The organism is Mesorhizobium sp. M0751 (genome assembly GCF_040320265.1).
In the GTDB taxonomy this organism is placed as follows: domain Bacteria; phylum Pseudomonadota; class Alphaproteobacteria; order Rhizobiales; family Rhizobiaceae; genus Mesorhizobium.
Genome location: NZ_JAMYPH010000018.1, coordinates 1 through 55,565 on the forward strand (window position 1 = coordinate 1; position 55,565 = coordinate 55,565).

The 55,565-nt window shown below is 62.0% G+C and carries 51 protein-coding genes, 1 tRNA gene and 4 pseudogenes (1 of these 56 running past the window's edge); 26 read left to right on the forward strand and 30 right to left on the reverse strand.

Translation table 11 applies throughout. The annotated features are described in order from the left end of the window. Positions 1-130: 130 nt before the first annotated feature. Complete coding sequence (locus tag NKI19_RS24125; protein ID WP_352491516.1) at positions 131-994, reverse strand: SH3 domain-containing protein; 864 nt, start codon at positions 992-994, stop codon at positions 131-133. A gap of 263 nt (positions 995-1,257) precedes the next feature. On the opposite strand from NKI19_RS24125, the gene NKI19_RS24130 reads away from it, so the two are divergent. Beyond that, positions 1,258-3,669: a DNA/RNA non-specific endonuclease gene (locus NKI19_RS24130; protein WP_352566072.1), complete on the forward strand. Its 2,412-nt coding sequence runs from the start codon at positions 1,258-1,260 to the stop codon at positions 3,667-3,669. A 61-nt stretch (positions 3,670-3,730) separates the two neighbouring features. On the opposite strand, the gene NKI19_RS24135 is transcribed toward NKI19_RS24130, so the two are convergent. Both NKI19_RS24135 and NKI19_RS24140 read right to left on the reverse strand, forming a co-directional pair. Continuing rightward, entirely contained in the window at positions 3,731-4,477 is a 747-nt protein-coding gene (locus NKI19_RS24135) for a metallophosphoesterase family protein (protein ID WP_352491514.1), read from the reverse strand. A gap of 95 nt (positions 4,478-4,572) precedes the next feature. After that, positions 4,573-4,929, reverse strand: a complete 357-nt coding sequence (locus tag NKI19_RS24140) for an ArsR/SmtB family transcription factor (RefSeq protein WP_023719360.1) — start codon at positions 4,927-4,929, stop codon at positions 4,573-4,575. A 193-nt stretch (positions 4,930-5,122) separates the two neighbouring features. Between NKI19_RS24140 and NKI19_RS24145 the strand changes: the two genes are divergently transcribed. Then, positions 5,123-6,301, forward strand: coding sequence for an MFS transporter (locus tag NKI19_RS24145; RefSeq protein ID WP_254820339.1), 1,179 nt, complete (start codon positions 5,123-5,125; stop codon positions 6,299-6,301). A 167-nt stretch (positions 6,302-6,468) separates the two neighbouring features. Here the strand turns inward: NKI19_RS24145 and NKI19_RS24155 are convergent, their stop codons facing one another. Further along, positions 6,469-7,068: a LysE family translocator gene (locus NKI19_RS24155; RefSeq protein ID WP_352491513.1), complete on the reverse strand. Its 600-nt coding sequence runs from the start codon at positions 7,066-7,068 to the stop codon at positions 6,469-6,471. Between the two features lie 92 nt (positions 7,069-7,160). On the opposite strand from NKI19_RS24155, the gene NKI19_RS24160 reads away from it, so the two are divergent. After that, positions 7,161-8,030, forward strand: a complete 870-nt coding sequence (locus NKI19_RS24160) for a LysR family transcriptional regulator (protein WP_352491512.1) — start codon at positions 7,161-7,163, stop codon at positions 8,028-8,030. Positions 8,031-8,084: 54 nt separating this feature from the next. Here the strand turns inward: NKI19_RS24160 and NKI19_RS24165 are convergent, their stop codons facing one another. Then, positions 8,085-8,738 carry a dihydrofolate reductase family protein gene (locus tag NKI19_RS24165; RefSeq protein WP_352491511.1) on the reverse strand — a complete coding sequence of 218 codons (654 nt, stop codon included), beginning with the start codon at positions 8,736-8,738 and terminating at the stop codon, positions 8,085-8,087. A gap of 154 nt (positions 8,739-8,892) precedes the next feature. Then, positions 8,893-10,260 carry an Nramp family divalent metal transporter gene (locus NKI19_RS24170; RefSeq protein WP_352491510.1) on the reverse strand — a complete coding sequence of 456 codons (1,368 nt, stop codon included), beginning with the start codon at positions 10,258-10,260 and terminating at the stop codon, positions 8,893-8,895. On the opposite strand from NKI19_RS24170, the gene NKI19_RS24175 reads away from it, so the two are divergent. The 4 genes from NKI19_RS24175 to NKI19_RS24190 all read left to right on the forward strand — a co-directional run bounded on the left by NKI19_RS24175 (position 10,259) and on the right by NKI19_RS24190 (position 13,514). Next, on the forward strand, positions 10,259-10,444 hold the full coding sequence (locus NKI19_RS24175; protein ID WP_352491509.1) for a hypothetical protein: 186 nt from the start codon (positions 10,259-10,261) through the stop codon (positions 10,442-10,444). The genes NKI19_RS24170 and NKI19_RS24175 overlap by 2 nt on opposite strands. A gap of 52 nt (positions 10,445-10,496) precedes the next feature. Next, the gene (gene mntR, locus NKI19_RS24180) at positions 10,497-10,952 is read left to right on the forward strand and encodes a manganese-binding transcriptional regulator MntR (RefSeq protein ID WP_023678308.1); all 456 of its coding nucleotides are present in this window, start codon (positions 10,497-10,499) and stop codon (positions 10,950-10,952) included. 224 nt (positions 10,953-11,176) lie between these two features. Then, complete coding sequence (gene ypfJ / locus NKI19_RS24185; RefSeq protein ID WP_352566070.1) at positions 11,177-12,094, forward strand: KPN_02809 family neutral zinc metallopeptidase; 918 nt, start codon at positions 11,177-11,179, stop codon at positions 12,092-12,094. A 151-nt stretch (positions 12,095-12,245) separates the two neighbouring features. Beyond that, positions 12,246-13,514, forward strand: coding sequence for a TCR/Tet family MFS transporter (locus NKI19_RS24190; RefSeq protein ID WP_352491507.1), 1,269 nt, complete (start codon positions 12,246-12,248; stop codon positions 13,512-13,514). Between the two features lie 55 nt (positions 13,515-13,569). Here NKI19_RS24190 and carA read toward each other — a convergent pair whose 3' ends face one another. After that, the gene (gene carA, locus NKI19_RS24195) at positions 13,570-14,787 is read right to left on the reverse strand and encodes a glutamine-hydrolyzing carbamoyl-phosphate synthase small subunit (protein WP_352491506.1); all 1,218 of its coding nucleotides are present in this window, start codon (positions 14,785-14,787) and stop codon (positions 13,570-13,572) included. Between the two features lie 319 nt (positions 14,788-15,106). Between carA and NKI19_RS24200 the strand changes: the two genes are divergently transcribed. Both NKI19_RS24200 and NKI19_RS24205 read left to right on the forward strand, forming a co-directional pair. Further along, positions 15,107-15,556 (forward strand): GatB/YqeY domain-containing protein, encoded by a 450-nt coding sequence (locus NKI19_RS24200; RefSeq protein ID WP_352491505.1) that lies wholly within the window; start codon positions 15,107-15,109, stop codon positions 15,554-15,556. Between the two features lie 52 nt (positions 15,557-15,608). Next, the gene (locus tag NKI19_RS24205; RefSeq protein ID WP_352491504.1) at positions 15,609-16,166 is read left to right on the forward strand and encodes a GNAT family N-acetyltransferase; all 558 of its coding nucleotides are present in this window, start codon (positions 15,609-15,611) and stop codon (positions 16,164-16,166) included. Between the two features lie 2 nt (positions 16,167-16,168). Here the strand turns inward: NKI19_RS24205 and NKI19_RS24210 are convergent, their stop codons facing one another. The 3 genes from NKI19_RS24210 to NKI19_RS24220 form a co-directional block, all read right to left on the reverse strand. After that, complete coding sequence (locus NKI19_RS24210) at positions 16,169-17,350, reverse strand: MFS transporter (RefSeq protein WP_352491503.1); 1,182 nt, start codon at positions 17,348-17,350, stop codon at positions 16,169-16,171. 128 nt (positions 17,351-17,478) lie between these two features. Beyond that, on the reverse strand, positions 17,479-17,688 hold the full coding sequence (locus tag NKI19_RS24215) for a DUF2061 domain-containing protein (protein WP_292658743.1): 210 nt from the start codon (positions 17,686-17,688) through the stop codon (positions 17,479-17,481). Positions 17,689-17,822: 134 nt separating this feature from the next. Next, entirely contained in the window at positions 17,823-19,487 is a 1,665-nt protein-coding gene (locus NKI19_RS24220) for a Na/Pi cotransporter family protein (RefSeq protein WP_352491502.1), read from the reverse strand. 378 nt (positions 19,488-19,865) lie between these two features. Between NKI19_RS24220 and NKI19_RS24225 the strand changes: the two genes are divergently transcribed. The 7 genes from NKI19_RS24225 (at position 19,866) to NKI19_RS24255 (ending at position 27,156) form a co-directional block, all read left to right on the forward strand. Next, complete coding sequence (locus NKI19_RS24225) at positions 19,866-20,255, forward strand: RcnB family protein (protein WP_352566068.1); 390 nt, start codon at positions 19,866-19,868, stop codon at positions 20,253-20,255. Positions 20,256-20,414: 159 nt separating this feature from the next. Further along, positions 20,415-22,391: a DNA primase gene (gene dnaG, locus NKI19_RS24230; protein ID WP_352566066.1), complete on the forward strand. Its 1,977-nt coding sequence runs from the start codon at positions 20,415-20,417 to the stop codon at positions 22,389-22,391. A 374-nt stretch (positions 22,392-22,765) separates the two neighbouring features. Further along, positions 22,766-24,787, forward strand: coding sequence for an RNA polymerase sigma factor RpoD (gene rpoD / locus NKI19_RS24235; RefSeq protein ID WP_352466688.1), 2,022 nt, complete (start codon positions 22,766-22,768; stop codon positions 24,785-24,787). Positions 24,788-24,994: 207 nt separating this feature from the next. Beyond that, positions 24,995-25,288, forward strand: coding sequence for a GYD domain-containing protein (locus NKI19_RS24240; RefSeq protein WP_352566065.1), 294 nt, complete (start codon positions 24,995-24,997; stop codon positions 25,286-25,288). A 107-nt stretch (positions 25,289-25,395) separates the two neighbouring features. Further along, positions 25,396-25,776 carry a thiol-disulfide oxidoreductase DCC family protein gene (locus tag NKI19_RS24245; RefSeq protein ID WP_352566063.1) on the forward strand — a complete coding sequence of 127 codons (381 nt, stop codon included), beginning with the start codon at positions 25,396-25,398 and terminating at the stop codon, positions 25,774-25,776. A 295-nt stretch (positions 25,777-26,071) separates the two neighbouring features. Next, the gene (locus NKI19_RS24250) at positions 26,072-26,752 is read left to right on the forward strand and encodes a PadR family transcriptional regulator (RefSeq protein ID WP_352566061.1); all 681 of its coding nucleotides are present in this window, start codon (positions 26,072-26,074) and stop codon (positions 26,750-26,752) included. A gap of 113 nt (positions 26,753-26,865) precedes the next feature. After that, complete coding sequence (locus NKI19_RS24255; RefSeq protein ID WP_023678291.1) at positions 26,866-27,156, forward strand: HlyU family transcriptional regulator; 291 nt, start codon at positions 26,866-26,868, stop codon at positions 27,154-27,156. Between the two features lie 8 nt (positions 27,157-27,164). Here the strand turns inward: NKI19_RS24255 and NKI19_RS24260 are convergent, their stop codons facing one another. The 3 genes and pseudogenes from NKI19_RS24260 to NKI19_RS24270 all read right to left on the reverse strand — a co-directional run bounded on the left by NKI19_RS24260 (position 27,165) and on the right by NKI19_RS24270 (position 31,828). Next, the gene (locus tag NKI19_RS24260; protein ID WP_352566060.1) at positions 27,165-29,741 is read right to left on the reverse strand and encodes a polynucleotide kinase-phosphatase; all 2,577 of its coding nucleotides are present in this window, start codon (positions 29,739-29,741) and stop codon (positions 27,165-27,167) included. Next, a pseudogene (locus NKI19_RS24265) lies at positions 29,738-31,053 on the reverse strand (3' terminal RNA ribose 2'-O-methyltransferase Hen1). Before NKI19_RS24265 ends, NKI19_RS24260 begins: the two are co-directional and overlap by 4 nt. A 130-nt stretch (positions 31,054-31,183) precedes the next feature. Continuing rightward, positions 31,184-31,828, reverse strand: a complete 645-nt coding sequence (locus NKI19_RS24270; RefSeq protein WP_352566058.1) for an FMN-dependent NADH-azoreductase — start codon at positions 31,826-31,828, stop codon at positions 31,184-31,186. A 109-nt stretch (positions 31,829-31,937) separates the two neighbouring features. Here NKI19_RS24270 and NKI19_RS24275 point away from each other — a divergent pair, with 109 nt between their 5' ends. Continuing rightward, entirely contained in the window at positions 31,938-32,894 is a 957-nt protein-coding gene (locus tag NKI19_RS24275) for a LysR family transcriptional regulator (RefSeq protein ID WP_352566056.1), read from the forward strand. On the opposite strand, the gene NKI19_RS24280 is transcribed toward NKI19_RS24275, so the two are convergent. Then, entirely contained in the window at positions 32,827-33,453 is a 627-nt protein-coding gene (locus NKI19_RS24280) for a TetR/AcrR family transcriptional regulator (RefSeq protein ID WP_352566054.1), read from the reverse strand. The two genes, NKI19_RS24275 and NKI19_RS24280, sit on opposite strands and share 68 nt — an antisense overlap. A gap of 66 nt (positions 33,454-33,519) precedes the next feature. Here NKI19_RS24280 and NKI19_RS24285 point away from each other — a divergent pair, with 66 nt between their 5' ends. Beyond that, on the forward strand, positions 33,520-33,945 hold the full coding sequence (locus NKI19_RS24285; RefSeq protein WP_352566053.1) for a VOC family protein: 426 nt from the start codon (positions 33,520-33,522) through the stop codon (positions 33,943-33,945). Here NKI19_RS24285 and NKI19_RS24290 read toward each other — a convergent pair. Next, positions 33,942-34,892 carry a S1C family serine protease gene (locus NKI19_RS24290; RefSeq protein ID WP_352566051.1) on the reverse strand — a complete coding sequence of 317 codons (951 nt, stop codon included), beginning with the start codon at positions 34,890-34,892 and terminating at the stop codon, positions 33,942-33,944. The two genes, NKI19_RS24285 and NKI19_RS24290, sit on opposite strands and share 4 nt — an antisense overlap. A 169-nt stretch (positions 34,893-35,061) precedes the next feature. On the opposite strand from NKI19_RS24290, the gene NKI19_RS24295 reads away from it, so the two are divergent. From NKI19_RS24295 to NKI19_RS24305, 3 genes are all read left to right on the forward strand, one after another. Further along, the gene (locus NKI19_RS24295) at positions 35,062-35,931 is read left to right on the forward strand and encodes a S1C family serine protease (protein ID WP_352566049.1); all 870 of its coding nucleotides are present in this window, start codon (positions 35,062-35,064) and stop codon (positions 35,929-35,931) included. A 7-nt stretch (positions 35,932-35,938) separates the two neighbouring features. Beyond that, positions 35,939-36,574 (forward strand): helix-turn-helix transcriptional regulator, encoded by a 636-nt coding sequence (locus tag NKI19_RS24300; RefSeq protein WP_352566048.1) that lies wholly within the window; start codon positions 35,939-35,941, stop codon positions 36,572-36,574. Between the two features lie 114 nt (positions 36,575-36,688). Then, positions 36,689-37,555 carry an SDR family oxidoreductase gene (locus NKI19_RS24305; protein ID WP_352566047.1) on the forward strand — a complete coding sequence of 289 codons (867 nt, stop codon included), beginning with the start codon at positions 36,689-36,691 and terminating at the stop codon, positions 37,553-37,555. A gap of 54 nt (positions 37,556-37,609) precedes the next feature. On the opposite strand, the gene NKI19_RS24310 is transcribed toward NKI19_RS24305, so the two are convergent. Both NKI19_RS24310 and NKI19_RS24315 read right to left on the reverse strand, forming a co-directional pair. Beyond that, positions 37,610-38,125 carry a TIGR00645 family protein gene (locus NKI19_RS24310; protein WP_352491488.1) on the reverse strand — a complete coding sequence of 172 codons (516 nt, stop codon included), beginning with the start codon at positions 38,123-38,125 and terminating at the stop codon, positions 37,610-37,612. Between the two features lie 239 nt (positions 38,126-38,364). Then, positions 38,365-39,624 (reverse strand): OmpA family protein, encoded by a 1,260-nt coding sequence (locus tag NKI19_RS24315; RefSeq protein WP_352875454.1) that lies wholly within the window; start codon positions 39,622-39,624, stop codon positions 38,365-38,367. On the opposite strand from NKI19_RS24315, the gene NKI19_RS24320 reads away from it, so the two are divergent. From NKI19_RS24320 to NKI19_RS24330, 3 genes are all read left to right on the forward strand, one after another. Further along, a complete protein-coding gene (locus NKI19_RS24320) occupies positions 39,610-40,545 on the forward strand; it encodes a hypothetical protein (protein WP_352951241.1) in 936 nt (311 codons plus the stop codon). The genes NKI19_RS24315 and NKI19_RS24320 overlap by 15 nt on opposite strands. A 298-nt stretch (positions 40,546-40,843) precedes the next feature. Further along, positions 40,844-41,290: a YcgN family cysteine cluster protein gene (locus tag NKI19_RS24325; protein ID WP_023678278.1), complete on the forward strand. Its 447-nt coding sequence runs from the start codon at positions 40,844-40,846 to the stop codon at positions 41,288-41,290. 223 nt (positions 41,291-41,513) lie between these two features. After that, positions 41,514-41,873 (forward strand): hypothetical protein, encoded by a 360-nt coding sequence (locus NKI19_RS24330; RefSeq protein ID WP_023678277.1) that lies wholly within the window; start codon positions 41,514-41,516, stop codon positions 41,871-41,873. Positions 41,874-42,004: 131 nt separating this feature from the next. On the opposite strand, the gene NKI19_RS24335 is transcribed toward NKI19_RS24330, so the two are convergent. Beyond that, positions 42,005-42,715: an SIMPL domain-containing protein gene (locus NKI19_RS24335; protein WP_352491486.1), complete on the reverse strand. Its 711-nt coding sequence runs from the start codon at positions 42,713-42,715 to the stop codon at positions 42,005-42,007. 184 nt (positions 42,716-42,899) lie between these two features. Between NKI19_RS24335 and NKI19_RS24340 the strand changes: the two genes are divergently transcribed. Continuing rightward, positions 42,900-42,975 (forward strand) — tRNA-Ile (locus NKI19_RS24340). A 21-nt stretch (positions 42,976-42,996) separates the two neighbouring features. Here the strand turns inward: NKI19_RS24340 and NKI19_RS24345 are convergent. The 4 genes from NKI19_RS24345 to NKI19_RS24360 form a co-directional block, all read right to left on the reverse strand. Continuing rightward, positions 42,997-44,214, reverse strand: coding sequence for a tyrosine-type recombinase/integrase (locus NKI19_RS24345; RefSeq protein WP_352566044.1), 1,218 nt, complete (start codon positions 44,212-44,214; stop codon positions 42,997-42,999). Positions 44,215-44,884: 670 nt separating this feature from the next. Continuing rightward, positions 44,885-46,198, reverse strand: a complete 1,314-nt coding sequence (locus NKI19_RS24350) for an HlyD family type I secretion periplasmic adaptor subunit (protein ID WP_352566043.1) — start codon at positions 46,196-46,198, stop codon at positions 44,885-44,887. Beyond that, positions 46,176-47,948, reverse strand: a complete 1,773-nt coding sequence (locus tag NKI19_RS24355; protein ID WP_352566087.1) for a type I secretion system permease/ATPase — start codon at positions 47,946-47,948, stop codon at positions 46,176-46,178. The genes NKI19_RS24350 and NKI19_RS24355 overlap by 23 nt, the downstream gene beginning before the upstream one ends. 386 nt (positions 47,949-48,334) lie before the next feature. Continuing rightward, positions 48,335-49,126, reverse strand: a complete 792-nt coding sequence (locus NKI19_RS24360; protein WP_352566041.1) for a calcium-binding protein — start codon at positions 49,124-49,126, stop codon at positions 48,335-48,337. Between the two features lie 504 nt (positions 49,127-49,630). Between NKI19_RS24360 and NKI19_RS24365 the strand changes: the two are divergent. Beyond that, positions 49,631-49,981, forward strand: a pseudogene (locus tag NKI19_RS24365) (transposase domain-containing protein); the annotation flags it as partial. A 29-nt stretch (positions 49,982-50,010) separates the two neighbouring features. Here NKI19_RS24365 and NKI19_RS24370 read toward each other — a convergent pair. From NKI19_RS24370 to nodB, 8 genes and pseudogenes are all read right to left on the reverse strand, one after another. After that, positions 50,011-50,273 (reverse strand): annotated as a pseudogene (locus NKI19_RS24370) (hypothetical protein); the annotation flags it as partial. Between the two features lie 8 nt (positions 50,274-50,281). Further along, positions 50,282-51,244, reverse strand: a complete 963-nt coding sequence (locus NKI19_RS24375) for a LysR family transcriptional regulator (RefSeq protein ID WP_023678269.1) — start codon at positions 51,242-51,244, stop codon at positions 50,282-50,284. 67 nt (positions 51,245-51,311) lie between these two features. Next, positions 51,312-52,100 (reverse strand): ABC transporter permease, encoded by a 789-nt coding sequence (locus NKI19_RS24380; RefSeq protein WP_352483783.1) that lies wholly within the window; start codon positions 52,098-52,100, stop codon positions 51,312-51,314. Between the two features lie 3 nt (positions 52,101-52,103). Next, positions 52,104-53,015 carry a nodulation factor ABC transporter ATP-binding protein NodI gene (nodI, locus tag NKI19_RS24385; protein WP_023719311.1) on the reverse strand — a complete coding sequence of 304 codons (912 nt, stop codon included), beginning with the start codon at positions 53,013-53,015 and terminating at the stop codon, positions 52,104-52,106. Positions 53,016-53,058: 43 nt separating this feature from the next. Beyond that, a pseudogene (locus tag NKI19_RS24390) lies at positions 53,059-53,304 on the reverse strand (carbamoyltransferase N-terminal domain-containing protein); the annotation flags it as partial. Between the two features lie 35 nt (positions 53,305-53,339). After that, the gene (nodS, locus tag NKI19_RS24395; protein WP_352466712.1) at positions 53,340-53,936 is read right to left on the reverse strand and encodes a nodulation methyltransferase NodS; all 597 of its coding nucleotides are present in this window, start codon (positions 53,934-53,936) and stop codon (positions 53,340-53,342) included. Positions 53,937-54,016: 80 nt separating this feature from the next. Beyond that, on the reverse strand, positions 54,017-55,342 hold the full coding sequence (nodC, locus tag NKI19_RS24400; RefSeq protein ID WP_352466667.1) for a chitooligosaccharide synthase NodC: 1,326 nt from the start codon (positions 55,340-55,342) through the stop codon (positions 54,017-54,019). Positions 55,343-55,356: 14 nt separating this feature from the next. Continuing rightward, a protein-coding gene (gene nodB, locus NKI19_RS24405; protein WP_352566039.1) for a chitooligosaccharide deacetylase NodB crosses the window boundary here: on the reverse strand, positions 55,357-55,565 show its 3' portion. The gene runs 451 nt beyond the window's last position; the window shows 209 of its 660 coding nt (coding positions 452-660); its start codon lies off the right edge, out of view; its stop codon occupies positions 55,357-55,359.

Below are 55,565 nucleotides of genomic sequence, written 5' to 3' on the forward strand. Positions count from 1 at the left end.
GGGCAGTAGGGCAGTAGGGCAGTAGGGCAGTAGGGCAGTAGGGCAGTAGGGCAGTAGGGCAGTAGGGCAGTAGGGCAGTAGGGCAGAGGTTCGAGCGCCTTTAAACATATTGCCCTACTGCCCTACTGCCCTATTCCCCTAACCCAGCCAACTGATCCGTAATCTCGAAACGCTCGGAAGCACCGATACGGATCATGTTCAGACTGCCCTCGCGGGTGAAGCGGAATTCGCCGGGTGCGTTCGAACCGGCCGGCTTGCCGGCCTTGAAGCTGATAATGCGCGTGCCGCCGTCGGGCCAGGTCACGGTCACGTCGATCTTGTCGCCGGTGCGCGCGACGCCTGCCTTACAGCTGGTCATCGGCTGGCCGAGATAGCGCGCGCAAGGAATGACGTTGCCGGCACCAGGGACCGGTGTCCCCGGCGGCTGCAGCCGTGCAACGGTCTGTGCGTCGGGCGGAGGCGCCGCGTTGGCCGCGCCGAAATTCTGGACGGGACCCACTGCTGCGGGCGGTGATCCATCAACCTGTCCAGTCGATGGGTTTCCACCGGCCAGCGCCAGGCGGTAAGCATCCTCGATCGCCACCCTGCCGATCGCGTCAGCGGAGTTCAGCGGCGTTTCGGGACCCGTTGCGCCCAGGCGCGTTGTCAGATCGGGCAGCGGTTGAGGCGCAGGGTTCTCCGCACTGGCCGCTGCCTGCGGTGTCACTTGCTGGGGATTGATCGGGTCGAGGTAACGCGCCGGAGCCCATCCACTCAGCTTGGGGTCGTCAATGTCTTGGACTTTGCACCACTTGTAGCCGCTGACGTCACCGCAGCCGAGATTTTTCACGCTCGAACCACTCGGCAGCCGTGCCTCGATCTTGCCCATGGCCGATGCCGTGGCGCGCACGTTCAGGAGGTCATCCGGAGCGAGACCCGTCACAATCGAGATGATGGGCTCCGGCTCCTGGCCGTTGGCCGGCAGCTCCGCCAGCATCAGCGGAGCGGCAACCATCGCAAGCAGCGTCGTCGGGAGTGTTACTGTGCGCCTAATCATCTGCCACGGGCGGTAGGTCCAATTGCCGAACGCGCGGCTAGGCACGAAAGCGCCATCGCACGCCAGCCGGTTTTTATAGGTGACGAGGCGGCGCTGCGTAAGCCCGAAAAGGTGCCGCGTGTTGAATCGCTACCAGGTCACTTCCGTGAACTAACAGCCGGCAAAATATTGCACATTTCATGTAAATATGCACTCTCTCAAGTAAGGTTGAGGAGGGCAATATGGTCGACCTTGAAATATTCGCGCAGGTGGAAAACATAGTTCGCCAGCGTATCAAGAAAACGCGTGCCGAGATTGAGGCTTCACTTGGTCACATCGCCAACGGCAATCCGCTGGCCGCCGAACAGACCCTCTCCAGGCGGCTCGACAGGCTGCAGGTAAAGGCGTCGCTCAGCCGCACCGAAGCAGAGATGATATCGGCAGCGATCGACATGAGGTCTGCCGGGGAAAGAAAGGCCGCCGCCAAACAGCCAGGGCCGGAGGCAATTCTCGGCCCAACGCTCGATTTCATCGGGGTCGCATTTCTGGAGCGTGGGCGCCGTGCGGCCGATGCGGTTGGCCGCGTTGCCTTTCTCAACGGCAATCCGCAAGGATCGGGTTTTCTGGTCGGGCCAAGGCTGTTCCTCACAAACAACCATGTGATTTCGTCGTCGGCGGATTCCCGGCGCTTCCAGGTCCAGTTCGACTATGAGCAGGACGGTGCGAATGCCGTGCGTACGCCGACGACGTTCCTGTTCGATCCTGAATCCTGTTTCGTGACCGATAGCATAGAAGGTCTGGACTATACGCTGATCGGGGTCGGCGAGCGGCGCTCCGGTCCAAAGGAACTGGGGGAGTTCGGTTTTATCTCGCTGTCGGACGCGCGCGACAAGCACATGCTCGGCGAAATCGCCAACATCGTTCAGCATCCCGATGGCCGCTTCAAGGAACTGGTGCTGCGTGAAAACCGGCTGGTGGCCCGCGACGAAACGGTTCAAGTGCTGCACTATGTCGCCGACACCGAACAGGGTTCGTCCGGTTCACCGGTCTTCAACAACGAATGGGAGCCTATTGCCCTGCATCATTGGGCCGGGCCGTTCCACGAGGTGACGGGCATAGGTGGCTATGCGCTTACTCGCGAGATCAACGAAGGCATACGAATCAGCGCCATCGTTGACGATCTCAGCACTAGAAAGACCAGGCTACCGGGCTCCTCGGCATCGGCGGTTTCGGAAGCTCTGGCGATTTGGGCCGGAACGCCGCGCATGATGGACGAGACAGTTCGGCTGAACGCCGACGCTCGCGAAGATGTACTGGACAAGCCGGTGCAGCGACCGGAACCCGATCGCAATCCGCCGGCGACGAGACACAACGCCGATGGCTCGGTCACCTGGACTTTTCCCGTCGAGATAAATGTCCGGGCGCCGCTGATCGACCGCGACGGAGGCGATGCAAGACGAAACGACGGCAAGAGCCCGGCAAGCGAACCCGCGAAGGTAGCCATCGCCGAGGCAGCGGGTTGGAAAACAGAGGACTTCGACGATCGTGGAGGGTATGAGCCCGGCTTCATACCGGGTTTTGTCCTGCCAATGCCGACGGTCGCCAATTCACCCTTCCGGTTGGCCAAAAACCTTCTTGCCAAACCGGGCGAGGACCCACACGAATTGCGCTATCATCATTTTTCGATCTTGATGAACGCCGATCGCAGGCTTGCCTTCGTCACCGCCTGCAATATCGATGGATCCCGCACCAAGGCCGTCAATCGTGAGGACAAGACGGTCATCGACAACCCGTCGCTTGCCGAATTGGGGGTGGAGTCGATTTCCGGTTCGGAAGCCAGCGATGCTTTCCGGCCCGATCGCCGCATCGACCTTGGCGAGCAGATGACCCAGGAATTCTATTCGAGCCAGAATGTGCCTGGATTTCCCGTCGCAAAATCCAAGGAACGAATCGCTCGAATGTTCCAGAAGGGCCATATTACGCTTCGCGGCGACCCTGCATGGGGCGTGGATCAGGAGGCGGTCGCGGCAGAACGCGACACGTTCTTTTATACCAATGCTGCGCCGCAAGTCGGCTTCTTCAATCAGGGAAGCTCGCTTAACCATCCCGGCTCCAAAGGGAAGTTGAGATGGCGCGCGGTAGAAACCTATGTGCTGCGCAACGCCTATACGACGCGAGGCCGTGTCACGGTGTTTGCCGGGCCAGTGTTCCGCGAGGACGATCCTCCCTACCGCTTCGACAGCCATGTTCCGCTGAAGTTCTGGAAGATCGCGCTGTGGTCCGATCAAGCTGGCCTGCGCGCCATCGCGCTGCTGGCGGACCAGAAGCCGGTTTTGGAAGTGATGCCCGAAGCGTTGGAAGAGCGTGCCGAGGCATTCGATGACCCGCTTGAAATTGCCAGGGTATCGGAATTCCTTTCGACGGTGGGCGAGATTGAAGAGCTGACCGGCCTGAACTTTGGCCAGCAGGTGCGCGACGCCGACATTCGGGCCGGTTCCGAATCGGTTCCGGCACAGACTTTCAACCCAACGCAACTGGCGCCGAAGACGTCACGGCCAAAGACTTCGGCGACGAAGACTTCGACATCCAAGACTTCGGAGGCCAGCACCCGACGTCCTGCCAAGCGATCGAAGCGATCGGCGTCGGACAACTGAAGATTGGACGGTCGCGGCCGCTTGGAGCGCGGTCATCCGTTCGGCCGGGTATAATCGCGGTTCAGCCCGGCATGAAGCCGGTGCGCAGCGCGTGAGCCCATTCGGGCCGTCCCGCCTGCTCGGCCTGACGCGCCGCCGCCTCGTGATCATAATCAACGGCGATGGCTTCGAAACGATCGGGGTGCAAGTCGACGAGGCCGTAACGGGCGTGCGGCGAACCCTGTTCGGAGACATGCGCCGGCGGGGTCGAATCGTCATAGGCCGGGCAGCCGATGCTGCCCGGGTTGAAGATGACCGGACCGCCGGGAATGCGGACCAGCTCGCTGCGATGGCTGTGGCCGCAAAGCATGATGCGGCAGGCGGGATCGATCGCGCCGAGGCGCCGTTCGATGGCGGCCAGCGGCGCGCGCATCAGTCGGCCGTCGACAATCGCGTCAGTCAGGTATTTTTCGTCGTGGTCGGGCCGGGCGTGGAAGGCGATCACGCCGGGCGCCACATCGAGCGTGAGGGGCAGCGCGAACAGCGCCTCGCGTTGGCTTGCCGTCAGCCGTTCCTGCGCGTAGCGGTCGGACGGCCACATGGTCTCGTCGGCGGTGTCGCGGGCAACGCGGCGGTCGTGATTGCCGCGCACCGTCGGCAGCTCGAGCGCCTCGAGCCGCTCCATGGTCTCGCGCGGCCAGAGCGGGCCGGAAACGCAATCGCCGAGATTGATGATGAGGTCGGCGCCGCCGCGCTGCCGCAGATCGTCGAGCACGGCGTCGAGCGCCAGGACATTGCCGTGGATGTCGGCGAGGACGGCAATGCGCATGGCAGGCTCCGTTAATTGGAATGGCTGGAGGGCGGGTGAAGCTACTTTTGCTCGTCTCGCGAAGCCGGCGAGAGCGGAATCCAGCTTCGCGTCGTTCAGGCGCGGACTTCGATCTCGTGGCCGCCGACCGCCGGCAGCGATGCGTCGTCGCCGGCCGCGGCAATCACGCTGTCGAGCAGGCCCGGGAAGCGGCGGTCGAGATCGTCACGGCGCAGCGTGATCAGCCGGCTGGTGCCAACTGCTTCGGTCCGGGTGACGCCGGCCTCACGCAGCTTGGCCAAATGGTAGCTCAGATTGGTCTTCGAGCAGAGATCGAGGAACCGGCTGCAATTCAGCGGCACGCCCTCCTTGCTGGCGAGATAGCGCACGATGGCCAGCCGCGTCGGGTCGCCCAGCACGGCAAGCACGTTCGGCAGGCTGATCTGGTCGGCGGTGGGATGGGGCAAGGTCATGCCCAGGAATTAAGCACATTCGGAGCCGATTTCAACGCATCTCCTCTTGTGGCTGATGGACACATAGTTTCGCCCTGTCGCCCCCTCCTGACACCGAGCTGTCAGGATCGTTCGGCTATTTTGCAGCGGCTTTATTGACATCATGCCCTGTTATGTCCAATTGTTCAATAACCTTTGAACTAAGGAAATTGCCATGGATAAGCGCCTCATCTGGCTTGCGCTCGGATCGTTCACGATTTCGACCGAAGGTTTCGTCATCTCCAGCCTTTTGCCCGACATTGCAAAGGATGCCGCGATCTCCGTTCCGCTCGCCGGCACGCTGATCACCGCGTTTGCGCTCGCCTATGCGATCGGCACGCCGATCCTGGCAACGCTGACCGGCGAATGGGACCGTCGCCGCGTCATCCTGTGGACGCTGGTGTTCTTCGTGTTGGGCAACGTCGCCGCGGCGCTGAGCTCCTCCTTCGAATTGCTGTTGATCGCGCGCATCGTCATGGCGCTGTCGTCAGGCTTGTTCGCGGCGACCGCACAGGGAACGGCCGTTGCGCTTGTCGACGACCATCATCGCGCCCGCGCCATTGCCGTGGTCGTCGGCGGCACCACCGTTGCGGTCGCGGTCGGCGCGCCGCTTGGCGCGCTTGTTGCGACGGTCGCCGGCTGGCGCGGCACATTCTTTGCCATTGCCGGCCTTGGCGCGCTCGCCGGCGCGATCCTGTGGTACCGGCTGCCGCGCGGCATCGTCGGCACCAGGCTGCCGCTCCGGATGCGGCTGGCAGCGGCACTCCGCCCCGGCGTCATGCCTATCCTGGTGACGACGATCCTGGCACTGATCGGCGCCTTCACCGTCTTTGCCTTTGTCGCGCCGCTCGCCATCGAAGGCGGCGGACTGAACCCGATCGCGCTTCCCGGAATGCTGCTCGCCTTCGGCGTTGGCGCGGTCATCGGCAATATCGGCGGCGGGCAGGCCGCCGACCGTTTCGGCGCGACGCGCACCGTCTGCTGGTCGCTGGCGCTGAGTGCCGCCATGCTGGTCACGTTTTCGCTGATCCCGATGTTCCTGCCGCGCGAGATCGCCGGGCCGGCGCTCATGGCCATGATGGTGCCGTGGGGCATCGTCGGCTGGGCATTCCCGCCGGCGCAGGCCAGCCGTATCATCAAGCTGGCGCCCGATGCCGCGCCCATCGTGCTGTCGCTGAACGCTTCGGCACTCTATCTCGGCGTCGCACTGGGTGCGGTGGTTGGCGCCGCGGTGCTGCGCTACGGCGCACCGGCCGACCTCGGCGTGGTCGCGGCGGCATTCCCGATCATTGGTCTGGGCGTGGTGCTGGCAGGCCATCTGGCGGCGCGTCCGGTGGCGATGCCGGCCGAATAAGGCTGTCAGTGGAGCTTGGCTGCCGGCCGCCGATAGTTCAAATCGCGGCCGGCGGTGCGTCAAAATCCAACGCGGCGATTTCGTCCAGCGCCGCTCGCAGGCTTGCCGCCTGCTCCTTTCCAAACATCTCCTCGAAGCGCTGCTGAGCAACTTGCCACAGCTTGGTCTTACGCTGTCCGCCACATCGGGATGATCGAGGCGGCCAGCAGCAGGCCAAGCATGATGTTGAGCATGCGCCACTGCCGCTCGGTTCGCAGCGACCGGGCGAGCAGGGTGCCCGCTACGCACCACGCCGCCAGCGATAGGGCCGCGGCAAGACCGAAGACCGTGCCGAGCAGCAAGGCGAGCTGCAGCGGCCCGTTGGCGAGCGCAGCAAAGGATGCCGCCGCTCCCAGCCCCATGGCCCAGCCCTTTGGGTTCATCCATTGCAGGCCGGCGCCACCGAAAAAGCTGTTCGGCTTTGCCATGGCCACGTCCAGATTGGGCGGACCGCTGCGGCCGATCTTGAGGGCAAGCCACACCAGATAGAGCGATCCGGCTATTTTCATCGTCAGTTGCAGCGAAGGAGCGGCGGCCAGCACGCCGGCGAGCCCGGCAGCACCTGCCGCAGCCACCGTGGCCAGGCCGGCCGCACTCCCGGCCATCAGCGGGATAGAGCGGCGAAAGCCGAACTGCGCGCCGGACGCCGTCGACAAGGTCGTGGCCATGCCGGGCGTTGAGGTTGAGACCAGCGCGAATACGACGAGGGGAAGGACGGTTTCAAACATGCTGCTTCCTTTGAAGCCTGCACGGTAGGTCTTTTGGCTCATCAGTAAATGCAATGTTTGCAATGGTTACTATTAAGAAACATAATAGTCAGATGGCTTGCAATCTCGATACCGCCTTGATCCGAACCTTCGTCACCGTTGCGGATAAGGCCAGCATGACAGCAGCGGCCAACGCGCTGAATTTGACCCAAGGCGCCGTCAGCCAACATATCAAGCGCTTGGAAGAGGTTCTTGGCTGCAGCCTGTTCGAGCGCGACCGGCGTGGATTGCGGTTGACCCGCTCCGGCGAGCGATTGCTCGGCAAGGGCAAGCGCCTGCTTTCCCTCAATGACGAGATCTTGGCGGAGATGGCGGGCGATGCGGTTGCCGGTCAGGTGCGGCTTGGCGTGCCGTATGACCTTGTCGGCACCTTGCTTGCGCCGGTGCTCAAGGCCTATGCCGAGGCGTATCCGCAGGTCGAGATTTCGCTGATCTGTGCTTCGTCGCCGGAGTTGGCTGCGGCCTTGGCGGCCGGCACGATAGAGCTCGCGGTGATCGAGGAGCCGATCGGCCGGTCGGCTGGCGAATGCCTTGTTGTCGACCGGCTGGTCTGGGTCGGCGCCAAAGGCGGCGCCGCCCGCGGCAAGCGGCCCTTGCCGGTTTCGATGGTCGCCGAGACCTGCGCGTTCCGCCCGGTGGTGCTGGAGGCGCTTGACGAGCATGGGCTGGAATGGCGCACCGTATTCGAAAACGGCAGCATCGACGCGACGACGGCGACGGTGCGTTCGGACTTGGCCGTCACCACCTGGTTGGCGTCGACCGTGCCTGCCGACCTCGACATTTTGGCCAACGATCCGGAGCTGCCGTCATTGCCGAATTTTTCGATCAATCTGCATTTGCCGAAGCACGGCGTCGCGCCGGCTGCACTGGCGTTCGCGGGCCACCTCCGCGATGGGTTGACACGCCGACGAGAGGCGGCTTAAAAAACAGCAAAAAGGACGGCCAGTGTTCAGCCGTCCTTGATCGCCCCGCAGCATCTACTTCCAGTTCTTGCGCCGCTCGATCTCGGCTTCGGAAGGCTGTTCCGGAGCAAAGGACCCGGTCTTGATCTCGCCGGAGCGTTCATAGCTCGCCATCAGGACGCCGGTGGTCGATGCCTGCGAACGGGTCAGCTTGAAGGCAGCAGGTATCGTGCCGCTGCCGAACAGCTTTTTGCCCTTGCCCAGCACCAGCGGGAAAATCAGCAGGCTGATCTCGTCGATCAGGTCATTGGCGAGCAAGGTCTGGATCAGCTCGCTCGATCCCTGAATGAGCAGGTCCGGGCCGTCCTCCTGCTTCATCCGGCGCAACGTCGCCACGACATCGCCGCCGAGCGGCTGGCTATTTTGCCAGGACAGCGTATCCGGCCTGTGCGTCGCCACATATTTGGTGACGGCGTTGAAGCTGTCGGCGATCGGGTCATTCTTCTGATAGGGCCAGTGGGCGGCGAAGATGTCGTAGGTCTTGCGGCCGAGAAGCAGCGCGAACGGTTTTGAAAACGTCTCGCCCATCGCGGCGCCCATCACGTCGTCCCAGTAGTGAAACGTCCAGCCGCCGAATTTGAAGCCCCCGACAGGGTCCTCTTGCGGGCCGCCGGGCGCCTGCATGACGCCGTCGAGGCTGACGAATGTTGCGGCGATGATCTTCCTCATTGGAGCTCCCTTTCCCTGATCCGTGCCGTCATGGCCGGAGTTCGAGCCAAGGACGGGCGAACGGCCATTTGTCCGACAGCGGCCGGCAAATTTCCAGGGTTGGAAGGGCGGATGACTGCCGACCTTGTTGCATCGGCTTGGAGAAGAGAAACGCTCAGTCCAGACCGACGACCGTATCGTAGAGCAGCTTGAAGTTGAGCACCAGGATGAGCCCAGCGACCACCCAGGCCAGCACGGCAACAGCGCGGGAAATGGCGAAATTACCCATTTTGCGCTTGTCCGAGACGAACTGCACCAGCGGCACGACTGCGAAGGGAAGCTGCATCGACAGGATTACCTGGCTGAAGACCAGCAACTGGCCGGTTCCCTTCTCGCCATAGAGCGCAGTGACCACCACCACCGGGACGATGGCGATGCCGCGCGTCAGCAGGCGGCGCGCCCATTGCGGGATGCGCAGACGCAGGAACCCTTCCATCACGATCTGGCCGGCGAGCGTCGCCGTCACCGTCGAGTTCAGGCCGGAGGCAAGCAGCGCTACGGCAAACAGAATGGAAGCGATGCCGAGGCCGAGCAGCGGCGACAGAAGCTCGAAGGCCTGGCCGATCTCGGCAACGTCATGATGACCGGTGCCGTGGAACGCCACCGCCGACACGATCAGGATGGAGGCATTGACGAACAGCGCCAGTATCAGCGCGATGGTCGAGTCGGTCGTCGCCCATTTGATAGCGTCGCGCTTGCCGCGATCGGTGCGCTCGTAGGCGCGGGTCTGCACGATCGAGGAGTGCAGATAGAGATTGTGCGGCATCACCGTGGCACCGATGATGCCGATGGCGATGTAAAGCATGGCCGGATTGGTGACGATCTCGGACGATGGCACGAACATCGCATGCAGGATGGAGCCGACCGGCGGGGCGGCGGCAAAGATCTGGATGGCGAAGCAGCCGAAGATGATGATCAAAAGCGCTATGATGAAGGCCTCGAGGAAACGGAAGCCCTTGTTCATCAGCAACAGCAGCAGGAAGGCATCGAGCGCGGTGATGATGGCGCCGCCGATCAGCGGAATGCCGAACAGCAGTTGCAAGGCGATCGCCGTGCCAATGACCTCGGCGAGGTCGCAGGCGATGATGGCCAATTCGCAAGCGACCCAAAGCATGAAATTGACCGGACGCGGATAATAGGCGCGGCACGCCTGTGCAAGGTCGCGGCCAGTGGCGATGCCAAGCCTGGCGGCGAGCGCCTGCAGCAGGATCGCCATCAGGTTCGACAACATGATGATGAACAGCAGCGTGTAGCCGAACTGAGCCCCACCGGCGAGGTCGGTCGCCCAATTACCAGGATCCATGTAGCCGACCGAAACCATGTAGCCCGGCCCCATGAAGGCGAACAGCCGGCGAAGCCAAATCCCCGAGTGCGGCACGGCGATCGTGGCGTTGACTTCGCGAAGGCTGGGCTGCTCGCCGTCCTCCGGGCGGGCAAATCGCCACATGGACCGGGGGGCTGAGGTGGCTTCGGCTTCCGACATGAACTGGCTTTCCACAGGAGCGATCGATATTCTGTCCTTATTTATGCCACGGCTGAACATTATGCAATATGCTATATTTCATTGTCTGAGCTTTTTCGTGCAACCGCTTGGCCGTGCGGCCGGAACGGCGGTGAACGCCGGTTGCGCCGGCCACCGAATGGAAATAAACGGCCAGAACCAATAGGGTTCTGTGCTATGACTGCAATGCCGATTCAAACTGCCGGGAGGAGCGCGTATTGGCGCTGAAGAAAAGACCGGTTCCTCGCGAAAAGCCGCTGCCTGATGCAGAAATTCACTCGGAAGGCTTCCGGCAGACGCGTGAAGCGCGCCGCAGCGCGCTGGTCGAGGATTATGTCGAGCTCATCGCCGACCTGATCGAGGACGGCAACGAGGCGCGCCAGGTCGACATCGCGGCACGGCTCGGCGTCGCCCAGCCGACGGTGGCGAAAATGCTGACGCGGCTGTGCGCCGACGGGCTGGTCTCCCGGAAACCCTATCGTGGCGTGTTCCTGACCGATGCCGGCCGCAAGGTTGCGGAAGAGAGCCGCATTCGCCACCAGACGGTCGAGGCCTTCCTGCGCTCGCTCGGGGTCAGCGCCGAGACGGCGCGCATCGACGCCGAGGGCATCGAGCATCATGTCAGCGCCGAGACGCTCGAAGCCTTTCGCAAGGCAATAATCGCCGCCCGCTGAAAAGCACGGCCAGCGCATCTCGTCGCGCCACTCGCTTCCCACGAGCAGGGTGAGCGGCACAGACCTTGCGATGTCTCGGCCAGACCAGACAAGCGTCAGCAAGCATTGCTTGTTCGCACGAAAAATACTGTGACTTGGCGTAACCGTTGAGATAATTGTTGTCGTGTCCGATCGAACCGGGACACGGCCCGATCAGCCGGAAAATTGCATAAACGGGGGTTGCCATGCTCTGGAAGGGCCGTCGTCAGAGTGACAATGTCGAGGACGAGCGCGGCCAGAGCGGCGGGCTTGGTGGCGGGCCGGGGCAGTTTCGCATCCCGATCGGCGGTCGCGCCGGCGGCGGCGGCATCTCGGGCATCATCATCGTAGGGTTGATTTTCCTGGCAGGGTGGTATTTCGGCTTCGACCCGAGCCAGATCCTCGATAACAGCGGCTTGCAGCCCGGCGGCGGCGAGATCACCGACAATAGCGGCGAGCAAGGCGGCGGTACCGGTGCGCCCGCGTCCGACGAGATGAAGCAGTTCGTATCGACCGTGCTGGCCGAGACCGAGGATACCTGGACCGGTATTTTCCAGTCCGAGGGCCTGACCTATCAAGATCCAAAACTGGTCCTGTTTAGCGGCCGGATCGGCTCCGCTTGCGGTTCTGCCTCGTCAGCGGCCGGACCATTCTACTGTCCCAACGATCGCAAGGTCTATCTCGACACCACCTTCTTCCAGCAGCTCGATCAGCAGTTCGGCGCGTCCGGCGATTTCGCACAGGCCTATGTGATCGCGCATGAGGTCGGCCATCACGTGCAGAACCTCGTCGGCATCCTGCCCAAATTCAATCAGATGCGGCAGAATATGAGCGAAGCCGACACCAACCACATGTCGGTGCAGGTCGAGCTGCAGGCCGACTGCTTTGCCGGCATCTGGGCACATTTCACCGGTCAGAAGGGCATCTTGGAACAGGGCGACATGGCGGAGGCACTGAACGCCGCCAAGCAGATCGGCGATGACACGCTGCAGAAGAAGATGCAGGGCTACGTCGTGCCGGAAAGCTTCAACCACGGCACGTCGCAGCAGCGGCAGACCTGGCTGGCGCGGGGCTTCCAGAACGGCAAGCTATCGGACTGCGACACGTTCAACAACCCGATCTGAGCCGACAGTTTTCTCGCTAATCCGAGAGACTGGATCGCCGTCAGGGGATGTCAGGATGAAAACACTCTGCCCGTTCCCTCATTGTTCCCGGCGATGTGCTCGCCTATAAGGTGTGTTCCCGTTCGCTCGGGCGGCCCGAGGAGATACCATCATGATAGACCCCAAAACCGCCAGGCGGGGCCTTGCGCTTGTTTTCACCACACTGCTGCTCGACATCATCGGCTTCGGCATCATTATGCCGGTGCTGCCGGCCTATCTCAGGGAATTGACCGGCGTCGGTATCAGTGAGGCGGCTATCGAGGGCGGCTGGCTGTTCTTCGTCTATGCGGCGATGCAGTTCGTTTTCGCACCAGTGATGGGCGGGTTGAGCGACCGGTTCGGACGGCGGCCTATCCTGCTTGCCTCGGTGCTGACGTTCGCTATCGACAATCTGATCTGCGCTATCGCCTGGTCCTATCCGATGCTGTTCATCGGCCGCGTGCTGGCCGGCGTTTCCGGCGCCAGCTATTCCACGACATCGGCGTTTATCGCCGACATCTCGACCGACGAAAACCGTGCCAAGAATTTCGGGCTGCTCGGCATCGCTTTCGGTGTCGGCTTCGTCATCGGGCCGGTTCTGGGCGGGTTGCTCGGCACGTTCGGGCCACGTGTGCCGTTCTATTTCGCTGCCGGGCTTGCTTTCGCAAACTTTCTGATCGCGCTGTTTCTGTTGCCGGAAACGCTTGATAACAAGCACCGTCGCCGCTTCGAGTGGAAACGCGCGAACCCGGTCGGCACTCTCGTCCAGATGCGCAACTACGAAGGTATCGGCTGGATCGGACTTGTCTTCTTTCTGATGACGCTGGGGCACATGATGTATCCTGCGGTCTGGTCGTTCGTCTCCAGTTATCGCTATGGCTGGAGCGAACAACAGATCGGCTTCTCGCTCGGCGCCTTCGGCCTGTGCGGAGCGATCGTCATGGCGACAGTCCTGCCGCGCGTGATCCCTAAGCTTGGCGAGTGGAAGACGGCGGTAATCGGTCTGGCATTTACCGCACTCAGCGCCTTCGGCTACGCCTTCGCGTCACAAGGCTGGATGATCTATGCAGTGATCGTCGTCGGATGTCTCGAGGCGTTGGCCGATCCACCGCTCAGAAGCCTGGCGGCCGCCAAGGTGACACCTTCCGCCCAGGGCGAACTCCAGGGCGCGATGACCTCGATCTTCTCGATCACCTCGATCATCACACCGCTGCTTTATACGGCGATCTTTTCCTGGTTCACGGGGCCGAGCGCGCCCGTGGTTTTCGGCGGTGCCCCGTATTTGCTCGGCGCGATTTTCCTCACGCTGGCGCTCGTCGTCTTCGTCACCAGGGTGGCCAAGCCGACGCCGAAGGAAGTCAAACGCATGCACGCGCAGGAAGCGGTGACAGACGGGGCTTGATCGGCGCCGGGAGCCCGGCCGGCGCCGTCAGGCAAATCCGTTTTTACGCAATACGCTAGACACGCTCGGCCAGTGCCGGCTCGCCGCGCTTTTCGCGGATAAGATTGACGAAACGGCGGAACAGATAATGCGAATCCTGCGGGCCGGGCGAGGCTTCTGGATGATGCTGGACCGAGAAGACCGGCCTGCCGGTGAGCGCAATGCCGCAATTCGAACCGTCGAAAAGCGAGACATGGGTTTCCTCGACGCCGCTCGGCAATGAGTCGGCGTCGACGGCAAAGCCATGGTTCATCGAGACGATCTCGACCTTGCCGGTGGTGTGGTCCTTGACCGGATGGTTGGCGCCGTGGTGGCCCTGATGCATTTTTGCTGTCTTGCCGCCCAGCGCCAGCGCCAGCATCTGGTGGCCAAGGCAGATGCCGAACACCGGGATATCGGTCTTCAACAGATCCTGGATGACCGGCACGGCGTAGACGCCGGTGGCTTCCGGATCGCCGGGGCCGTTGGATAGAAAAATGCCGTCGGGCCGCATCGCCAGGATCTCCTCGGCGCCGGTTTTTGCCGGCACCACGGTGACCTTGGCGCCGAGGCCGGCCAGCAGGCGCAATATGTTGCGCTTGACGCCGTAGTCGACGGCAACGACGTGCATCGACGGATCAGCCTGTTCGCCAAAGCCCTCGTTCCAGACCCAGGGCGTCTCGCGCCAGACCGAGGACTGGCCGGAGGTGACCTCCTTGGCGAGATCAAGCCCGATAAGCCCCGACCATGCGGCGGCGCGGCGCTTGAGGTCATCGACGTCGAAGATACCGTCGGGCGCGTGCGCGATGACGGCGTTGGGCATGCCCTTTTCGCGAATCAGCGCGGTCAGCGCCCGCGTGTCGATGCCTGAAAGTGCGACGATGCCGCGCTTCTTCAGCCACTGGTCGAGACCGGTTCCGGCGCGGTAATTCGACGGGTTGGTGACATCGGCCTTGAACACGGCGCCGACTGCGCCGGCGCGGGCCAGCGGGTTGAGATCCTCGATGTCTTCGTCATTGGTGCCGATATTGCCGATATGCGGGAATGTGAAAGTGACGATCTGGCCGGCATAGGATGGGTCGGTTAGGATCTCCTGATAGCCGGTCAGCGCGGTATTGAAGCAGACCTCGGCGACGGCGGAGCCGGCGGTGCCCAGACCGCGACCCTCGATGACGGTGCCGTCGGCCAGCACCAGCAGGGCGGTCGGCTTGTGGGTGGCCCAAGGGGGGGTCGACGCGGCGGTCATCGTTGCCATGGCGGCACTCCTAAAGGTTGCGTCCTCAGTCGGCGCAACAAAAGGCGCGAAGCGGCGATCTCACAGCCTCGACGCGCTAAGTTTTCACTTGTGCCCGTCGTTGCCCAAAACCGCTACGCCCTCTCGGGCGACGTGCACTAGAATTCAATTCATGCAAGGCCCAGTACATAGGGGAAGGCGCCAAGGCGGTCAATGATGCCGCGCCGTGCGTGCCGGGATTTATTTCGTCGAACAATATCAGCGGTTTGCCGGACGCTATCGAGTTTGCCTTGGGCTTTCGGCACGGCTATTGTCCGCCGCATTCGAAGGAGAAAGCACCATGCGAGGCAAAATCGCCGAATCCCTGAAGAGCGCGATGAAGGCGCAGGACAAGCGCCGGCTGCCGACATTGCGGCTGATCCAGGCGGCCATTCACGACCGCGACATCGCCAATCGCGGCGCCGGCAAGGAGCCGGCCAGTGACGACGAGATCCTGCAGATCCTGGCCAAGATGGTGAAGCAGCGCGAGGAATCGGCCAAGGCGTTCGATGACGGCAAGCGGCCGGAGCTTGCCGCGCAGGAGCGCGACGAGATGGCCATCATTCGCGACTTCCTGCCGACGCAACTGGGCCAGGCCGAGACGGAAAGCGCCGTCCGTTCCGCCATCGCCGAGACCGGCGCCAGCGGTGTCAAGGACATGGGCAAGGTGATGGCGACACTCAAGGAGAAATATGCCGGGCAGATGGATTTTTCCAAGGCGAGCGGCATCGTCAAGAGCCTGCTTCAGTAAGCTGCGGAAGCCCCTTGCCGTCGCGCCCGCAATCCGGCAAAAGCTCGCGCCCGTGATCGAACTCGTCAAACCGGCGTTTGAACACCTGCCGTCCTACAAGGCGGCCCTCGAGCGCGGCTGGTCGCCGGACAATGTGCGGCTGCTCGACGCCACGCGCGAGCAGCTTGCGGCTATTGAAAAGGATCCTGCGACTTTCGTAGCCGATCTCGACGATCCTGATGGCAAGGGACCGCCGATTGCCTTGCCGGACGGTTCGACGGTGCCGCGGCTGCCCGGATTCCGGCGCTGGATCTGGGACGGGGAGGTCGCAGGCTCGATCGGCTTGCGCTGGCAACCCGGCACCGCGGCGCTGCCGTCGCACGTGCTCGGTCACATCGGCTATGCGGTGGTGCCGTGGAAACGGGGACGCGGCTATGCGACCGAGGCGCTGCGGCTGATGCTGGTGGAGGCGAGGGCGGTTGGCCTGCCCTTCGTCGAAATCACCTGCAAGCCACACAATGTGCCCTCGCAGAAGGTCGTTCTGGCCAATGGCGGCCGGCTCGTCGGGCGTTTCTTCGAGGATGCTTCCTACGGCGGTGCGGAAAGCCTGCGCTACCGGATTGATCTATAGCCCTATTCGGCGGCAGCCGGCAGCGGCGGCGCAGCCCGGCTTCGCCATTCCCAGACATGCGAAGCAAGCGCAACCGCGACGGCGACCAGCATGGCGATCGCGCCAACCACCGGCAGGCTGCGATAGCCATAGCCGGCATTGAGCATCGCCGCGCCGAGCGATGCGGCGAGCGCGATGCCGACATTGAAGCCCGACGGAATGAGTGACGAGGCAAGGTTGGAGGCATCCGCGGTCCAGGTCAGTATGCGGGTCTGGATCGGCGTGCCGATGGCGAAGTTGAGGCCGCCCCAGACGAAGATCGCCATCACCATCGGCAGTGGGTAAGGGCTGACGGCGTAGATCAAGGCGAGCATTGCCGCCTGCAGGAAAAGCATGGCGATAAGCGACGGCATCAGCTTCCAGTCGGCGAGCTGCCCGCCGACGAAGACGCCGATCGTTGCGCCGACCCCATTGAGCAAGAGCACCCAAGGTATCCATTTCTCGTCGAGGCCGGTGAGCTCAAGCAGCGTCGGCGTGATGTAGGTGAACAGGCCGAACTGGCCGATCATCAGCATCAACATGATAATGAGCGAGGTCCAGACCTGCTGGCGTGCGAGCACGCGGACCTCGCTGCCAAGGCTCGCTGACGGGCTCGATGATCCCGTCTTGCGTGGCAGCAGAGCGCCGATGGCCGCGAAGGCCACCACGCCGAGGCCACACATCACCCAGAATGTCGCATGCCATCCCCAGATGTTGCCGATTGCCGTGCCGGCCGGAACGCCGATGACATTCGATACGGTGAGGCCGGACAGGATCAGCGCCACCGCCATGCCGCGCTGGTCTTCGCGCACCAGGCCGACGGCCACCACCATGGCAACGCCGAAATAGGCGCCATGCGCCACGGCCACGGCTATCCGCAACAGCAGCATCGAGGCGAAGTCGGGCGCCAGCGCGCAGGCGGCTTGGCCGATGGTGAAGGCTGCAGTCAGTCCAAGCAGCAGGGCCTTGCGGGAGAACCTTTTGGTAGCGAGCGCCAGCAGCGGGCCGCCGACTGCAATGCCGCCGGCATAGCCGGACACGAGATAACCGGCGGTCGGGATCGCGACGCCAAGGCCACCGGCCACCTGCGGCAGCACGCCGGCGATGACGAATTCGGTGGTGCCGAAGGCGAAGGCGGCAATGAACAGGGCAATGAGGGGGAGCATGGCGGAAAGGCGATCCTCGGATAAGGTCGCCTCAAACCACGGATGAGGGCAGCGGGCAATCCAGAAATTGTCGACGCCGCTTTAGCTTTTCTTGATCGCCGGTCAGGCGCCCGCCGCGGAGGCGAGAGCTAGGCGGCTGCCTTCCTCCCGTAAGGAATTTTCAGCCACGCCCGTTCGTGAAGATAGTAGAGCAGCGACTTGGTGACGACCTCGGTCAGGCCGATGGCCGCGGCGAGCTTGATGCTTCCCGTCACAACGAGCGAAATGATCATCGTGTCGATGGTACCGGTGATGCGCCAGGAAAGCGCTTTGGCGAAGCTGCGCGAATGGGTATCCATCGACTTTCCTCCCCGTAGATATTGGACGACCCTTTAGCCGACAGACGGGAAGCGGCGCAAAGATAATTTTTGCGCCTTGGCCCACTGCAATTTTCATAGGCGATGTCCTGAAGCAACCCGGCCTGTGACGCAATCTATCCGGCCTTGAGCCGCGAACCGGTGAGCAGGCCGCGCTCCTCGAGCACGGGATAGGCCATCGAGGCGAGCAGCGAGTTGATCTGCTTGAGGTCGCGAATGGTGTCGAGATGGATGGAACTGGTCTCGACGCTCTTGGCGGTGCCGTCGCGCAGCCGCACGAAATGGCTCTGGCTGGTTTCCTTCTCGCGGTCGCGCAGCCGGTCCTTTTCCAGCACCAACTGGCGAGCGGTCTCCGGATCGCGGGATACCAGCACGTTGAAGGCAAGCCTGGCATTGGCAAGCACCAAGGCATGGAAGGCGCAAAGCTCACGCCAGCCTTCCGGCGTGAACTCCAGCCCGCGCTCGAATTTCTTCTTCACGTGAACCAGCATGTTGCGCACGATGATGTCGCCGACCTGCTCCAGCTTGACGCAGGCGCCGATCAACTCCTGGCAACGCAGGGCCTCGTCCTCGCTCAGCGGGTTCTTGGTGACCTTGGCGAGATAGAGCTTGATCGCCGCGTGCTTCCTGTCGACACGGTCGTCGAGCGCGGCCAGCGCGCCGATCTTGTCGGCATCGGCGCTCTCATAGAGCTCGATGATCCGTTTCAGCATGATCTCGACCGTCTCGCAGACCCGCACCACCTCGCGGGTGGCGTTGGCCAATGCCTGGCTAGGCACGTCGAGCGCACTTTCGTTGAGCGCCGAAAGCTCGAGGACGTCGAGCACATTGGCGGGCTGCGGCTTGGTGCCCAGCGCCACGATCCTTTCCGAGGCGCGATAGACCAGGCTCGCCAGCGGGAGGCCGGCGATCAGGATCAGGATGTTGAAGACGATGTGGGCATTGACGATCTGCTCGGGCACGGTGCTGCCCAAGAAGGCGACCGGCGGCTTGAACGTCAGGAACAGGATCAGCATGATCAGCGAACCCATGCCGCGCATCAGGAGATTGCCGATCGGAACGATGCGAACGCCGGGTTCTGCGTTGCGGGTTAGAAGCGGCGCGATGATCGAAGAGCCGAGATTGACCCCGAGCACCAGCACAATGCCGAGTTCGGGCGGGATGAAGCCGCGGCCGGCGAGCGTCACCATCAGCAGCACCGCGGCGATCGAGGAATGGAACAGCCAGGTGACCAACGCCGCCAGAAGATAGGCGGTGACCGGATCGCCGGAGAAGTAGTCGACGATGAGCGGCATCAGCGTGCTCTGGCGCAGCGGCTCCGATGCCTGGCCGATCATCTCCAGCGACAGAAGCAGCAGGCCGATGCCGACCAGGATGCGGCCGAACTGGCGCCAGTCGCGCCGCTCAGTGGCCATGAACATGACGGTGCCGGCGACCAGGCAGATCGGCACCAGCAGCGACAGATCGAAGGTGAGCAGCTTGACCACCAGCGCCGAGCCGATCTCGGCGCCGCGCACCGCAAGCTGGCCCGACATGCCGCTGACAATGCCGGAGCCGGCGAATGAGCCGACCAGCAAGGTGACGGCGGTCGAGCTTTGCAGTGCGACCGCCAGGCCGCAGCCGGCCAGAACCGCCATGAACGGATTGCGCATGGTGGCGCGCAGCTTGTGGCGCAGCACATCGCCATAGGCGCGCTCGACGCCGGTCTTCACCAGACGGGTGGCAAACAGCATCAGTGCCACCGCACCGGCAAGGTGCAGCAAAACGACGGAGCCACTCATGCCACGCCCCGCAATGCGACAGGTGCCAGCGACGCGGGCGCGGTGAAGTCAAAGGGGCAAAAGTGGGCGCGAATCGTGGACATTGCAGAGGTTGATGTTACTCCGATTTATTTTAGCCGAATAATAAATTTTGCCCGGTTCGGACGCCTGTTGGCACGCGACGGAGCGTGTCGGAAATGGATGGCTGACAAAATGGTTGCATAGACTGCGGAGTTGCGGTGGGTCGTGCGTCCGTTCTCGGACGGCCGCTTTAAAGGTAGCGCTGAATTAGTCGTGCTAAACGTAAGAAATCATTACGAAAACGTAATCTCTGTGCTCAGTTTCGGTTCATTCTTCCGGCTCTATTCCGTAGGCATCGACAACCAAGGAGTACCCGCTATGAAACGTATCGTTCTTTCCGCCGTTGCCTTCTCGATGCTGGCTGCAACCGCCTTGCAAGGCCAGGCTGCACCACTGAACACACCAAACGCGCCGCAGTCGAACTACAGCCAGGTCGACTGGCAAAAGCCCGGCAGGCATATCGACGTGAACAAGCATGTCGACGTGAACAAGCGCGTTGTAGTGAAGAAAAAGATCGTCGTGAAGCGCAGCCATTGGCGCAACGGCCAGAGATATTCGAGCTGGAAACGTCACCGGCCGATCCGCGACTATCGCCACTATGGCCTGCGCCGTCCCGGTCCCGGCCAGGAGTGGATCCGGGTCGGCAACGACTATCTGCTGGTCAGCGTTCTCTCCGGCCTGATCTTCGGCGCCATCGCCGCGCAGTGAGCGCCGAACGGATGATGGGCGCTGCGTCGGGCTTAGATCGAGAAGGCGGCCCGCTGGCCGCCTTCTCTTTTTGGCCTGTGAAAACCGGGTATGGTCGCCATTAGGAGTCGTCGGGCTTCGCCCGTGTGATTATATGGAGGCCAAACGAGCTGTCCCCCCATGCGCTTTCCGCCTGCTTTCCTCGACGAAATCCGCGACCGCGTACCGATTTCTTCGGTGATCGGCCAGCGCGTCGCGTGGGACAGGAAGAAGACCAACGCGCCGCGCGGCGATTATTGGGCGTGCTGTCCGTTCCATGGCGAGAAGAGCCCATCCTTCCATTGCGAAGACAAGAAGGGCCGCTACCACTGTTTCGGCTGCTCGGTTTCGGGCGACCATTTCAAGTTCTTGACCGAACTCGATGGCATGAGCTTTCCCGAGGCCGTCGAGAAGATCGCCGACATGGCCGGCGTTCCGATGCCGGTTCGCGACGCCGATGAGGAGCGGCGCGAAAAGGAACGCGCCAGCCTGACCGACGTCATGGAGATGGCGACGGTGTTCTTCCAGGAACGGCTGCAGGGGCCGGAAGGGGCAAAGGCCCGCGCCTATCTGCGCGACCGGGGGCTGACACCGGCGACGCAGCAGTCTTTCCGCCTCGGCTATGCCCCCGACAGCCGCAACGCGCTGAAGGAGCACCTTGCCGCCAAGGGTGTCCCCAAGGCCGACATCGAGGCGTGCGGGTTGGTGCGCCATGGCGACGACGTCCCGGTTTCCTACGATTGGTTTCGGGACCGCATCATGTTCCCGATCCCGGATTCCAGGGGCAAGATCATCGCCTTCGGCGGGCGGGCACTGGCGCCGGATGCGCTGGCCAAATATATGAACTCGCCCGATACGGAGCTCTTCCACAAGGGCAACGTGCTCTACAATTTCGCCCGTGCGCGCCAAGCGCTGGGAAAGGGGGTGCTGGGGCAGGGGGCGCTGGCCAAGGGCGGCACGGTCATTGCCGTAGAAGGCTACATGGATGTGATCGCGCTGGCGCAGGCCGGCTTCGAAAACGTGGTGGCGCCGCTCGGCACCGCGTTGACTGAAAACCAGCTCGAACTTCTATGGCGCATGGCCGGCGAGCCGGTGCTGTGCTTCGATGGCGACCAGGCCGGATTGAAGGCAGCGTGGCGCGCCGCCGACATGGCGCTGCCGGCGGTCCAGGGGGGCCGCTCCGTGCGCTTCGCCCTGCTGCCGGAGGGCAAGGATCCCGACGATCTGGTCAAGGGTGACGGACCGGATGCGTTCCGCGCCGTGCTTTCCGAGGCGCGGCCGCTGGCCGACCTCTTGTGGATGCGCGAGACCGCCGGCGGCATCTTCGACACGCCGGAACGGCGGGCGGAACTCGAAAAGACGCTGCGCGAACTGACCAGCCGCATCCGCGACGAGAGCCTTCGCTATCACTACCAACAGGAAATGCGCGAGCGGGTACAGAGCTTCTTCGGGACCCAGCGCGGACGCCAGGGACGTCAGGACGGACGGCCCGGGGAGCGCTTCCCGGGCAGGGTCTCAGCACCCGGCGGACAGTTTGCACGTGGCGGCGGTGCCGGTGGGCGCACCGCGATCACCGAAAGCCTCGGCCGCTCGGCGCTGGTCAAACGCGGCGGCGAGGGCATGTCGGTGCGCGAGGCGACGATCATTGCGGCCCTCGTCAACCATCCCGTGCTGATCGACGAGAATTTCGCCCATGTCGAGTTCCTCGATCTCGCCAACTCCGATCTGAAGCGGCTGCATGCGGCCATCCTCGACGCCATGGCGCACGATATGGCCAACAACCGCGAGGCTGTAATCGCGACGATCGAGCGGGCCGGCTGCGGTGAGATCTGGCAGCGCGCGGTGGCGCTGATCAAACGTGCGCGGCAATGGCCGGCGCTGGAAACGGCAGCACTCGACGATGCTCGCGATGCGTTCAGCCAGGCTCTCCACTTGCAGCGCAGCGCGCGCACCTTACATAAGGAGCTGAAGCAGGCGGAAGCAGCGCTCGCCAGCGATCCCACGGACGAGAACTACCGGCACCTGGTCGAAATCCAGGCGCAATTTCGTGATGTGCAGGCAACGGAAGCGCTGATCGAAGGGTTTGGCGTATCATCGGGCAGGGCTGGGCGCGTCTAGATCGAAGCCTCCAGAAGACTGAAATGTAAGGACGTGCTTGCACGTTGAATCAAGCGTGCGGTGCTCTAAGTCGGGTAATTGATTCGCTTTTTTCATGCGAATCATGCGAGAGGCGCTTGACCTTCCGGCAGAATGGCGGAATCAGGTCGATTCGAAACGTTAACCCGCCCCGGCATCGACGGGAATGCAGCGATGTAAGGTACTGATCACTGGACAGGCAGTCAGCTTGCCACAGATATCAGGGTTAATCTGGACTTAACGAGAGATGCAGTTACTGGCCCGGTAAAGCGCGTTCTGGAAGGAGCGCATCCAATTTGACCGGACCGGCAGCGTACGCGGCTTTGATACTCAGCCGCTTGGAGAAAATAAAGACTATGGCGACAAAAGAAAAGGAAGAAGTCGAGACCGAACGCGAGGCCGCGACCGATGGCCCTCTGCTCGACCTTTCCGACGATGCTGTCAAGAAGATGATCAAGGCCGCCAAGAAGCGCGGTTATGTCACCATGGACGAGCTGAATTCGGTGCTGCCCTCGGAGGAAGTGACCTCCGAGCAGATCGAGGACACGATGGCCATGCTTTCCGACATGGGCATCAATGTGGTCGAGGACGACGAGCAGGGCGAGGAGCCCGAAGCCGCCGATACCGCCGCTGATGCCGAGGAAGATGCCAACGAGCTGGCCGAGCAGACCGGCACCGCCGTCGCCGCCACCACGACCAAGAAAGAGCCGACCGACCGCACCGACGATCCGGTCCGCATGTATCTTCGCGAGATGGGCTCGGTCGAGCTTCTGTCGCGCGAGGGCGAAATCGCGATCGCCAAGCGCATCGAGGCCGGCCGCGAGACGATGATCGCGGGCCTGTGCGAAAGCCCGCTGACTTTCCAGGCCATCATCATCTGGCGTGACGAGCTCAACGAATCGAAGATCCTGCTGCGCGAGATCATCGACCTCGAGGCGACCTATGCCGGGCCGGAGGCCAAGCAGGCGCCGGTTGTCGAGCGTATCGAGGAAGCCAAGACCGAGGAAAAGTCGCGCCGTTCGCGCGAAGACGAGGACGACATCACCAATGTCGGCGGCGACACCCGTGGCCTGGTGGACGACGACGAGGAGGACGATGACGAGGCGAGCCTGTCGCTGGCGGCGATGGAAGCGGAACTGCGCCCGCAGGTGATGGAGACGCTCGACGTCATTGCCGACACCTACAAGAAACTGCGCAAGCTGCAGGACCAGCAGGTCGAGAACCGGCTGGCTGCCGCCGGCACGCTGTCGCCCAGCCAGGATCGCCGGCTCAAGGAGCTGAAGGACCAGTTGATCAAGGCGGTGAAGTCGCTGTCCTTGAACACGGCGCGCATCGAGGCGCTGGTCGAGCAGCTCTACGACATCAACAAGCGCCTGGTGCAGAACGAAGGCAAGCTGCTCAGGCTGGCCGAAAGCTATGGCGTGCGCCGCGAGGAATTCCTCAGGGAATATCAGGGCTCGGAGCTCGATCCGAACTGGACTCGCTCGATCGGCAATTTGACCTCGCGCGGCTGGAAGGAATTCACCAAGAACGAGAAGGACGCCATCCGCGACCTGCGCGCAGAGATCCAGAACCTCGCCACCGAGACGGCGATTTCGATCCAGGAATTCCGGAAGATCGTCAACCAGGTGCAGAAGGGCGAGCGCGAAGCCGCGATCGCCAAGAAGGAAATGGTCGAGGCCAATCTGCGCCTGGTCATCTCCATCGCCAAGAAATACACAAATCGCGGCCTGCAGTTCCTCGACTTGATCCAGGAAGGCAATATCGGCCTGATGAAGGCGGTCGACAAATTCGAATACCGCCGCGGCTACAAGTTCTCGACCTACGCGACATGGTGGATCCGGCAGGCGATCACCCGTTCGATCGCCGACCAGGCGCGCACCATCCGCATTCCGGTGCACATGATCGAAACGATCAACAAGATCGTGCGCACCTCGCGCCAGATGCTGCATGAGATCGGCCGTGAGCCGACGCCGGAAGAACTGGCGGAAAAGCTCGCCATGCCGCTGGAAAAAGTGCGCAAGGTGCTGAAGATCGCCAAGGAGCCGATCTCGCTCGAAACGCCGGTCGGCGACGAGGAGGATTCGCATCTGGGCGACTTCATCGAGGACAAGATGGCGATCCTGCCGATCGACGCGGCGATCCAGGCCAATTTGCGCGAGACGACGACGCGCGTATTGGCCTCGCTGACGCCGCGCGAAGAGCGCGTGCTCAGAATGCGCTTCGGCATCGGCATGAACACCGACCACACGCTGGAGGAAGTCGGCCAGCAGTTCTCGGTCACCCGCGAGCGCATCCGCCAGATCGAAGCCAAGGCGCTGCGCAAGCTCAAGCACCCGAGCCGGTCGCGCAAGCTCAGAAGCTTCCTCGACAGCTGAGGCCGGGTGACGGATAAGCAGTTTCAAGGGCGCCGGTGGCGCCCTTTTCCGTTTTGGCATAGGCGATCACGATTGGACGCGCAGCTCTTGCGGGTCGTGCCCTACGAGAGGATAATTCCGTGACGGACGCATTCTCTGGGCGACAAACCCGGATGCCCGCCCCGGCGGTTGGACGCCGTGCTCCGCGGCACCGGAGGGAGGTGTGCCATGACAACTTACATCGTGCTGATCAACTGGACGGAGCAAGGCGCCAAAAATGTGCGCGAGTCGCCGAAGCGGCTCGATGCCGCCAAGAAACTGCTGGGCGACATGGGCGGGTCCTTCAAGGCATTTTATCTCACCATGGGGGATTGCGACATGGTGGCCGTGCTCGAAGCGCCCGACGATGCCGTCCTGGCTCGCTTCTCGCTGATGCTGGCGGCGGGCGGAAACGTCAGGACGCGGACGCTCAAGGCTTTCCCGGAGGATGCCTATCGCGAGATCATCACCTCGCTCGGGTAAGTTGCGCTCCAGGCCTGGCCGGCCATTTCGCGGGTTTCGTGTTGCGTTGCGGCGCAATGGCGTTTGCCGAATAGTCGGTGCGCGTCCCTCTGGTGCCGTTTCGAAACATGAGCAAGCCGCTGCTGACCGTCTGGTATAATACGCGCTGTCCGGTCTGTGATGCCGGTATCAGCCGGCAGAAGCGGCGGCTGATCGAGGCGGTCAAGGCCGGGCGGATCGAATTTCGCGACATCAATGCCGAACCGGCGGCACTGGCCGGATACGGCATCGGGCTGGAGGATATCCGGCGCCGGCTGCATGCGACGGATGCGAGCCGCAATCTGCTGGCCGGCGCCGATGTCGCCATTGCCGTTTGGCGGGCGACGCCCGGCGAAGGCTGGCTGGCGACGCTGTTCGGCAATCCCGCCGCACTGCCGTTGACACGCTATGCCTATAATCGTTTCGCCGATCTGCTCTATGCCTGGAACCGGCGCAAGGGCCGCTGGTAACAGTGTGGCAAAGGCCCGGAGATTGTTTCCAAGCCTTCGCATGGCCGGCTATCGAGCCACAGGCTCGAAAACCCAGCTAACGATGCGGCGCACCGCCGGCAGCACCAGCAGCAGCGTCGGAGGCAGCTTGCTACGCGGAGTTGCCTTCGGCCCGTCGCGCGCTTCCTAGCCCCTTGCCGGCGAAAATCAAACCTGCCGGGCGCTATCTTCAGATACATCGTAAGATATATCTTGACTCGGTCGCTATGGGTATCTAGTTGAGATATATCGTAAGGCATAACTCAAGGAGCAGACAATGCACAAAGGCAACCATTTCGGGCATCATCGTTTTGGCGAGCACGCCGAACGTGTTTTCATGCATATGGCCGGCAAGTTCGGTGGGCGCGGCGGCTTCGGCCCGTTCGGGCATGGCATGAGAGGCGGCGGACGCGGCGGACCGGGCGACATGTTCCGCGCCGGGCGCATGCTGGCCGACGGCGACCTCAAGCTGATTACGCTGTCGCTGCTGGCCGAGGCGCCGCGGCACGGATACGATATCATCAAGGCGCTGGAGGAGCGCACCAGCGGCGTCTACAGCCCGAGCCCCGGCGTGGTCTATCCGACGCTGACCTTCCTGGAAGAGGCCGGCTACGCCGTTTCTGCGGCGGAAGGCAACAAGAAGGTGTTTTCGATCACCGAGGCAGGGCAGGCGCACCTCAACGAAAATCGCGAGATGATCGACCACGTGCTCGACCATCTCGAGCGCTTCGGCCGCAAGATGGCTAAGGCGCGCGACTGGTTCGGCTGGAACGATGACGGCGACGGTGGCCGGCGCGGCCGCGGCCGCTCGGAAAAGCGCGACGAGTTTCGCGCCGTGCGCCACCGGCTGCGCGCCGCGCTCGGCGAAATCGTCGATGCGCCTGAAGCAAAGCAGGCCGAGGCAATCAGCATATTGGAAGCTGCCGCGGAGGCCTTGGAAGCGTTGTCGCGCGACTGACCTCTGGCTGCCAAGCCAGCTGCGGCCCTTGCCCGCTCGGCCAAGGACCGGTACTGAAAATCATCCTGCACCGCGCTATGTGATGCAGGATGATTGCCGTTGGAGGATACCCCATGTCTTTTCTGAAGCGTCTTTTCGGCGGAGGCAACGAAGCCGCCGAGCCAAAGACAGCGGCGCCGGCAAAGCAGATCGAGCACAAGGGATTTTTGATCAGCGCCACTCCCTACAAGGCGGAGGGCCAGTACCAGACCTGCGGCGTAGTTTCTAAGGAGATCGACGGCGTGATGAAGGAGCACAAATTCATCCGCGCCGACCGCTTCGCCGGGCTTGATGACGCTGTCGACATCTCAATCAAAAAGGGCATCCAGCTGGTCGATGAGCAAGGCGAGAAGATCTTCGGGTAGATCGGCTACTACAGCCTTGGGTCGATTGGCTCGCTTTCCAACGCCAGCACGGCGAAGACACACTCGTGAACCCGGCGAAGCGGCTGCCTGGCGACAAATCGCGTTAGCGCTTCGTGACCAAGCGCGAATTCTCTGAGCGCCAGGCTGCGCTTGCCGGCCAGGCCGCGTTCTCGGAGGCGGAAGAGATTGTCGGGCGCGTCATATTCGGGACCATAGATGATGCGCAAATATTCCGGGCCGCGGACCTTCAGCGCCGGCTGGATGAGCCCCTTCTTGCCACGGCTGACGAAGTCGCGTGGTTTGACCACCATGCCTTCGCCGCCCGAGCCAGTCAGTGCTTCCCACCAGGCGACGGCCTCGGCACACGCGCTGCCGTTGGCCAGATCAACCATACGCCATGGAGTCGGCGTGACCACGCCGCCACGGGCAGCCAGACGGTCCGCGAGCGACATGTGCCAGACATGGTCCTGGTCAAACCAGACACGGCCCTCGCTGGCCAGCAGGTGGAAAGGCGCGGCCTTAAGGTCCTCGACGCCCGAAACTGGCCATACGTAGGGCGCCCAGGCGGTGGCGTATTTGGCTGCGCGGGCGGCACGGTCTTCAAGGCGTGCGTTCAGGCCGGCTGCATCGACGCCGCGCGCCATCGCACGGGCCAGCGCCTCACGGCTGGCTTTGAATCCGGCGGCAGAAGATATCGCCACCGGCGCATATTGGCTTTCGATCAGACTGCCGGCCTTGGCCGACCAAGGCATTATCTCGGCGTCCAGCAGCAGCCAGTCGCTGTTCAATTCTTTCCACAGGTCCGCCGCGTCGACCTCGGTGCGAAGACGGGCGAGCAGGTCCTCCGTCATGGCACTGTCGTTGAAAAAGGAGCGTCCGGTGCGGGTCCAGATTGCGCCGGTTTCGCCGCCCGGGATCCCGAAGCGGCTGCGTGCCGCCTGCGCGTTCCGGCAGAGCGCGATCACTGCCCGCGAACCCATGTGCTTCTCCTCGCACACGACCTGGGCAACGCCACGCTCGCGGAAATAAGCGAAGGCATCCTCCGGACGTTCCAGCCAGCCGTCCTGGCTGCTGGTCTCGGACGGCGACATGGTCGGCGGCAGATAGACCAGCCATTGCGGCGAGAGCGCGAAGCGGCTCATCACCTCCAGTGCTGCCGACGCGTTCTCCTCGGCCACGACAATCCGGCCCCTCAGTCCGGTCTCGATCCAACGGCGCCCGGAGACGTCCTGATAATCGAGCACGCCGTCGGCGTCGGCCTGCGCCGATTTGTCCTGACCGAGCCCGCCCAGCGGACGTATCGGCTCCGACCAGGTCTGGATTGCCGGCACCTCGACCAGTTCGCCTTCCGGCCAGCGCAAGGCCGTCAGCTTGCCGCCGAATACGCATCCGGTGTCGATGCACAGGGTGTTGTTGACCCATTCGGCCGATAGCGTAGGCGTATGTCCATAGATAATGGCCGTCTTGCCACGATAGGCCGCAGCCCAGTCGGCGCGGACGGGCAGCCCGAACTCGTCGGTCTCGCCTGTGGTCTCGCCGTACAGAGCGAACTCGCGCACGGCGCCGGAACCGCGTCCGATCATCTCTTCCTTGAGGCCGGCATGGGCGACGGCGAGACCTCCGCTATCGAGCCAGACATGGCTGCGCAGGCCGTCGAGAAAGGCCGGCAGCGCCTCGCGCAGGCCTCGGTCCTGTGCACTTAGCTGATCGATAGTCTGCTGGAGGCCGTGGGCGACCGTGACCTTGCGGCCTTCTAGCCAGCGGCTGAGTTTGCGTTCATGGTTGCCCTGGACACAGTAAGCCGTTCCAGCCGCGACCATGCTCATGGCGATGCGCAGTACGTCGGGCGAGTTGGGGCCGCGATCGACGAGGTCGCCGACAAAGACGATCTTGCGGCCCTCTGGTGGAACCACGGTGACCGTTCGGTCGCCCTGATGCTCAGACCAGACGATGCTGTAGCCCAATCGAGCGAGCAGGATATGAAGCTCATCCAAACAGCCGTGGATGTCGCCAATGATATCAAACGGGCCATGGTCGTCGCGCTTATCGGTCCACAGCGGCTGTCGCGACACCTCGGCCGCGTCGATGCTGGCCTCGCTGGTAAGCTTCCAGACCTGGCGGAAGCCCTCGCGTTGCAGGCCGCCAAGACCTTTGCGGATCTCGGTTGTCATGCGCTGGGCGACCCCGGCGCCAAACGGCCGGTCGGCTCGCACCGCATTGCGGGCGACGCACACCTCGACGCCTGGATCGAGGACCACGGCGACGGGCAAAGCGTGCCACTTGCGCGCCAGTTCAATCCAGGCCTTGCGGTCGGCGGCTCGCACATTGGTGGCGTCGATGACGGCCAGCCTGCGGTGTTTAAGCCGCTTGCCGGCTATCTCGCGAACCAGATCGAAGGCATCCGCAGAGACATCCTGGTCGGTTTCGTCGTCGGAGATCAGCGCCCGGCACTGGTCCGAGGAGATGATCTCGGTCGCCAGGAAATGCTTGGCGGCGAAAGTCGACTTGCCCGATCCGGTCGAGCCGATCAGCACGACGAGGGCGAAGTCAGGAATGGTGAGGTTGGTCTTGTCGGGTTCTCTCATCGAGTGAACACCGCCATCTGTGTGGGGGCGCCGAGGGTCGGGTCCTCGGCTCCGATACCGCTGAAGGTGGCCGAATAGCCATAGATCTCGCCGATTTTGGCCGCCCAGGCTTGGAACTGAGCCCGGCTCCATTCGAAACGGTGATCGGGATGGCGAAATGCGCCGGGGTCCAGTCTTGGAAACAGAGCGTTGTAGTCCGCATTCGGAGTGGTCACGATGACGGATTTGGGCGCCGTCTCACCGAAAACGATGCGTTCGACCAGGGGCAGCCTGTCCTCGTCGAGATGCTCGATGACCTCGACCAGAACGGCGACGTCGGCTGCGGCCCAACGGCTGTCCCGGTAGGTCAGCGATCCATGCAGCAGCGTGACCCGGCCCTCGGGTGGCCCGCCTAATTCGTTCAGCTTGAGACGCTTTGCAGCCCATTCCAGTTCGCGTGCCGCCGGATCCAGCCCGAACAGCTTATGCACCCATCGCTCGCGCACGAGCCGACCGAGCAGCTTGCCTTCGCCGCATCCCAAATCTGCAATCGAGGTTGACCCCGTCGCCTGAATGGCCTGGACCACAGCTTCCATGCGCAGATCGTTGAGCCGGATCGGCGTCTCCAGCACTTCCTCGGGTGTAACGCGCAGCTCGGCAGGTTGTGCCTCGCCAGCCGTCTCGGGAGCCAGCCGCTCCAGGGCGATGCGGGCCAAAGCCCTGCGATTGCCAAGATAGCGGCGCACGATCAGGTCTTTGGCCGGTTGGTTTTCCAGCCACCCCTCTCCCTTGGACAGCAGCTTGTCGATCTCAGCTTCGCCGACCCAGTAGTGCTTGGCATCGTCCATCACCGGGATCAGCACATAGAGGTGATTCAACAAGGCGCTGAGCCGGCCGGTGCCGGTCAGCTTCAGATGGCCATATCGGGGCTCGCCTGCAGCACCCCCGACTCCTTCGATTGGCGTCAGATCGACTGTCCAGCCCAAGGATTCGAACCGCTGTCGGCTAGTTCCTGGCGCTCCTTCGATATACCGGTCCTCGCCGTCCGCAGCATTTTGTTCAGCGCCACCGACAGGAAGGATGATGCAGCGTAAGGCCGGTCGTTCACATATTGGTCGAGCAAGCCTTCTGCCTGGCCTTTGCCTCGCACCAGTCCCACCGGGTCGACGTCGAGCAGGAGTGCAGCCTCGCAACGCTCTTCGGTTGCCTCGGGATAGAACAGCCACGCCTTGCCGAAAGACAGGTCGGTCTCGTGCAGACGATCCGGATGCTTGTGCAGCAAGAAACCGAGATCGGTGGCCGGACGGTGCGTTGTGGCAACAGACAGGAACATCCGCGACCGATAGCGCAGACAAGCGGAATAACCAATGGCGGTTGTGTGGCCCACCACAAGCTGTCGCTAACGAAAAACAAGGGCAGGCGCCGGGCGCCTGCCCTTGTACAATTCAGACGATGCTGACGCTTTACGCCGCGGTGGCAACGCGCTCGGCATCACCGGTCGCGGCCACAATGGCGTCGACCTTGGCCGAGGCCCTGGCCAGCGCTGCTGCCACCGCATCGGCGCCCATCCCGACTCCTTCGATGCGGATGACCTCGACATCGGTCATGCCGAGGAAGCCGAGCACGCTGCGCAGGTAGGGAATGGCGTGATCGAACTGCACGGCCGCACCTTCGGAATAGATGCCGCCCGAAGCCAGCACGACATAGACCTTTTTGCCGGTGACGAGGCCCTTAGGGCCGTTCTCGCCATAGGCAAAGCTCCTGCCGGAACGGGCGACGTGATCGACCCAGGACTTCAGCGTCGAGGAGATGTTGAAGTTGATGAAGCCGGTGGCGAGAATCACCGTATCGGCGGCGAATAGTTCATCCAGCACGACATCGGAAACGCCAACGACTTCAGCCTGGCGCTGGGTGCGCGCTTCGGCCGGCGTGTAGATGCCAGTCGCATAATCGGCATCGATGTGCGGCAACGGATTGGCGACGAGGTCGCGCACGACAAGCGTGTTCGACGGATCGGCGGCAACAAGCTTTTCAGCGAATTCCGTAGCAATACGGGTCGAGTGTGAGGCCGCGCCGCGCGGGCTGGATGTGACAAGAAGGATGGACATAATGGGGTCTCCAGGTTGGATCAAAATCTCCCGGCAAATATGTGTGCGCAGACCCATTTGAAAAACTGGTATATTTTGTATATTATCCATCTAAATTGTGGATTGAACGATGCAACCGAACCCGACGCTTGACCAACTGCAGATACTGGTTGCGGTGGCCGAGACCGGCAGCTTCTCGGCCGCCGGGCGCAAATTGAACCGCGCGCAATCGGTGATCAGCTACGCCATCGCCAATCTCGAAGCGCAGCTCGGGCTGAAGCTGTTCGAGCGCGAGGGCACGCGTGAACCGCAACTGACCGATGTCGGCAAGGCGACGCTGGAAGATGCGCGGCGTATGGTCGGCGTGCTGCAACGCATCCGCTCGCGTGTCGACGGATACCGGCAGGGATTGGAGGCCGAAGTTACGCTGTCGGTCGACGTGACGCTACCGTCGCCGGTGCTGGTTCGGGTGCTAAAGGCATTCGAGGCGCAGTTCCCGGCCGTGACGCTGCGTCTGCATATCGGCTCGCTTGGCCTGATCCTCGATCATGTTGTCGGCGGACAGGCCGATCTCGGCATCGGGGGGCTTCTGGGTGAGACGGACGTTAATCTGCTTCGCATCGGCTTCATCTCCCTGGTGCCAGCCGCAGCGCCTGATCACCCGCTCGCGCTGCTGCCGAGACCAGTGGCGCTAGAGGATGTCCGCGAACATATCCAACTGGTCGTCTCGGATCAGTCCGAGCGTACGCGCGGGCGTGACTATGGCGTCTTCGCCTACCGCACCTGGCGGCTGACCGATGTGCGCACCAAGCACGTGCTGATGCGCGAAGGGCTGGGCTGGGGCGGGCTGCCGCGATGGCTGATTGCCGATGATCTGGCGAACGGCCGGCTCGTCGAACTCGATCTCGAGCCTTACAGCGAAGTCCGCTCGCCGCTCTATGCCATGCACCGCGCCGATCGCAGCCCAAAACCGGCGGCCGCCTGGCTGATCGACCAGTTCAAGCGCCAGCTCGGCTGCTTCAACGAGTTCGAGCCGGGTGAGGTGCCTGCGGAGGAGCCGGAGACAGGCCGTCGATCAGCGCCATGAGAACGGCGCGATGGTCCTCGATCGATGCTCCAGCTTCAATGGCGAGTGCTGCGCGGTCGAAGGCGGCGGCGAGCAAAGCGGTCAGTGCTTCTACAGGCAGTCTCGTCATGGAATGCGAGCGCATCGCGGCAACAAGGCCCTCGCGCAGCGAACGGTTGCCATGGCGGTTGTCAATCGCATCCATGGCGGCGCGGCCGAGCACGGCCGGGCCATCAAGCAGCAAGAGCCGCGTACGGCCGGGCACACGCATGGCAGCCAGATAGGCATCCGAGCCGGCAATCAGCGCATCGCGGGCAAATAACGAAGGCGGCGACGCGCGTTCGATCTCTTCCGAGACGGCTTGCGCCTCCTGTTCGACCACAGCGGCAAACAACGCCTGCTTGTCGGCAAAGTGATGATAGAGCGCGCCGCGCGTGACGCCGGCAGCGGCGACGATCTCGGGTGTGCCGGTCTCGGCATAGGATTTGTCGGTGAACAGTTTGCGAGCCGCGGCGATGAGCTCGGCGCGTGTCGCCTCGGTGCGATCACGGTTGGAGCGACGAGCGGATCCCTGTTGCATACATGCAGCCTGTATGTTAATACCATTTACATGCAGACTGTATGTTATTCGCCGGGAGAAGGAAAGATGAGGACGACGAGCTATTATCCGGTGCTGATGACGAGCGACGTTGCCGGCACGGCAGCCTTTTATGTTGCGCATTTCGGCTTCAAGCCGCTGTTTGAGGCCGACTGGTACGTACATCTGCGCTCAGCCGTAGACCGCCGCGTCAACCTCGGCATCGTCCAGGGCGATCATGAGACGATCCCGGAGGAAGGGCGGGGCCGCACATCTGGCCTGCTGATCAATTTCGAGGTCAGGGATCCGGATGCCGTCTATGAACGGATCACCGCCGCTGGCCTGCCGATCCTGCGAACGCTGCGCGACGAACCCTTCGGCCAGCGCCATTTCATCACCAGGGATCCCAACGGCGTGCTGATCGACGTGATCAGGCCGATCCCGCCGAGCTCAGAATTCCTGGCGCAATATGCGCAGGGTGCTGCGGCGCGCTAACTCGCCCGCGCCAACGGCATCACCGTGACCTGCGTAATGCCGGAGCGGCGCACCACGGTGCACAGTGTCTCGCGGCTGATGCGCTCGGCGTCGAGCATGCGCACCAGATCGTCGACGCCGGTGACCGGGCGGCCGTCGATGGCGGCAATAATGTCGCCTTCCCTGAGGCCAGCTTTGGCTGCCGGGCTGTTCTTTTCGACGGTGCGCAGGCGCACCGCCGTGCTGCTCGATACTTGCGACAAAAGGGCTGCGCGGCGCGGCAGGTTGGTGGTGTCGGCGGAAACGCCGATGAAGGCACGGCGCACGCGGCCGAAACGGATGATTTCCGAGATGACGAAATTGGCCGTGTTGGAGGCAACCGCGAAAGCGATGCCTTGCGCACCATGGATCATCGCGGTGTTAACGCCGATCACCTCGCCGGCCGAGGACACCAGCGGTCCGCCGGAATTGCCAGGGTTGAGCGCGGCGTCGGTCTGGATGACGTCGTCGATGAGCCGGCCGGTGGAGGCACGCATCGAGCGGCCGAGTGCCGAGACGACGCCAGTGGTGACGGTCCATTCGAAGCCGAGCGGATTGCCGATGGCAATTGCAATCTGGCCGCGCCTCAAACGCTTGGAATCGCCAAGCGGCGCAACGTCGGCAAAGTTGCCGTCGGCGCGCACCAGCGCAATGTCGGTGTCGGGATCGCGGCCCAGCACGCGGCCTTCCCTGGAGGCGCCGTCCGGCATTGACACGCGCACGCTGCGCGCATCGCCGACGACGTGGAAGTTGGTGACGACCAGCCCGTCCTGCGCGATGACGAAGCCGGAGCCATGGCCGCCCGGGCCACCGATGCGCTCGATGCGGCAGACGGCGGGCCCGATGCGGTCGACGGCATCGGCGACCGTCGCCGAATAGGCATCGAGAAGGCTATCGTCATATTGCAATTGCTGGGCGGGCAGGGCCATCTGAGGGCTCCGTTTTGAACAAGATGAACAATGCCTATATGTGCGGAGCTGCCGGACCGGCCGCGACCTGACCAGATGGCCAGTCAAATGCCCAACTAGCCGTCAGGCGAGTATCCGCCAACGCCCTGCCGGGCGATATCTGGGTCACGAAGAACCCAGGAGACAAATCATGAGCGATTTCAATCTGAGCACGTTTTCCGACGCCATTGCCGACATCGCGGCAGCCACGGCACCAGCGACGGCCAGCTTCGCGACGCACCACCGGACGTCAACTGCTTTCCACTGGCGGGACGGCTATTTCGTCACTGCCGAGGAGGCGGTCGAGGCCGGCGAGGAGATCGAGCTGACGTTTTCTTCGGGCGAAGTCGTCAAGGCGGAACTGGTCGGCCGCGACCCGTCCACCGGCACGGCCGTTTTGAAACCGGCCGGCGCGCCGAGCGCCCCGTCACTGATAAAGGCGGATGCGGTGCGGCCGGGCAACCTGGCAGTCGTAGCGGGCAATAGCGACGGCACCTCGCTCGCTACCTTCGGCACGGTCGGCGAGGTCGGCCCGGCTTGGCGTTCGATGCGCGGCGGCACCATCGACCGGCGCATCAATCTTGCCGTCAATGCCGGCGGCCGTTTCGAGGGCGGCCCTGTACTCGACGCCAAGGGCGGACTGATCGGCATGCTGCTGTTCGGGCCACGCCGGCGGGCGCTGGTCATGCCTTACGAAACGATCGAACGGGCAGTCACGACGCTGCGCGAGAAGGGTCATGTGGCGCGTGGCTATCTTGGCGCCGGCCTGCATCCGGTCCGCAATGGTGATACACAGGGCGCCATGGTGATGAGCCTCGACGATAACGGGCCGGCGAAGGCAGCCGGTCTCAGCCTCGGCGACATTATCGTGTCGTGGAACGCAGAGACGGTGCATGGCCCGCGCGAGCTGATCCGCAAGCTCGGGCCGGACAGCGCCGGTGCCTTGGTGACACTCGGCGTGGTGCGCGGCGGCGAGAATCGCGAGGTTTCCCTGACCATCGGTGAAAAGCCACTGAGCTGAGGGATAGATGGTAAGCGGTGAGGTCGCTGGCAGACGGCTGACAGTGCTGATCGCGCTCGGTGACGCCGAGCGCGCACGAAGTCTGTCCGCGGCTCTCGCCGCGACCGATGATCTGCGGCCGGTTCTGGCGGGCGAAGTCGACGGGCGTGAGGCGGCGGATGTCGCCATCGTCGATGATCATGGGGTACAAGACAGTCTCTTCGACGCGGCTATGCCTCGGGTGCTGCTATCGTCGCGAGCGGCCCGGGAGCTGCCGGCCGATACAGTGTTTGCCGTGCTGCCGGTGCAAGCGGACGAGTTGCTGATCGCCGCGGCCGCGCGGCTGGCGGCGGCGGGCTACCGGATTTCGCGCGACAGCCATGCTCTATCCGAACGGCATCACGATTTGACCTTCCATGACAGCGACCGGTTCGAAGACGAACCGACCGACGAGCAAATCGTTCGGCCGACGCTTTCGCCGCGCGAAAGCGAGGTGCTGGCGCTGCTGACAGAAGGCGCGCCCAACAAGGTTATTGCGCGCCGGCTGAACATCTCCGTGCACACGGCGAAGTTCCACGTCGCTGCGATCCTGACGAAGCTCGGTGCCGCCAACCGCACCGATGCGATCGCCATCGCCATGCGGCAGGGCTTGGTGCTGGTTTAGCTCGGATTGTCTCAAGGCCGACGCAGCGTAACCCGCATCCGGTGTGTTGGGCCTTGCGCGGCGGTTCTCAGCCGCGCAAGGATCGTGTTTTTCATGTTGCAGGGAGGCGCAAGGATGTCGCTCAAGGGAAAGACGCTTTTCATCTCCGGCGGGTCGCGCGGCATCGGGCTGGCGATTGCGCTGCGCGCCGCGCGCGACGGCGCCAATGTGACGATCGCGGCCAAGACCGCCGAGCCGCATCCGAAGCTGCCCGGGACGATATACACGGCGGCGCAAGAGATCGAGCAGGCCGGCGGCAAGGCGCTGCCGGTGTTGTGCGACATCCGGGATGAAGCACAGGTCGCCGAAGCCGTCGCCAAGACCGTGGAGAGGTTCGGCGGCATCGATATCTGCATCAACAACGCCAGCGCCATCCAACTCACCGGCACGCTGGAGACTGATATGAAGCGCTACGATCTGATGCACCAGATCAACACGCGCGGCACTTTTCTCGTCTCCAAAGTGTGCATTCCGCACTTGAGGTTGGCGGAAAATCCTCACATCTTGAATCTGGCACCGCCGCTCGACATGAAGGCCAAATGGTTCAAGAACCATGTCGCCTATACGATGGCTAAGTTCGGCATGTCGATGTGCACGCTGGGGATGAGCGCCGAGTTTGCCAGGGATGGCATCGCGGTCAATTCGCTATGGCCGATCTCAACCATCGACACGGCGGCGGTGCGCAACCTCCTGGGCGGAGCGACGGTGGCGGCGATGAGCCGTTCGCCCGACATCATGGCCGATGCCGCACACGCTATCCTGGTCAGGCCCTCGCGCGAGGCAACCGGCAATTTCTACATCGACGAAGAAGTGCTGCGTGCGGAGGGCGTCAGCGATTTCTCGGCTTATGCGCCGGGTGCGACAGGCCCGCTCGCCGGTGACTTTTTTGTGCCGGACGAGGTGTTCGGCCGGACGGATACCAAAATCAAAGCTATCTACTGACGGAAAGTATCTCGCTACAGAGGCATCTCTTAAAAGACCGGCATAGACGCGTACTCACTCCCCGGTTTTCTTTGCTTTGCCCAGGCCCATCAGCCGGTCGATATAAGCAAGCATGAATGCCGAGGCGACGAAGGCCAAGTGGATGATGGTCAGCCACGTCAACTGGTCGGTCGTATAGGAAACCGAGTTCAGGAACACCTGCAAGAGGTGGATCGAGGAGATCGCTACGATTGTCGAGGCGACCTTGACCTTCAGCGAGCCGACATCGATCGTGCCCAGCCAATGCACCTTGCCGTCATTTTCATCGAAGCGGCTGACGAAGTTTTCGTAGCCCGAGATGATCACCATCACCACCAGTGAGGCGACCAGCGCGGCATCGATGAGGCCGAGCATTTTCAGGATGGTGTCGGTGTCATCGAGCGTGAAGGCGACGGGAACGAACTCGAACAGCTTCTTGCCGAAGGACACGGCATAGATGGCAAGCGCCGCGCCCAGTCCGAGATAGAAGGCGACCAGCAGCCAGCGCGAGGCGAGAATGATCGATTCGATGGCAAGTTCGAGGCGCTTCATGCGGCGATTCGGGCTCCGTTGTCGGAGTGCCGTATTTCGGGCAGGCTGCGGCGGTTTGCAAGGTTGCAAAAAAACGAAACCCCGCCGGGGAGGGGAACCGGCGGGGCTCGTGTGTCCCGCTGGAGTCGGGACAGGGCAGGGAACGCCCTGTCCAGAATCTGGGATTGGTAACCACACGTTTCAAGATTGATGACCGCGCGATTCAATAGTTGATCAAACCGCGCGGTTCACATTCCGGTTTATTGGGCGCTGGCCACCGGCGCCACCAGCGGGGTAATCCGGCGGATGGCGACGCGGCGGTTCTCGCGGTTGGGTCCCGACGTGTTGACCTTGAGATACTCCTCGCCATAGCCCTGCGTCGTCAGGTTCTCCGGCGGGATGCCAAACGCGTTGGTCAAGGCTTCGGCGACCGCCTCGGCGCGGCGGTCGGACAGAGCAAGGTTCGCTTCCGGTGTGCCGACAGCGTCGGTATGGCCCTCGATCAGGAAGCTCTCGGCCGGGTTTTTCTTCAGCAGCTTGTCCATGGCGTTGGCAACACCCTCCAGCTTCTGGACTTCGGTGTCGGAAATCGAGGCCGAACCGAATTCGAAGTTGAGCGTGTCGAGGTCGATGCGGCGGGCGATGTCGCGCACGCGGGCCGAGCGCTTGACCTCGTCGATCGAATAGAGGCGCTGGACCCTCTCGACCGGCGGCCGTTCGAGGAAGGTGTAGTAGTCGTCCGGATCCTCGACCTCTTCGGAATCCAGAATGTATTCCTCCTGCGGGATGGTAAGGCGCATCGGCGGCAGGTCGTCGCCCGGGTCGCGCCAATCTGCATCATAGTCATAGTTCCGCTCGTCGACATAGCTCAGCACATATTCGCGGCCGTCGGGCGCGATGCGTGAACGCTGGATGACGTCGCCGTAGCGGTTGCGGATAGTGACGATCCGGACACCATTGTCACGCTCGACGATTTCCCGGGTGCGATCGCCCGACAGATCCTCATAATAGACATTCCTGGCGCCACGATGCATGCGCGGGGCATCGCTGCTTTCGACGAACGTCTGGTTGTTGAACTGGAGGATGACGCGGTCGCCGAATTCCCTGACGACGTTGGCACCCTGGGGACGCGGACGGCGGCGAACATCCTCGATGTCGGGCGCACGCTCGACACGCTTGCCCTTTTCCTCGGTCACCGGAACGATCTTTTCAGGCTTGATCGCCTGCTGGGCCGCCTTGTCGTCGGTAGGTGGCGGTCCCTCCTCGACCGGAGCCGGCTTCGGGGCTTCCACCTGGTTCTCGCCCTGCTGGGCGGGCTGGTTGCCCTGCTGCTTACCGGCATTTTGGCCGCGCTCCTTGCCACCCTTGCGCTTGCGCAAGACATCCTTCTGGCTGTCCAGAACAGGTGCCTCGTTCGGATTGGCCTGGGCTTCACCCTGGACCGGATTTTCACCCTGGACCGGCGCGGCCTGGCCAGTCGAAGGCTGTTCGCCGGTCGAGGGCTGTTGCTCTCCTGTCACCGGCTGTTCGCCGACAGGCCTCTTGCCACGTTTCTTGATCTTGTCCTGGGGCTGTTCGCCCTGGACGGGAGCGGCCTGCTGCTCGTTCGGAGCCGGTTGGGCCTGTGGGGTCGCTTCCTTATTGGTCGGCGCCGGCTGGCCTTCCGGCTCCGTGGCGGGTCCGGTCAATTCAGCAGGCTTCTTGCGCTTGCCCGGCTTTTGTCCCGGCTCGACAGTCGGAGCCTGTTCTGCCGGGGCGGCCTCGATCTGCTGGTTCTGTTTTTGCTTCTTCTTGCGCGGATTGACGTTGGGCTGGTTGTCGTTTGCCGGCGCTGCCTGCTCGGCCGGTTGTTCCGATGGGGCCGCTTCGATCAGCTGCTGATTGCGCCGCTTCTTGCGGGGCTGTTCGGTCTCGGCCGGAGCGATCTGCTCGGTGGGAGCAGATTCCGTTTGCTGCTGTTGGTTGCGCCGCTTCTTGCGGGGTTGCTCGGTCTCGGCCGGAGCGATCTGCTCGGCCGGAGCAGATTCCGTTTGCTGCTGTTGGTTGCGCCGCTTCTTGCGGGGTTGCTCGGTCTCGGCCGGAGCGATCTGCTCGGCCGGAGCGGATTCTGTTTGCTGCTGCTGATTGCGCCGCTTCTTGCGGGGTTGCTCGGTCTCGGCCGGAGCGATCTGCTCGGTGGGAGCGGATTCTGTTTGCTGCTGCTGATTGCGCCGCTTCTTGCGGGGTTGCTCGGACTCGGCTGGAGCCGCCTGCTCGGCCGGAGCGGATTCCGTTTGCTGCTGGTCGCGCTTCTTCTTTCTGGGCTGCTCTGCCTGCTGGCTTTGCGCGCAGGCCTCCGCCGACTCGCCCTCGGCGCAACTCGATTGCACTGGGATGAGCGGCGCTGCGGTGCGTTGCACGGGGCCGAACGCGGCATTGCCTTGCAGCGGGAACGCGCCTAACGGCGCGGACGCCATCAACAGGCCAAGCGCCGTGCCTGCCAGAATCCGTGGTTGGCGTTTCATCATAAACACTCCTTGTGGCGTCCCATCCCCGCCCAAACTTTCAGCAACCATGTTTGGTTCCTGTTTGTAGGTTCTAGCTGTGGCACAGGGCGATTGACCGGCGTTTTGAAGGCGACTTCATGTCATTCGTATGGTCCTGGCATATATTCCGGCGTATGGTCCCGGCGTATCGTTCGGACGAGGGTGCACGGTTGCCGTGCTTGACCTTGAAGCGTCCGAGGGCCACATGCCGACGATGGAAAAGCCGTTCTGGAAAACCAAGACGCTCGAGGCGATGACCCCGGCCGAGTGGGAATCACTCTGCGACGGCTGCGGCAAATGCTGCCTGTCCAAACTCGAAGACGAGGACACCGGAGAGATCTATTGGACCAGCGTCGGCTGCCGGCTGTTCGACGCTGGAAGCTGCCGCTGCTCCGACTATGCCAACCGGCTGGCGCGTGTTCCGGATTGCGTCGGGCTGACGCCGCAGAACGTGCGCACCATCAGCTGGCTGCCCAAGACCTGCGCTTACCGGCTGGTGGCCGAGGGCCGCGATCTCTATTGGTGGCACAGGCTGGTGTCGGGAAGCGACGAGACCGTGCACGAGGCCGGCATCTCGATGCGCGGCCGGGTCAGCGCCAGCGAGACCGACCTTGCCGAGCCGGACGACTATTTCGACCATATGCTCGCGGACGAGCCTTAGGATTTCCTCTGGTAACGAAGACCGGGACCATGGCAAACGGTACGCTCCCCATTTGCCCTGCATAGAACGGTTCCAGAAACGCAGAGACTAAACGGCTGGCCCATTCTTGCCGCATGAACGGCGGATGAATGGCCGGTTCGCAAAAAATTCAGACAGGCAGGTGCATTCTCCTCGCATCGGTTCGACGAAAACGGGTGGAAACCCTCAACAAGGAGAGAAGACAATGTTCAACACCATCAAGACGGCGGCTCTTTCGGCTCTTGTCGGCCTTGGCACGCTTGCTGCCATTCCCGCTCATGCTGACAGCATCTATCTCGGCTTCGGCAACAACCAGGATCCGCGCGTCGGCGTCTATACCGGCGACGAAGATGATGGTTACTATCGCGAACACCGCCGTCATGGCGGCTGGCGCCGGTCCTGTTCGCCGGAGCGTGCCATCGACAAGGCCGAACGCATGGGCCTGCACCGCGCCCGCATCATCGACATCAACCGCCGCACGGTCAAGGTTGCCGGCCGCCAGTATGGCGATCGCGTCGTGATCGTATTCGCCAACGAGCGCGGCTGTCCGATCATCTATCGCTAAGCCCGTCGGAGCTTTGCGGCCGGCGATCTTTCAGCCGGTAGAGTAGCGGAGTCCCTTTCCGCCAGAACGGAAGGGCGCGGCTCGAAAACCCCGGAGGATCGATCCTCCGGGGTTTTTCATGCGATCGACGGCTACTTCAGTTCGAAAGTCACCGTCACCTGCGCGGTGTAGGAATTTTCGCCCGCCTGTACGGGGACCGATGCGCCGGCGGCATCGAAAGCCTTGGCATTGATCGGCATCGGTGGCGGTGCGAAATTCTGGTCGGTGATTTCCAGGACCCGGCCGATGCTGACGCCCGCCGCTTCGGCCAGCGTCTTGGCCTTGGCCATCGCATTGGCGACGGCCTTCTTGCGGGCCTCGGTGACGGCTGCCGCCGGATCGTCGTTGGAGAAGGAAATGCCGCCGCCCTGGTTGACGCCGAGCGACACCGCCTTGTCGAGAATGTCGCCGGTCTTGTCGATGTCGCGGATGCGCACCGACAGCGTGTTGGTCACCTGATAGGCGACAAGCTCGGCCTCCTGGCTGCCGTCGGGCTTGTTGGTGTAGTTATACCGCGGGTTGATCTGGATGCCCGCGGTCTGCAGGTCGCGCTCCTTGATGCCGGACGATTTCATCGCAGCGATCACCGCGGCCATGGCGTCGTTATTGGCATCGAGCGCCGCACGTGCCGTTTTGGCTTCGCGCATGACGCTGAGCGTCAGCAGAGCCAGATCGGGTGCTATCGCCGCCTCGCCTTCACCGGTGACGACGATACGCGGCGGCGGTGGCGCATCGGCGGCGGCCGCGATCGCCGGAAATGCGATTGCGGCGGCAATCGCCAGGGGCAAAAAACGTCTGGTCATGAAATCTCCTCGATCTGCGATCCCAAGACAACCGAGTGTTGGCCGGCGTCCAATGGGCGACGTGCAATAGGTTATCAATATGGGCTGATTTGGGCGATCTCTGCCAGCCCCTTGGAACGTCTGCTCGGAAAGCCCCAGGGAAAGCCTTGTGCGGTTCAGGGAAAAACACTAATCCAGCGCCGTGGGGCCTGTAGCTCAATGGTTAGAGCCGGCGGCTCATAACCGCTTGGTTGGGGGTTCGAGTCCCTCCGGGCCCACCATTGGCTTTTGTGGCCGTTGATTTAATTGGATTTTTTTGCCATTTTTGTCCCACCTCTTTCAACCCCCTCAGAAAGTGGGACAATTTTGTTCTCTTTTCGATCGATAACCAGCAGGTATTTCGCCGCTCTCGCTACCTTCCGGCGACGCGCTTTCTTGATGTAGTGGTCGGGCTGCTGGTACGTAGTCCACCCATATATCGCCTTCAGCTGCTCGTGCGTCGCGCCGTTCTCAGCGGCGATCGTCGCGCCGGCCTTCCGAATTCCATGAGCACTGCAGTGCGGCAGCTCAGCTTGATCACACCACTGGCGCATCTTGTTGCCCAGACCGTTCTCCGAGAACGGGCGACCATACTCATTGACCAGGAAGGTCATCTGGTCGGAGGGCGTGTGCTCAAGTTCCGCCTCTAGTTCGGGCAGAAGCGGGAGCTCCACCAACACCGCATCCTTGTTACGACTGGTCTTCCCAGGCTTAATTCTGATCCACTTCTCCCACTGCTCGGTCTCCTCGTTGTAGACGAGCGTGATGTGCTGTCGACCGAAGATCGCGACGTCGGACAACCGCAGGCCAGTAAACATGAAGATCGAGAGCGCACGTCTGGCTGCGGTACCCAGCGGATGCCGCTTCTCATATTGAACGATCTCCGACACGTCCCATGGGTGCCAGCCGTCGCCGCTCTTTAGCCGTCTGATGCCGCGGGCGGGATTGGAGTCGACGCCCGGAATCTCTGTGTCCTTTGCCCACTCAAACATCGCGCTGATGGCTTTTACGATATTGTTTGCCGCGCCCAGGGCGTCGAGCCTGGTGTCCCTGATCTCCTTAACATGAGACCGTTTCATACCGGCGAATGGCAGAGATCCCTTGGTGGGATACTGAGGATCCGGGTCACCTTCGAGGGGATGAGGTAATTCGCATACGCGCTCCAGAATTGCTCGTCGGCGCGCCATAGTGTCTTGGGTGATTTCCGTGCCGCCCCGACGGTAATACTCCTGGCAAAGCCACAGTAACGTGCCTTTCTTCGCTGGCTCGGAAGGCTTGGGGAGGCGCCGGCAAATCTCGGGAAGAGTGCCGGGCCGAACATAAGAGACCTCGGCGCGTGCGCAGCGCAGTTCCTCGAGGAACTCGTCGCTGCCGGTCGGTTCACGGAGCCGGACCTTCTTCCGACCCGGTGCGCGAAAATAGTACCGATCATTGCCGTGGCGATCAGTGTCCTTCACTACGCCCTTAAGATCGATTTTCACGGGCTCATCCGTCATGTTCGTGGTTTTCGATCCCAAGGATTGTCTAGTGGCGGCGAATCTTCGTCAAGCTTTGGTGCTCCTCCGATTTGGCGGTGAGGGAGCTTTCGAAAGGCCAATACAAGTTCCTCGACGTCCCAAACAATGCGCCCCTTGCTCGGCATTCGTGGCTGCGGCATCCGGCCGTCCTGGACCATTTCATCAAAGGTCGTTGAGCTTACGCCGATGAACGTCGCAGCCTGCTCGCGATTGATTCCTACCGGCGGGAGCGAGGGCGGCAAGACGCTCGGGGTGCGTAGCATCGGTTTAGCGCGTTGAAAGCGCGTTTTTGACGCCTGCCTGTCTTCCTATGTACCTGTCCGAATATTGCAGACGCTCAATCATGTCCTAGCCCTGTGCTTGCAGGCTCACCCTAGGTCTCCAGACCTAGGATCGCTCAAGACACCGGACTCTTTTCCAGCCTTTGTGTACGATGATGGGTATCTTAATGCGCTCGAGGCCAAGAACTGAATGGTCGGCGACTTGGAAGGGCAAAATGACCGCGGAACCACGAATCTGAGTCAGAGGCGGAATCCAACTGAGGAAAGCATGGCTGTGTTTTCAGACGGTTATGACTCTCATGCATGCGTAACAACCAACAAGAATACAAACAAAATATTTCTGTGGATTACTTTCATTCCTCATGGAATGCGCGACTGATTTGGTCCGACAGCGGCTTCACAAAATAAGAAAGCGCCGTACGCTCGCCCGTCTGGATCATCGCTTCGGCCGGCATGCCGGGCACGAGCGTCAGGTCCTTGAGCTTCGTCAGTTCCGCATGCGGAACCGACAGACGCACCAGGTAATACGAAACGCCGTTTTTTTCGTCCGTCGCCAGATCGGCTGCGATCCGGCTGACATATCCGTTCAATACCGGCGTGGTCCTCAGATTGAAGGCTGACATCCGCAGCACGGCCTTGTGACCAAGCTGGATTTGGTCGATGTCCTTCGGGGTGATTCGTGCTTCAAGCGCAAGATCGTCGCCTTCCGGCACGATTAGCATAATCGGATCGGCGGGCGTGATCACTCCTCCGACCGTATGAACTGCGAGTTGTTGAATGGCGCCTGACTGCGGCGCGACAATATCGATCCGTCGCAGTTCCTGTTCAGCCGCCACCTTGCGCTCAACATACTCCCCAACCTGCGCCTGAACCTCTCTGAGCTCCTGGCCGACTTCCGTCTTGAAATCCGGATCGATCTGCAGGATCTGGAGGCGCGTTTCGGCTATGCGGGCTGCCGTCTGTGCCTGATGTGCAATCTTCTCACCGCGTTCGCCGCCGAAAGTGGCAACCTGCGTCTTCAGGCTGTTCAAGCGTTGGTCCGAGACAATGCCTTGGTCGCGCAGCCCACTCAGGGCAGCAATTTCCTTTTGGAGAATCTCGGTGCTTTTCTCAGAAGCGATTTCCTGCGCCTTGAGCCCCTCGATCTCGTGCTCATATTGAGTGATGCGTTCCGCTAGCTGCGCCTGCCTTCCGTCGCGGGATTGTCTGCGGAATTCGAACAGCCGCGTCTCGCCATGTACTGCCGAAGCTACGTCCGGAACATCTCTGCGGGCGAGCAGCCAGTCCGGGAAGGCGATCTCCGCCAGATCGTCACGCTCAGCTTCGAGTCGTGCCAGGTTGGCGGCCAGCTCATCGAGCCGCTTGGTGACTACAGCGAGAGTGGCGCGCGTCTGGGTGGCGTCGAGCCGCATGAGGATGTCGCCGGCTTTTACTTTATCACCTTCGCTCACCAGGATTTCTCCCACCACCCCGCCGGTCGGGTGCTGCACCTTCTTCACATAGGAATCGACGACAAAGTGTCCGGACGCGACAACCGCACCGGAGAGATTCGTGAAGGCCGCCCAGGCTCCGGCTCCTCCAACAAAGATCACGCTCGCCAGAAGGCCCGCCACCAGGTGCCGGCGAATGGAGCTGGAAACGTCATTATTCTGATGAATGCCGGCCACCGGGATCCTCCATGTCAGCGCGCTCTCCCACGTTATCCTGTGTAGACTCGATGGCCTTGACGCCAGCGCCTGGTGCCATCGCTGCCCTCTTCAAGACTTTGGAAAGCGCTTCATCACGCGCACCGAATGCTCGCTGCCGTCCACCTTCCATGACCAACACAAAATCCACGGCGCGGATGGCGCTCGGCCGATGGGCGACGACAACCGCAATGCCCTTGCGCCCGCGCACGGAGGCGATCGCCTTGACGACCGCAGCCTCGCCTTCCGCATCGAGATTGGCATTGGGTTCATCCAGCACAACAAGGAAAGGGTCTCGATAAAGAGCACGGGCAAGACCGATACGCTGGCGCTGCCCGGCGGAAAGTGCCGATCCGGCCTCACCAATCGGAGTTTCGTAGCCGTGCTCAAATCGGAGGATCAGTTCGTGCGTGCCCGCTGCTTTCGCCGCGGTGACAATAGCCTCAGGGTCAGGATTATCTTCAAAACGAGCGATGTTTTCGGCAATGGTGCCGTCGAACAGTTCAACACCTTGCGGCAAATAGCCGATATGACGGCCTAGCGCTTCCGGGTCCCATTGATCGAGGCTTGCGCTGTCGATGCGAACCTTTCCGGCGACCGGCGTCCATGCGCCGACGATGGCGCGCGAGAGTGTCGACTTGCCCGAACCCGATGCACCGATGATCCCGAGTGCGCTTCCCGCCTGAACGGCAAACGCAAGGCCGGTCACGGTCGGCTTCCTTTCGCCGGGCGGAACGATTGTCACGCCTTCGACGCGGAGTTCGCGTTCAGGTGCAGGCATTGGCATAACAGGAGCGGTTTCAGGAACCTTTCCCAGGAGGTCCTCCAGCCGCGCCCAACCCTGGCGCGCCATGAGGAAGGGTTTCCAGCTTGAAATGGCCAGATCGACCGGAGCCAGCGCACGCCCCATCATGATCGAACTGGCAATCATGACCCCGGCCGTAGCCTCCTGCCTGATGACAAGGTACGCGCCGACGGCAAGAATGGCCGATTGCAGCAGCACGCGCAACGACTTTGCAATGCCACCCAGCCCACCTGCCACGTCCCCAGCTTTCCGGTTGGCGGCCAGATACTCGGCATTGGCCTTGTGCCATCGGGCAGCGATCCGCTTTCCGAGACCGAGAGCTTGCACGACCTCGGCATTGCAACGCGCTGCTTGCAGTAGGCCATTGCGCACCATGTCGTGGGCAATGGTCTCGCGTATCGGCCGTTGCGAGAGAGTGTTGGTAAGAAGTGTCAGAGATGTGAGACCGATCGCCCCGATAAGTGCCGTCATGCCGATCCAGAAATGAAGGAGGAAGCAAATGGCAAGATAAAGCAGCATCCATGGCAGATCGAAGAACGCTGTCGGACCGTTTCCACCTAAGAATCCGCGAATATTGTCGAGGTCGCGAAGCGGCTGCAAGCCGTCGCCCGGCATGCGCGTTAAAAGCGGAAGGCGAACGATCGCATCGTAAACGCGTCCGGAAAACTGTTCATCGAAACGCTCGCCAATCCGCAGCAGCACGCGGGCGCGCAAAACGTCGAGCAGGCATTGGAACGCATAAAGCCCTGCAGCAAGCACGACGAGCCCCACTAGCGTCGATACGCTGCCACTTGCCAGAACGCGGTCGTAGACCTGAAGCATGAACAGCGGCGAGATCAGCGCAAGCACGTTGACCACGCCGCTGATCAACAGAATTCCCCAAATAGCGGAAGTCAAAGGGAAAGGTCTCAAAGCTGAATCCTTCAAGGAATGGTTACTCACGTAGGTCTCCGTGAGGATCTGGCGACCCAGCTCCCTATATTGCTCCCCGAGCGGCAACCGACTCGCTGATTCAGGATCAGTGCTCCCGCCGAATATGTTTGGCTTGGCATCTAATGGAGCGGGTCAACAACAACACCGTCCGGCTGAAGGTTTGGAAGGGCAACGTCATCGTGGCCGGCCGCAAGGGCCCGAACAGGCTTCCGCCTCCACGCGTTCAGGGAGATTTCGGTGTACGACCAGCGCGACGTGCAGGGCTTCGTCAAGCTGTACACGCTGCGACTGCTCCCGGGCGCCCCGGCCCATCGCAAGTAGCGGAGACGGAAAGCGCCCGCCCAGGGGGGCGGGGCGCTGTTCCGTATGGGTTTTCTGGATCAAACGAAGGTGAAGTCCGACGCGGTCAGGCCTAGGTCGGCCACGGTGACCACACCGCCCAGGTGGGCGAACTCATGCCCGTTGTTCTCGGCGGTGACATAGGCCAGAGTTGCGACTCTGTCGCTGTAGCTGCTTTGGTAGACAATGATGTCGCCGGCGTGCTCGCCGGAGATCGCACTCGCGGCTTCAGAAGCAGAGTTGAAAGATTCGCCAGTGATCACCACGACGTGTTCGCCGTTCGCACCCGAGGCCGCACCACTGTAGAAGCTGCTCACCGGGTAGCCGGACTGTATGCTGGCGTTGTTGACGAAGTTCGCGCCAAAACCGTCGTTGTAGAGGCCCACCGCATCGAAGGCGAACTTATCCTCCGTCGGGTTGAAATCGGTGATAGTGGTAATGTCCGACTTCGACCCGACAACCCCAGGCACCGGATTGTGGAACTGGAACACGAACGTGTCATTGTCGGTGCCCCCGGTCAACGTATCCTGGCCGTCACCCACGTAGAGGACATCCTGGCCGGGACCGCCGCTGAGCCTGTCATTGTCCTCACCGGAGATGCGCGCGTTGAAGCGGCCGTTGTCGCCGGAGAGATCGTCCCAGCCATCTCCGCCGAAGATGCGGTCGTTACCCTCGCCGCCAATGGCTCGGTCACTGCCCTGGCCAGCCGAGATCTCGTCGTTGCCGCCACGACCGTCAATCCAGTCATTGCCCTGGAAACCCTCCATCCAATCTTCAAGCTCGGTGCCGAGGAGTGTTTCGGAACCCGGGCCACCCTCGATAATCTTTGCCATCGAAAATACTCCTAATGATGCACCCTGCCTGGCGCGTTCATATTCCTCGTCGGATAATTAGAGAAATCGATTGCTTGGATAGACACACATTTACGAAATGGATGCACTCACGTTCACTTCGCCCTTCTGCTGAGCAGTTGCGGGCTCGCTCGCGGCGGGGACGCTGGTCGCCCAAGCAATCGATCTGAAGATTCGACACTCAAACCACCAGGACAACACTTCGTAACCGGGGCCGTCCTAGTTCGGCCCCAAACTTCTCTCTGTTTGCTCGACGCCGGCATACCCGCACCGTAAGCGCTGGACGAGGACAAGTTCCGCTGGCCGCGGGTGGAGAACGGCGTGATCCGGCTTGCCGCCGAACTGATGGCGCTCCTCGAAGGCATGGACTGGCGCGTTTGAGCCGAACGGAGGCGGCGTCCGACGTCGGCCGGATAGACCGTGGCGAAGTGACTCAGGCGCAAAAGGCGGGCCTCAGGCCGTGCAAAATAAGCTCCTGTCGGCGTCATGACGAGAAGCGCTTCGGCCCCCGCTCAAGGCGATGTTCGTCGCCATGGGGGCGGAGAAGGCCGAACTGCAATAACTCCGGAGCGAAACACTCAAGGCCGAGATCGTCCGGATGGCGACACCCAACGAGCGTGCCCAGGAGAGGATCGCCGACCTCCATGGGATCGTCAAGCAGCTGGAGCGCGCCGCTTCGGTCGCAGCTCCGAGAAGCTCGAACGTGCCCAGCAGGCCTTCGCCTTCGAAATCCAGACCGGGCTCGGCGCGATTGAGTCCGAGCTCGAGGCCGCAAGACCGACAGGCGAGCCGCGACGTGCTGCGCGACCGCGCAAGGCGTTCCCGGCGCATCTGGAGCGGGTCGAGATCGTCATCCAGCCCGAGCCATGGGGGAAGAAGCGCTCCCGCAGCCAATCGTCCAGTCCGTCAAACGCGGTCGGCCGCACAGGCTTGCGAAACGGAACAGTCCCGCCCTCGCTTAGATACCGAGGCACCGTGTTGCGAGCGCACCCGAATTCGTTCGCCCGTCGGTTCCCCAGCCAAGCTCATGCAGCGGCAGCATCGCTGCCACCTCTTCAGGCTGAAGGATCTGCTCTCCCTGCATCGTTCTCGACAATGCAGGAATCGCCCAATCCCAATCGCCATCCATGCCTCCTCTCATAACCGAGGGGTCGTCGGCCGACAACTGAGACGTCCGGTGCTCTTAGGCGGGGTAATCATACGAGATGCCTCCTGCAACATCATTTCCCGCATCCATAGGCTTGCTGGATCATTATTGTGAAGCGCAGGCCATTGGACGGCCTCCGTGAATGCGGCAGGAAGTGGCGGCGGAAGTTCGACAATCCGCAGGGGTGTTAATTTTGCGAAATGCTGCGCCAGCCGTAAGGGCATTGTCCCGATGCGGTTGGTGCCTGATAGAAGGGGCGGGATCATGCTAAAGCCCTGTACGACGACCTCGATACGTCTCTCGAAACCGTTCTCGAGCAGATACCATTCCTCGATGGAGGGCTGCCGGGTGTCCCCGAATTTAAGCACAACCTGCCCCATCGACAAGTATCGGTCGAATGTAAGTGGCTCTGACAGCTGCTTGTTCGTGCCGCAGCCTACGCATACGAGTATATCTTCGAACAGGGCTGCGCGAGGATGTTTCGACATGAACACTTCCGGCATAATCAGAAAATCAACGTCGCCGCGCCGGAGAAGCTCCTCGGGGTCGTCGGAAATAAGCAGACATTCGAAGCGGACGGCGGGAGCTTCCCGCGCAGCACGCTTTACGATCTTCTTAAAAAATACGAGTGTGAGGTAATCGGAAAGGATGATGCGGAAGCGACGATCCGATCGGGCCGGGTTAAAGGCGTCCCAGGAAATAATCGACAGCTGGATGTGCAGCAATGCCTCCCGGACTGCTGTGGCGAGCCCCTCCGCGCGCGGTGTCAAAATGAGTTCGCGGCCGTTCATCGTAAATAGCTCATCGCTGAAATAGGCGCGTAACCGACCGACGGCGGCGCTCATGGCCGGCTGACTCAGGTTAATACTGCGGGCCGCGGCGGTGACTTTACGCTCCCTGATCAAAGCGTCCAGCACAACGAGGAGATTTAGATCGAGTCCCTTAAAACGCATGTATTGACCTATCCGACGCGTGGATGGGTATCGCCCAAAGAATCAATTTTACGAATGGTGAGTAGCGTCAACGCATCAGCCGACGACGAAATAGAGCAACCGATAGGAAGAACGGCAAAACCGTGTATATGCAAAGCGCGCCGATATGCAGGCCCATGCTGCCGGCCGGACGGCCAAGCATCGCCGGACGAATGAGGTCAATTGCATGTGCGAGCGGCAACAAGGAGGCGACGTCCTGAAAAGCGCCGGGCAATTGGTTGACCGGAAACATCGCGCCGCAAAGGAACAGCATGGGTGTTACAACAAGCGTATTATAAAATATGAAATATTCATAACTGGGCGCAAGCGCCGTGACGACCATCGCTAGACTCGCGAAGGCGAGGCCACTGAGAGCGATGACTGGCAGCAAGCAGAGGATGGATGGCCACGATGTGTAGCCGAGCGTGGTGGCAACAATAGTGATTGCTGTGCCCGCCATCAGGGCCTTGGTGGCTGCCCACGCCAATTCGCCGAGTAAGATATCGCCGAGCGTCAGCTGAGTGCATAGCATTCCTTCCCAGGTGCGCTGGTTGTCCATGCGGCCGAAACTCCCGTAAACCGTTTCAGCAGTCGCCGATGCCATCGCGCTTGTGGCAACCATGCCAGCCGCGAGAAACGCAATGTACGAAGTGCCCTCAACAGGACCTATCATTGTTCCGATGCCAAAGCCGAGGCCGAACAGATAGATCATCGGATCGGCGAGGTTGCCGAGAACCGATGCAAGCCCGATTTTCTTCCATCCAAGATAGTTGCGGCGCCAAACCGCGACCCAATTCCACGCATTGGCGGGCATGGCCGCCGCATAACGTTCGCCCACTGTTCAGTCCTCCATCTCGCGCCCGGTTAGCCGCAAGAACACATCCTCGAGATTGGGGGGACGCTGCAGAAGGCGCAGACCCGCGCGCCCGCGTAGCTGCACCAGCACCTGCTCCGGATCGGGTGCATAGCAAAAAAGCGTCTCACCGCTCACCTCGATGCGCTGTGCGTACGGCCGGATCAGCGCACCCAGTTCATGCGGATTGCCGCCGTAGACCTCGACCACGTCACAGCCGATCTGCTCGTCAATGAGTGCGGACGGGCGGCCTTCGGCGATCTTGCGCCCCTCCTCCATAACGCACAGCCGATCGCACAGCCGCTCGGCCTCTTCCATGAAATGGGTAGTCAAAAGAATAGTCTTGCCCCGCGCCAGCAGCGATCGCAGCCGTTCCCAGATCAGGTGGCGGGCCTGCGGATCGAGGCCGGTGGTCGGCTCGTCCATCACCAGCAAGTGCGGGTCATTGATCAGCGCACGCGCGAGCGTCAGGCGCCGCTTCATGCCGCCGGACAGTTCGGCGACGCGCGCATCCGCTTTGTTCTCGAGGCGGGCGAACTCAAGCAGCGATGGTATGACCGCTTCGATCTGGCGTCTGCTCATCCGGAAGTAGCGCCCGAACACCAACAGGTTCTCGCGTACAGTGAACGCGGTATCAAGATTGTCGAACTGCGGGACCACGCCGATGCGCATACGTGCCAAACGCGCGCGCGCCGGCACTGGGGCGCCGAGCACAGTAATCTTCCCCGCATCAGGCGATGTCATGCCGAGGACCATACGCGCAATCGTGCTTTTGCCCGCACCGTTCGGTCCCAAGAGCCCGAAGCATTCCCCCGCCGCAACGCGGAACGACAGTCTGTCGACAACGAGCTTGTCATAAGTTTTGCTTACGTCAGTAAGATCGATCGCTACCATGGACATGGGTTCATTTTACCGAGAGGGACGCCAAGACTGGCGGTTGCTTGGTTGCCTGCCGGACCTGAAACTGTGACTCGTCTTCGCCATCCCAGCCGTCGATAACGAACTGATCGACATCACAAGGATTTAGCCCCTGTTCCGCCAAAGCGGCGACAATTGCGTCGAGATTATCGATGGTTTGATAACGCGGATTGTTGTGCCGCTTTTCCTGCTCAACGCAGAAGACGAGCCGTCCATCCTCGACAAGGGCGATCGCCCCATCATGGGTCAGCTTGGTACCACAGATGCGCATAGTGTCTCCACGTTAACGGCGATAGATTCGATTCATCAGGAAGCGGAAAGCGGGTTCCGGAAACGGACGAGCAAGCAGTCTTCGTTGACCGACTCGCCCCGACACTCAAGACGCTCTACCTCGATCAACGTTTCGTTCAGCATGGCGATGACCGGCTCAGCACCAGCGGCGTGACCCCAGCGACGGCAATTAGCATCCCTTGCCGATCCGAAGATCAGATGCCCGCCTGGCGCAAGCACCCGCACCAGGTTTTTGACGGCCGCGCGCATCTCGGCTATGTCTTCGAGGTAGTATAGGACCTCCGCCACAACGATCAGGTCAAACAACTCGTCGGTCGAAAACTGTTGAACATCGGAGACTATCCAGTTGATGCGCGACGGCTCCTTTATCCGTTGACGTGCTCGAGCAATCGCTTGCGCCACGACATCGATGACGGTGAGCCCTTGGCAGTAGGGAGCTAGTTTTTCCGTGAATGCGCCGGCAGCGCACCCGACTTCGAGGGCATTTGTAATGGAGCCTTGGGCAAGCGCCAGCTGGAGCATTTCCGTGTGGCGCTCCCGCTCGAACGGATTGCCGTCGAGGCGCCACGGATCGTCTGCGGCCAATTCCCGATCGAGCAACTGATGATTCATGTTCTGGGTCAAACTCGTCCACCTCTCGTCTACCTAGGTAATTAGCGATCACTCGTCGCCGCAGATGTTGCTCGACAGCGCTAATCCCGAAGAATCCGCGCAAGATTGAGCCTGCGAAGCGGAGCCGCATGCGGTGAGAATTCTGCCCTGCTTGATCCAGTGATCGGAGTTTGGGTGGGGGCCTGTTTTCCCCCAGTGTTCGATGTAGCGACAGCAGAGCTTCGCGACAGCCAATCGCTATTGCTCAATGTACACAGCGCGTAGGCCTTCAAGGGAAGTAAGAGAAAGATGTTGATGAACGTGTGCAGGGAAAAGCCCAGAAATCGAAACTGTCGAGCACGAAATGCTACCACGCTGCATCGGAGCATGGTCATGGACACAATCATCAGTCCTGTCCACCAAGGCACAGTGCCTGTCAGTGCGAAATGTGCGAGGCCCGTTAGTACCGATAGGGCGAGGAGTAGCGGCCCGAGATTCTGTCCGACCACGTCCAACGTGAGGTAGCTATTGAGGCCGGGCAGCAAGCGCAGCCCAAGCAGCGTGTCCCGGAATGTGCTTCGTGCCCAACGGAGTTGTTGGCGCAGATACGGTCCGAGTCTGTTCGGAACGACTGTGGCCGCGATGGCGCCCGGAACGTACTCGGTTCGAAAGCCTGCTTTCAGCATGAGGATAGTGAGATGGCGATCCTCCCCGAAGTCGCTTGGCTTGCCCCGAAAAAATTGCGACTCGTACTGGTCCAGTAACAAAAGGAGCGCAGACCGGCGGTACATGGCACATGGGCCGCAACAGCACATAACGGCACCGAAGCGAGCCTGTGCCGCGCGCTCCTCGTTGCAAGCCAGCCAGTACTCCATGTCTATCAGCCTTGTCAGCCAGCTCTCGCTCCGGTTACTGGCAATCAACTGACCCATGACTGCGCCGACCGCTGGATCTCGCATCTTCGGTACAAGCTTGGTGATGACGTCGGACGCGAGTATCGTGTCTGAATCAACGTTAAGCACCAAATCCCCGGATGAGCGGCGTATCGCGGCGATCTGCGCCTTGCGCTTTCCAACATTCTCGGGAAGCAAAATGATGTCGAACCTAGGGTCGCGCGCGTAGGTTTCGTGGACAGTTCCTACGGCTTCGCGATTTCCAGAACCGTCATCAACCACATAGACCCGAAGTCTTCCGGCGTATTCTTGGTCTGCAATGGACGCCAGGCACTCTGAAAGCGTGCGCGGATCCTCGTTGAAGCAGGGGACGATGACATCCACGCTGGGCAGTTGATCGGAGCCGACGAGATCCTCCAACGCCGATGAGTCGTTTGTCGGCAGAGCATAAATCCCCTGCATGCTCTTATAAGCAGTCGAGAGCAGTGCATAAAGCGAAATGGCCACAGTGCTGGTTGTACCAAGAAGAGTCATGGGATCTCGTTTGTTCAGTGATGTTGAGGAAGTGAGCGGATTACAAATCCGCGCTCATGAAGTGCTGGAATCAGACGGGACAGCGCCGTGACCGTCTGGTCGCGCAGACCGGCGTGAGCGCCCTGGCTCAACTCGCCGGGAGGGCATCCGTCGTGCAAGAGTACGATTGCGCCCGGCCGGACAGAGGCGAGCACGGTATCGATAATCGCGTCGACCCCAGGGC

What these genes read in the sequence shown, in the direction of transcription:
- NKI19_RS24125 (WP_352491516.1), bottom strand. Translation starts at nt 994, where the DNA reads ATGGTTGCCGCTCCGCTGATGCTGGCGGAGCTGCCGGCCAACGGCCAG.
- NKI19_RS24130 (WP_352566072.1), top strand. Translation starts at nt 1,258, where the DNA reads ATGGTCGACCTTGAAATATTCGCGCAGGTGGAAAACATAGTTCGCCAG.
- NKI19_RS24135 (WP_352491514.1), bottom strand. Translation starts at nt 4,477, where the DNA reads ATGCGCATTGCCGTCCTCGCCGACATCCACGGCAATGTCCTGGCGCTC.
- NKI19_RS24140 (WP_023719360.1), bottom strand. Translation starts at nt 4,929, where the DNA reads ATGACCTTGCCCCATCCCACCGCCGACCAGATCAGCCTGCCGAACGTG.
- NKI19_RS24145 (WP_254820339.1), top strand. Translation starts at nt 5,123, where the DNA reads ATGGATAAGCGCCTCATCTGGCTTGCGCTCGGATCGTTCACGATTTCG.
- NKI19_RS24155 (WP_352491513.1), bottom strand. Translation starts at nt 7,068, where the DNA reads ATGTTTGAAACCGTCCTTCCCCTCGTCGTATTCGCGCTGGTCTCAACC.
- NKI19_RS24160 (WP_352491512.1), top strand. Translation starts at nt 7,161, where the DNA reads ATGGCTTGCAATCTCGATACCGCCTTGATCCGAACCTTCGTCACCGTT.
- NKI19_RS24165 (WP_352491511.1), bottom strand. Translation starts at nt 8,738, where the DNA reads ATGAGGAAGATCATCGCCGCAACATTCGTCAGCCTCGACGGCGTCATG.
- NKI19_RS24175 (WP_352491509.1), top strand. Translation starts at nt 10,259, where the DNA reads ATGAACTGGCTTTCCACAGGAGCGATCGATATTCTGTCCTTATTTATG.
- NKI19_RS24170 (WP_352491510.1), bottom strand. Translation starts at nt 10,260, where the DNA reads ATGTCGGAAGCCGAAGCCACCTCAGCCCCCCGGTCCATGTGGCGATTT.
- ypfJ (WP_352566070.1), top strand. Translation starts at nt 11,177, where the DNA reads ATGCTCTGGAAGGGCCGTCGTCAGAGTGACAATGTCGAGGACGAGCGC.
- NKI19_RS24190 (WP_352491507.1), top strand. Translation starts at nt 12,246, where the DNA reads ATGATAGACCCCAAAACCGCCAGGCGGGGCCTTGCGCTTGTTTTCACC.
- carA (WP_352491506.1), bottom strand. Translation starts at nt 14,787, where the DNA reads ATGGCAACGATGACCGCCGCGTCGACCCCCCCTTGGGCCACCCACAAG.
- NKI19_RS24200 (WP_352491505.1), top strand. Translation starts at nt 15,107, where the DNA reads ATGCGAGGCAAAATCGCCGAATCCCTGAAGAGCGCGATGAAGGCGCAG.
- NKI19_RS24210 (WP_352491503.1), bottom strand. Translation starts at nt 17,350, where the DNA reads ATGCTCCCCCTCATTGCCCTGTTCATTGCCGCCTTCGCCTTCGGCACC.
- NKI19_RS24215 (WP_292658743.1), bottom strand. Translation starts at nt 17,688, where the DNA reads ATGGATACCCATTCGCGCAGCTTCGCCAAAGCGCTTTCCTGGCGCATC.
- NKI19_RS24220 (WP_352491502.1), bottom strand. Translation starts at nt 19,487, where the DNA reads ATGAGTGGCTCCGTCGTTTTGCTGCACCTTGCCGGTGCGGTGGCACTG.
- NKI19_RS24225 (WP_352566068.1), top strand. Translation starts at nt 19,866, where the DNA reads ATGAAACGTATCGTTCTTTCCGCCGTTGCCTTCTCGATGCTGGCTGCA.
- dnaG (WP_352566066.1), top strand. Translation starts at nt 20,415, where the DNA reads ATGCGCTTTCCGCCTGCTTTCCTCGACGAAATCCGCGACCGCGTACCG.
- rpoD (WP_352466688.1), top strand. Translation starts at nt 22,766, where the DNA reads ATGGCGACAAAAGAAAAGGAAGAAGTCGAGACCGAACGCGAGGCCGCG.
- NKI19_RS24240 (WP_352566065.1), top strand. Translation starts at nt 24,995, where the DNA reads ATGACAACTTACATCGTGCTGATCAACTGGACGGAGCAAGGCGCCAAA.
- NKI19_RS24245 (WP_352566063.1), top strand. Translation starts at nt 25,396, where the DNA reads ATGAGCAAGCCGCTGCTGACCGTCTGGTATAATACGCGCTGTCCGGTC.
- NKI19_RS24250 (WP_352566061.1), top strand. Translation starts at nt 26,072, where the DNA reads ATGCACAAAGGCAACCATTTCGGGCATCATCGTTTTGGCGAGCACGCC.
- NKI19_RS24255 (WP_023678291.1), top strand. Translation starts at nt 26,866, where the DNA reads ATGTCTTTTCTGAAGCGTCTTTTCGGCGGAGGCAACGAAGCCGCCGAG.
- NKI19_RS24260 (WP_352566060.1), bottom strand. Translation starts at nt 29,741, where the DNA reads ATGAGAGAACCCGACAAGACCAACCTCACCATTCCTGACTTCGCCCTC.
- NKI19_RS24270 (WP_352566058.1), bottom strand. Translation starts at nt 31,828, where the DNA reads ATGTCCATCCTTCTTGTCACATCCAGCCCGCGCGGCGCGGCCTCACAC.
- NKI19_RS24275 (WP_352566056.1), top strand. Translation starts at nt 31,938, where the DNA reads ATGCAACCGAACCCGACGCTTGACCAACTGCAGATACTGGTTGCGGTG.
- NKI19_RS24280 (WP_352566054.1), bottom strand. Translation starts at nt 33,453, where the DNA reads ATGCAACAGGGATCCGCTCGTCGCTCCAACCGTGATCGCACCGAGGCG.
- NKI19_RS24285 (WP_352566053.1), top strand. Translation starts at nt 33,520, where the DNA reads ATGAGGACGACGAGCTATTATCCGGTGCTGATGACGAGCGACGTTGCC.
- NKI19_RS24290 (WP_352566051.1), bottom strand. Translation starts at nt 34,892, where the DNA reads ATGGCCCTGCCCGCCCAGCAATTGCAATATGACGATAGCCTTCTCGAT.
- NKI19_RS24295 (WP_352566049.1), top strand. Translation starts at nt 35,062, where the DNA reads ATGAGCGATTTCAATCTGAGCACGTTTTCCGACGCCATTGCCGACATC.
- NKI19_RS24300 (WP_352566048.1), top strand. Translation starts at nt 35,939, where the DNA reads ATGGTAAGCGGTGAGGTCGCTGGCAGACGGCTGACAGTGCTGATCGCG.
- NKI19_RS24305 (WP_352566047.1), top strand. Translation starts at nt 36,689, where the DNA reads ATGTCGCTCAAGGGAAAGACGCTTTTCATCTCCGGCGGGTCGCGCGGC.
- NKI19_RS24310 (WP_352491488.1), bottom strand. Translation starts at nt 38,125, where the DNA reads ATGAAGCGCCTCGAACTTGCCATCGAATCGATCATTCTCGCCTCGCGC.
- NKI19_RS24325 (WP_023678278.1), top strand. Translation starts at nt 40,844, where the DNA reads ATGGAAAAGCCGTTCTGGAAAACCAAGACGCTCGAGGCGATGACCCCG.
- NKI19_RS24330 (WP_023678277.1), top strand. Translation starts at nt 41,514, where the DNA reads ATGTTCAACACCATCAAGACGGCGGCTCTTTCGGCTCTTGTCGGCCTT.
- NKI19_RS24335 (WP_352491486.1), bottom strand. Translation starts at nt 42,715, where the DNA reads ATGACCAGACGTTTTTTGCCCCTGGCGATTGCCGCCGCAATCGCATTT.
- NKI19_RS24360 (WP_352566041.1), bottom strand. Translation starts at nt 49,126, where the DNA reads ATGGCAAAGATTATCGAGGGTGGCCCGGGTTCCGAAACACTCCTCGGC.
- NKI19_RS24375 (WP_023678269.1), bottom strand. Translation starts at nt 51,244, where the DNA reads ATGCGTTTTAAGGGACTCGATCTAAATCTCCTCGTTGTGCTGGACGCT.
- nodI (WP_023719311.1), bottom strand. Translation starts at nt 53,015, where the DNA reads ATGTCCATGGTAGCGATCGATCTTACTGACGTAAGCAAAACTTATGAC.
- nodS (WP_352466712.1), bottom strand. Translation starts at nt 53,936, where the DNA reads ATGAATCATCAGTTGCTCGATCGGGAATTGGCCGCAGACGATCCGTGG.
- nodC (WP_352466667.1), bottom strand. Translation starts at nt 55,342, where the DNA reads ATGACTCTTCTTGGTACAACCAGCACTGTGGCCATTTCGCTTTATGCA.